Here is a 57,516-nt window from a genome sequence, read left to right as displayed (position 1 = left end):
CAGATGCGCCGGCCGCGATCCGCGGCAACGCCGCCGTGCAGGAAGCCTATCTCGGGACGGTGGCGGCATGATGCTCGAGGTCCGCGATCTCCACGCTTTTTATGGCAAGAGCCATATCCTGCAGGGCGTCGACCTCTCGGTCGACCAGGGCGAAATCGTCAGCCTGCTCGGCCGCAACGGCGTCGGCCGCTCCACCGCCTGCAAGACCATCATGGGGCTGGTGCCGCCGGCCGGGCAGATCAATTTCAAGGGCCGCGCGATCGCAGGGCTGCGGCCCGACCAGATCGCCCATCTCGGCATCGGCTATGTGCCCGAAGACAGGCAAGTGTTTCCCGGCCTCACCGTGCGCCAAAACCTCGAACTCGGGCTGAAGCGCGCCGGCGTCGTCGGGCGCTGGAAATTCGAGGACGTGTTCAAGCTGTTTCCCAATCTCGGCGAGCGGCAGGATAATCCCGCGGGCGTGCTGTCGGGCGGCGAGCAGCAGATGCTGACGATGTGCCGCACGCTGATGGGCGATCCTGATCTGGTCATCATCGACGAGCCGACCGAGGGGCTTGCCCCAAAACTGGTCGAACAGGTCGGCACCTTGCTCGACGAAATCGCACGCCGCGGCACCGCGATTCTTTTGGTTGAGCAGAAGCTCACAATAGCGCTGAGGATTTCCCGCCGTCTCTATGTGATGGGCCACGGCCGCATCGTGTTCGAGGGGACACCGGCGGAGCTTGCCGCCAACGCCGGCGTGCGCAAGGAGTGGCTGGAGGTTTAGGGGGAGTTCCCCGCCGGCCGGATTATCCGAACAGCCAGGACCTCGGATTGACGATCGGCTTGTGCTCGATGCTCAACAGGCCGCCCTTGACGATGCGGATGAGCGACCAGATGAACCACCAGGCAACAATCGGCAGGCCGATCAGCACCAGGGAGAACGGAATGCCGATCGCAAGGTACAGCAGTCCGATCCAGAAGGTCCTGATCTGAAACCGGAAATGCGACTGCATCACGGGGTCGGTATCGTCGACCTTCACATACGCGATGATGACGCCCATCAGCGCTGTAATCCCGGTGAAATATCCTACGCCGTAAAGTACGTAGACCGCACCGGCGACGATATTGTCCGAGGCGATGGGTCGTTGGGTTTCGTAGGAAAGTGACATGGCCGCCTCTGTTGCCACTGATATCGTGGACTCTGCGAACGCCCTTTGGTCGCGCCTGCCATAGCCCAGGTTCAGCAAACAAAGTCATAAGGCGCGGCAGAGTTGTACTCGGAGCAATGCCTTTGTGGCTGGCCCGGCCGGGATCGGCCATAATAGACGGGTCACCACAAGAGAGATCTGCCGGATGCTTGCCTCCCAACGCGCCCTGTTCGATATCCCGCGCGAGATTTGCTACCTGAATGCCGCCTCCTACAGCCCCTTGCCGATCCGGACTCAGGAAGCCGCGCGCGCGGCCGTGGGGCGCAAGGGAATGCCCTGGAAGCTCCCGGCTTCCTTTGCCAACCAGCAGAACGAACGCGCGCGCGCGGCCGCTGCCCGGCTGATCAATGCCGATCCTTCCGATGTCGCGCTGACTCCCTCGATCAGCTACGGCGTCGCGACAGCGGCTAAGCTGGTGACCATTCCCCGCGGCACGCGCGTGATCGTGCTGGAAAGCGATCACTCCTCCCCGGTGCTGGAATGGCACGCGCGGGCCGAGGCGCAGGGGTTCACGGTCGAGACCGTCCGACAACCCGAAGACGGCGACTGGACGTCGGCGGTCCTGGCCGCGATCGATAGATCGGGTGCTGCGCCGGTTAGCCTCGCCTCGATCTCCTCGGTGCACTGGTCGGATGGCGGGCTGATCGACATCGACAAAGTTGGCGCGGCGCTTAGGGCGTGCGGCGCGATGTTCCTGATCGACGCCACGCAAGGCGTCGGTGTGCTGGCGATGGACGTGAAGCGTCTCGATCCGCATTTCGTGCTGTTCCCGACCTACAAATGGGTGCTCGGGCCCTACGGCCGCGCCTTTCTCTATGTTGCAAAACGCCATCAGAACGGCATTCCGCTGGAGCAGACCTCAGCCGGCCGCCGCGATGTGCGCGCCGAGAATTCGGTCTATTTCACCGATCTCAATTACGTGCCCGATGCACGCCGCTTCGACATGGGCGAGCGCGACTATTTCATTTCGATGGAGATGGCGTCCATTGGCATGGAGATGCTCGCCGAATGGGGCGCAGCGGCCGTCGTGCAGCGTATCGCGATGCTGACGGAGCGGATTGCAGAGGGCGTGCGCGGCATCGGCATCAGCGTGCCGGATGCGCGGCTGCGCGCGCCGCATATTTTGAGCCTGGCGTTCAAGGGCGGCATGCCGGCGGGACTCGTCGAGGGACTGGCAAGCGACGGCGTCTACGTCGCGCCGCGTTTGGGGCGGCTGCGGGTGTCGCCGCACGTGTACAATGATGAGGCGGATGCGGATCGGTTTGTGGAGGTGTTGGCGCGGCGGTTGCGGGGATAATCGATGCGTAGGTGGGCAAAGGCGCACTTGCGCCGTGCCCACCATTCTTGCCGAGCAAAAAATGGTGGGCACGCTGCGCTTTGCCCACCCTACGAAGTGACGACTACGACGCCGCAGCTTTCCTCGGCTGCTCCGCGCCCGTCATCGCAAAGCCCTCGTAGCCCTTGGCCGCGACATCGTCGCAGATCTGCCGGTACGGCCCGACGCCGCCGATATAGGGCATGAAGATCCGCGGCTTGCCGGGAACGTTGGCGCCCATGTACCAGGAATTGGCCTGCGGATAGAGCGTGGTGTAGGCGACCTCGTTGACGTGGGCGACCCAATTATCCTCGGCGTCCTTTTTGGCTTCCATTGCCTCAAGGCCGCGGTCGCGCATATAGGTCACGCAGTCGGTGATCCAGTCGACATGCTGCTCGATCGAGACGATCATGTTCGACAACACCGATGGGCTGCCGGGACCGGTGATGAGGAAGAGATTGGGAAAACCCGCGCTCATCAGGCCGAGATAGGTGCGTGGACCCTCGGCCCATTTCTGGTTCAGCGTCTGGCCGTTGCGGCCGCGAATGTCGATCTTGGCAACTGAACCCGTCATCGCATCGAAGCCGGTCGCCAGCACCAATGCGTCGACTTCGTAGTCCTTGCCGCCGGTGCGCACCGCGTTGGCCGTGATCGCCTCGATCGGGTTGGCCTTGATATCGACCAGCGTCACGTTCGGACGGTTGAAGGTCGCAAAATACTCGGTATCGATGCAGATGCGCTTTGAGCCGATCGGATGATTGTTCGGCTGCAGCAATTTTGCCTTCTCGGGATCCTTGACGATCTCGGCGATCTTCTCGCGGACGAAATCGGCGGCGGTGTCGTTGGCCGCCTGGTCGAGCGCGAGGTTGTTGTACACGGACATGAAGGTGAGCCCGCCGCGGGTCCAGCGCGCCTCGTATTTGGAGCGGCGCTCGTTGTCGCCGTCATCGAGCGCGCCGCGGTCGGGTATCTCGGTATAGATGCCGTTGCGCGATTCCGCGCGCGCGAATTGCCTGACTTCCGGATATTTGGCGCGGAACGCCTGCCGCTCTTCTTCGGTCAGCATGGCGTTGCGGGCGGGAATCGAGAAATTCGCGGTGCGCTGAAACACCGTGAGGTGGCTCGCCTGCTCGGCGATCACAGGCACCGACTGGATGCCCGACGATCCCGTGCCGATCACGCCGACGCGCTGGCCGGTGAAATCGACGGTCTCATGCGGCCAGTGACCGGTGTGATAGACCTTGCCCTTAAAACCATCGAGGCCCTTGATCTCGGGCATCCGTGCGTTCGACAGGCAGCCGGTGGCGAGCACCACGAATTTTGCGGTCACGGTCTTGCCGCCGGACAGCGCGACCGACCATAGATTGGTGCGCTCATCGAACTCCGCGCGTTCGACAGTGGTGTTGAACTGGATGTCGGGACGGAGACCAAAACGGTCGGCGACGTGGTTGGCGTATTTCAAAATCTCCGGCTGCGGCGCGTAGCGCTCGCTCCAGTCCCATTCCTGCTGCAGCTCTTCGGAAAACGAATAGGAATACTGCATGCTCTCGACATCGCAGCGCGCGCCGGGGTAGCGGTTCCAGTACCAGGTGCCGCCGACGCCGGCGCCTTGCTCGTAGACCCGCGCTGAAAAGCCCTGCCCGCGCAGTTTATGCAGCATGTACATGCCGGCAAAGCCCGCGCCGACCACGACGACGTCGTAGCTCTCGGAAGCTTTGGCAACGATCGATGGCGAGGCGGACATGAAAACTCCCTTGAGAATTCTTGATTTGGTTGCAGCATTCTCCGCAAGGGGCGAAAGCGCAAGAGACAAATCAGCCGCATCGGGTTGCATATTTTGCGACGTGGAATGTTCGCTCCTCGTGGCCGAAGAGCGCTTGGCATCCCAGCCTCCGATGGGCTAGCGTCGGGTCAACACGGCAAACAAAAACCAACAACGAGCGGCGCCAAGCCGCCCCAGGGAACGGATACGACCATGAAATCCCCGATCTGCGACATGCTGGGAATAGAGTTTCCGCTGCTGGCGTTCAGCCATTGCCGCGACGTGGTGGCGGCCGTCAGCCGCGCCGGGGGGTTTGGCGTGCTGGGCGCGACCCGCTTCTTGCCGGAGACGCTGGAGCAGGAACTGAAATGGATCGACGACCACGTCGACGGCAAGCCCTACGGCATCGATGTCCTGATCCCGGAAAACATTTCGACCGCTGGCGAGAAGAACCTCACCTGGAAAACCCTGGAGAAGCGGGTTTCGCAAGAGCACCGTGATTTCACCCGCAATCTCCTGAAGAAATACAACATCGAACTCACGACCGAGAGTGTCGCCGACAACCAGCCGCAGCCGTTTGACGCCGAGATCGCGCTGGAGTTGCTCGACGTTTCCTTCCGTCATCCGATCAGGCTGATCGCCAACGCGCTCGGTGTGCCGCCGAAGGCGATGATCGAGATGGGCCGCAAGCACGACGTGCCGGTCGCGGCCCTCATCGGCTCCAAGGAGCACGCGCTTCGGCAGGTCGCAGCCGGCGTTGATATTTTGGTGGCGCAGGGCACCGAAGCGGGCGGCCATTGCGGCGAAGTCTCCACCATGGTGCTGGTGCCGGAGGTGATCAAGGCGATCAAGCCGATCCGCAACGTGCCGGTGCTGGCGGCGGGCGGCATCATGACCGGGCATCAGATGGCGGCCTGCATGGCGATGGGCGCGGCCGGGGTCTGGACCGGCTCGGTGTGGCTCGCCACAGTGGAGTCCGAGACCTCCGAAATCTTCCGCGAGAAGATGATCGCGGCGTCCTCGCGCGACGCGATCCGCTCCAGGGGCCGCACCGGCAAGCCGGCCCGGCAGTTGCGCTCGGTATGGACCGATGCGTGGGACCGCGGGCCGGACAGCCCCGGCGCGCTGCCGATGCCGCTGCAAAGCATCATCAGCCGCGACGCCTTCAACTCGATCGACCGCGCCGCGGCTGCCGGCAACGTGCAGGCGCGCGACCTCGTCAGCTATTTCGTCGGCCAGGGCGTCGGCCTGATCGACAGCGTCAAATCCGCCGGCGCGGTGGTGCAGGAATTCAAGGAAGATTTTGTTGATGCCGTCGAGCATATGAACGCGTTGATGGAAGAATGATATCTATTCCTCATGGTGAGGAGCGCGTCTTCGCGCGTCTCGAACCATGAGGCCACAGATGGGCCTGCATCCTTCGAGACGCGGCGAAGACGCCGCTCCTCCAGCGACAACGGCAAAGCCGTTGCGCGGGGATGAGGTCGGAGTCCGAAGCCAGAAAGTAAAGCCAAGAAAAAATGCCAACATCCCTCCCCGAAGACCGCATTCCCGTCATCGTCGGCGTCGGCGAAATCGTCGACCGGCCGAAGGACATTGCCGCCGGGCTCGAGCCGCTCGCACTGCTGGAACAGGCGCTGAAGCGCGCGGAGACGGACAGCGGCGCTAAACTGCTCGGCGAACTCGGCTCGCTCGACGTGGTCAATTTCCTGAGCTGGCGCTACCGCGATCCGGAGAAACAACTCGCCGAGCGGCTCGGCGCCATGCCGGCGCATTGCTATTACGGCCCGGTCGGCGGCGAGAGCCCGATCCGCTATCTGCATGAAGCGGCCAAACGCATCGCGCGCGGCGAATGCAGCGTCGCGGCGGTGTGCGGCGCCGAGGCGCAGTCGACCGCGACCAAAGCACAGCGGGCCGGCATCGACCTGCCTTGGACGCCGTTCGCCCACGACGTCGAGGAGCCGAAGCGTGGCGCGGCGTTCCAGAAGCCGATGGCGGTGACGCTCGGCGTGTTCCGCCCCATCACGGTCTATCCGCTGTATGAGTCCGCCACATCAGCGCATTGGGGCCAGACCCCGCGCGAGGCGCTCGCTGAATCCGGACAGCTCTGGTCGACCTATGCGCGCGTAGCCTCGGAGAATCCCAATTCCTGGCTGAAGAAAAACTTCACGCCGGACGAGATCACGACGCCGACGCCGGAAAACCGGCTGATCGCCTGGCCCTACACCAAGCTGATGGTGGCCAACCCGACCGTCAACATGGGCGGCGCGATCCTGATGACGTCGCTGGCCAAGGCGCGCGCCGCCGGCGTGCCCGAGGACAAGCTGATCTATCCGTTAGGCGGTGCGTCGGCGGAAGAGCCGCGCGATTATCTGCTGCGCGACCAGTTCTTCGAGAGCCATCCGCAGAATGCCGTGCTCAACGCCGTGATGGACCTCGTCGAGGGCGACGGCAAAAAATTCGACGCGATCGAGTTGTACAGCTGCTTTCCCTGCGTACCCAAGATGGCGCGGCGGACGCTCGGCCTCGGCCCCGATGTCAGGCCCACCGTCACCGGCGGCCTCACATTCTTCGGCGCCCCGCTCAACACCTATATGACGCACGCGGCCTGCGCGATGGTGCGCAAGCTGCGCGAGGGCGGCACGCTTGGCCTGCTCTATGGTCAGGGCGGTTTTGTCACCAAGCATCATGGCCTGGTGCTGTCGCGGCAGGCGCCAAAGCAGGCTCTGGCGCAGGACACCAGCGTCCAGGCCGAAGCCGACCGCCGCAAGGGTGCCGTGCCCGAATTCGTCACCGAAGCCAGCGGCAAGGGCAGGGTCGAGAGCTTTACCGTGATCTATGGCAGCAAGGGCGACGTCGAGCACGGCGTGGTGATGATGCGCACGGCCGGCGATGCACGGGCCCTGGCGCGGGTGCCGGCGAGCGACAGCGTAACGCTGGCGCATCTGCGCAACATGGAGCGCACGCCGGTGGGTTCGGTTGGGGAGATCATCACGGCCGGAGATGGCGTGCTGGAGTGGCGGGTGGGGTAGACATCCCCACCGTCATGGCCGGGCATAGCCGTCTGAAGGACGGCGTCGCTTTCGCTCGCCTATGTCCCGGCCATCCACGTCCTTCGCAACGAGAGAAAGTAAGTCGTGGATGCCCGGGTCAAGCCCGGGCATGACGAGAGAGAGCGCGCCCCCTACCCCTTCACGTCCTGCTTTTCCGAGGCCGTCGTGGGCTTGCCCTTGGCGGGGGCGCCGACGACGCGGACCGGATCACCGTCGGCGATACCATCGGGCGGCGCGGTGATGATGCGGTCGTCGGGGGTGACGCCGGAGGCGAGTTCGATCTCCTTGCCGAGATCGCGGGCGATGGTGACCGTCTTGAACAGCACCTTGTCGTCGGGGCCGACGGTCGCGACCCGCAAACCGTCCTTGTTGAAAATGAGAGCGCTGGAGGGAATATGCAGCGGCACGGCGTCGCGTTCCAGCGGCAGGCGTACATTGGCATAGGCGCCGGGCATCAGTTCGCCGCCGGCATTGTCGAGCGCCAGCTGCATGCGCGTCGTCCCCGAGGAGACATCGACCGACTGCGAGGATGCTTCCACCGTCGCCGCAAAAGTCCGGTTCGGATATTCCGGCATCGTCAGCACGGCTTTCGCACCGATCCTGACGGCGGGAACGTAGCTCTGGGGCACGTTGACATAGACGCGCAGCTTGGTGATGTCAGACACCACGAACATCGCAGGCCCCGAACCGCCGCCAGCATTGATCAGCGCCCCGACGTCGGTTTCGCGCGCGGTGACCACGCCATCGAACGGCACGGTGATCTTCTTGTAGCCCGCCAGCGCCTCCAGCCGTTCGACATTGGCGGTACCGGAATTGACGGCGGCTTTCTTGTTGGCGAGGTCGGCGGTGCGCTCGTCGATTTCCTGCATCGAGACGAAGTTCGAGGCGAGCAGCGTCTTGCGCCGGTTCAGCGTGGCCTCCGACAGCCGCGCGCTCGACTGCTGGCTCACGAGATCGGCCCTAGCCTGCAGCAATTGCTGGTCGAGGTCGGGCGCCTCGATCTCGGCGATCACCTGGCCTGCCTTGACCTTGGCGCCGATATCGGCGCTCCAGCTTTTCAGATAGCCGCTGACGCGCGCGAATATTGGAGCGCGCGAATATGCTTCGAGCCGGCCCGGCAAATCGATGGTGGGGTTGAGCGCGCGGGCATTTGGGAACGCGACGGCGACACTCGGAACCGCCTGGTTGTCGGTCCATTCGCGCAGCTTCGAGCCGGATTCCTCGCGCGCCCGGATGCCGGTGGCGACGATCAGCCCCGCGCCGATCAGCGCCACGACCCCGAATAGGCCCAATTTCCGGCGCGATACCGGCGGGCGTTGTTCAGTGGACATGCGACGTCTCCGGTGCGGCGTCGGCGATGACGCCCTGTTTCTTGTGTACCATACTGAACACCACGGGAACAAACATCAGGGTGGCGATGGTGGCGAAGATCAAGCCGCCGATCACCGCCCGGCCGAGCGGCGCGTTCTGCTCGCCGCCCTCGCCGAGCCCGAGCGCCATCGGCGTCATGCCGATGATCATCGCAAGCGCCGTCATCAGGACCGGGCGGAAGCGGACGAAGCCGGCTTCCAGCGCCGCCGCGATGGGATCGCCGAGTTCCTCGTATCGCTCGCGCGCAAAGCTGATCACCAGCACGCTGTTGGCGGTGGCAACGCCCATGCACATGATGGCGCCGGTCAGCGCCGGCACCGACAGCGTGGTCTGCGTCGTGAACAGCATCCAGACGATGCCGGCAAGGGCCGCGGGCAGCGCCGTGATGATCACGAACGGATCGGACCAGGACTGGAAGTTCACCACGATCAGGAAATAGATCAGCACCACGGCGGCGAGCAGCCCGAACAGCAGGCCCGAAAACGCGCTGTTCATGGTCTGCACCTGGCCGAGCAGCACGACCGAACTTCCTTTTGGCACATCCTTCGCCGTCTCCGCCATCGCGGTCCGGACGTCGGCGGCAACCGCGCCGAGGTCGCGGCCCTGCGGCGTCGCGTAGATCTGCACCATCGACTGGATGTCGTATTGCGAGACAACGGCACTGGAGGCCGAGCGCCTCACGTCCGCGATGCCGCCCAGGATCGGCGCCTGCGGATTGCCGGTCGCCGTGATGGGTAGCGCCTGCAGGGCGCTGAGCGAGTCCATCTTGTATTGCGGCGTCTGCATCACGATCGAATAGGACACGCCATTGTCGGGGTTGAGGTAGAAGGTCGGCGCGACCTGCGAACTGCCGGCGAGATTGACCACGAGGCTGTTGGTGACGTCGCGCTCGGTCAGACCGACATATTGCGCCCGGGTGCGGTCGACATCGATGTTGAAGGTCGGCGCATTGGGCGATTGCTGGATGCGCGCGTCCGCGATGCCGGGAATGCGGCGGATCTTGCTCAGCAGCTTGTTGGCATAGTCGAAGTTCGCCTTCATGTCCGCGCCGCGGATCTGCAGGTCGATCGGCGCCGGCGCGCCGAAGTTCAGGATCTGGCTGACGATGTCGGCGGGCAGGAACGAGAAGTTCATGCCGGGGAACAGCCGCGGCAATTGCTCGCGCAAGATCTGGACGTATTCGTCCGTCGGCCGGTGGCCTTCCCTGAGCTTGATCTGGATGTCGCCGTCGGCCGGCCCGATCACGCCGGTGTTGTTGTAGGTCATGTTGATGCCGGAAATCGGCATGCCGATATTGTCGGTGAGGGTTTCGATCTCGCCGGGCGGGATGATCTTGCGGATCGCCTTCTGCACGTCGGCGAGCTGGTTGGCGGTCTCCTCGACGCGGGTGCCGACCTGGGTGCGGACATGCATCAGGATGTTGCCGGCATCGACCGCCGGAAAGAAGTTGCGGCCAAGATACGGCACCAGCAGGAACGACAGCGCGACAACGGCAAGAAAGCCGGTGACGAACAGCGGCCGCCGTCCCAGCGCCATCGACAACAGATCGTGGTAGCCGGCGCGAATCCGCTCGAACCGCGCCTCGAAGGCGCGCTGGAAGCGCACCAGCGGGTTGCGCGTCGGCGGCCGCCCGCCCTCATGATGGACATGCGGCTGGAGCAGATATTTCGCCATCGTCGGCACCAGCGTGCGCGACAGCAGGAACGACCAGATCATCGCGAACATGACGGCTTCGGCCATCGGCACGAACAGGAAGCGCGCCACGCCCTGCAGGAAGAACATCGGCACGAATACGATGCAGATGCACAGCAAAGAGACGAAGGCCGGCGTCACAATCTGGTTGGCGCCATCCAGGATCGATTGCTCGACCGGCTTGCCCTGCTCAAGATGGTAGTTGATGTTCTCGATGGTCACGGTGGCGTCGTCGACGAGGATGCCGACCGCCAGCGCCAGCCCGCCGAGCGTCATGATGTTGAGCGTCTCGCCGATCGCCGACAAGCAGATGATGGCGCCGAGCACCGACAGCGGGATCGAGACGGCGATGATGACGGTCGAGCGCCAGCTGCCGAGGAACAGCAGGATCATGACGCTGGTCAGCAGCGCGGCGATCACGCCTTCGACGGCAACGCCCTCGATGGCGCCGCGCACGAACACCGACTGATCGCCGATGAAGCCGATCTTCAGCGTGTCGGGCAGCGAATCCTTGACCTCGGTCACCTTCTGCTTGATGCCGGCGATGATATCGAGCGTCGAGGTCGCGCCCGCCTTCAGCACCATCATCAGTACCGAACGGTTGCCGTCGACGTGCACGATGTTGGTCTGCGGCGGATTGCCGTCGCGCACGGAGGCGACGTCGCGGACATAGACCATCGCGCCGTTCACCGCCTTGATCGGCAGGTCGCCGAGTTCTTCCATTCGAAGCGGCGAGTTGTTGAGCTGGATGGTGTATTCGAACTGGCCGATCTTCTGGGTGCCGACCGGCGTGATAAGGTTCTGCGCGGCGAGCGCGTTGGCGACGTCCTGACCGGACAGGCCGCGGGCCTGCAGCGCTGCCGGATTGAGGTCGATCTGGACCTGGCGCTGCTTGCCGCCGAACGGATAGGGAATGGCCGCGCCCGGCACGGTGACGAGCGGGGTACGCAACTGGTTGATGCCGATATCGGCGAGGTTTTGTTCGGTCAGCCCTTCACCGGACAGCGCAACCTGGATGATCGGAACGGTGGAGGCACTGTAATTGAGGATCAGCGGCGGGGTCGCGCCGGGCGGTAACTGCCTGATCATCGTCTGCGAGATCGCCGTAACCTGGGCGTTGGCGGTGCGGATGTCGACGCCCGGCTGGAAGAAGATCTTGACGATACCGATGCCGGTGTAGGAATTGGCGACGATGTGCTCGATGTCGTTGACGGTCGTGGTCAGCGCCCGCTGAAACGGCGTGATGATACGCCCCGACATCTGGTCCGGCGGCAGGCCGGTATAGTTCCAGACCACCCCGATCACGGGGATACGAATATCCGGAAAGATGTCGGTCGGCGTGCGCAGCGCGGCCAATGGTCCGATGATCAGCAGCAGCAGCGCGAGCACGACGAAAGTATAGGGCCGGCTCAGCGCAATACGGACCAGAGCAATCATCTAGGAGGCAATCCCGAGGCCTGTGAGAGGCTGAGAACCGGCATTCCAAAAAGGCCAGTTCAACCGCGCTGATTTAGCCGAACCGGGGCCAAATAGCCAACGCGGGCAGCGCAGCCGTCCTTCACTTCCTTGGCATAGCTGGTGGCCCCGGCTGGGGCCGCGCAGCACGCCGCCCAGCCGGATGGCGGGGGTTGAGATACGGTAGAAGTACGGACCCACCGTTCCGCAAACGCAGGCAACCAAATGCAAAAAGCCCAGCCCCTTCCGGCGCCGGGCTTTCGTATCGTCATCCTGTCTTTGTCAGGCCGCGCGCACCGAGTCGAGGAACTTGCCGACCTCTTGCTTGAGGCGGTTGCTGTCGCCCGACAGCGATTGCGCTGCAGAGAGAACCTGCGTGGATGCGGAGCCGGTCTCGGAGGCGCCGCGCTGCACGTCGGTGATGTTGGAGGACACCTGCTGGGTGCCGTGGGCGGCCTGCTGCACGTTGCGGGAGATTTCCTGCGTCGCGGCGCCCTGCTCTTCCACGGCTGCGGCAATGGTCGAGGAGATCTCCGACAACTTTTCGATGGTGCCGCTGATTTCCTTGATCGCGTTCACGGAGTCCTGGGTCGCCGCCTGGATGCCTGATATCTGCTGGCCGATCTCGCCGGTGGCCTTGGAGGTCTGCTCGGCCAGCGCCTTCACTTCCGACGCCACGACCGCGAAGCCACGGCCGGCATCGCCGGCGCGCGCCGCTTCGATGGTGGCGTTAAGCGCCAAGAGATTGGTCTGCTCGGCGATGGTGTTGATCAGTTCGACGACGTCGCCGATCCGGCTCGCCGCCTTCGACAATTGGCTGACGCGGTCATTGGTGGTGCGGGCCTGGTCGACGGCCGCCGTGGCCATCCGTGCCGATTCCTGGACCTGACGGCTGATCTCGTTGACCGAGGAGGACAACTCTTCGGTCGCTGATGCCACCGACTGCACGTTGGTGGAGGCTTCCTCGGAGGCCGCGGCCACCATCGTGGTCAGTTCCTGGGCGCGCTCGGCGTTCGACGTCAGCGTGCCGGCAGAGGCTTCCAGTTCGCTCGAGGCCGACGACACGGTCTCGACGATCTCGCCGACCGCCGTCTCGAATGTATCGGCGAGCTTGATCATGTCATCCTTGCGCTGCCGGGCGGCGGTCTGGTCCTGCTTGATCTTGGCCTCGGCTTCGTCGCGGGCCTTCTGCTCGGCATTCTCCCTGATGATCGTGACCGTCTTGGCGAGATCGCCGATTTCGTCGCCGCGCCTGGCGCCGGGGATCACGACGTCGAGGTTGCCGCCGGCCATCTCACCCAGCGCACCGTTCAGGCGCATCATCGGGCGGGAGATCCCAAGGAAGGAGAACACCATCGATGCGAACAGCGCGATAATCACCACGATACCCATGGCGAGGCTGACCTTGCTGGCCTGATCGGTCTCGGCCGCAGCTTCTTCCTTCGATGTGGCGTAGTTCTTTCGTGCTATGTCGACCAGGCTATCCATCTGCGTGCCCGCTTCCTGGGCAAACTTGACGGTGCGGTTGGCGACAATGTCCGCCTTCAATTCCTCGATCTTGACCACTTCGTCATTGGCGGCCAGGAAGCGTTTGACGATCGAATCCAGCGAGCTGACCACCACCAGCAGATCGCGGTCATCGGCCTCGCCGCGCAACAGGTTGAAATTAGCCTTGAGCGCCGCTTGGGTCTTCGCGATCTGGGCGATCAGACTGACATCGCCGGTGGCGCCCAGCCGCCAGACCATGGCCCGCAGCGCGTTGACCTTGGCGTCGGCCATATGCAGCAGCTTTTCGATCTCCAGCTTGTTGTCGAGCTTGGCCAGCGCGGGTGACGCCAACTGGGTCTCGATCGCCTTGGTCCATTCAGCCGAAATCGCCGAGCGCTTGTCGATCACCGCGAGGAGATTGAGCTGCGTCTTCGCCAGCTCATCGACGCCGGTCGTGTAGGAATTCATCAGCGACCTGATTTTCTCCAGGCGCTGCTTGATATCCGGTATCGTCGCAATCGCCTGCGCGTCATCCAACGCCTTGGTTTCAGTGGCCTTGAATCGATTGAGGTCCGCCGCGTTCCTTTCGACGTCCGCGGCCTTCGTCGACAGGCGGATGTTGCGCGCGGCAAGTTCGATCTGCCGTCCGTTCAGGTTAGCTGATATCGCGGCGTCGATGACCCGCTGCGAGCGATCGGCGCGGCTGTTTGCCGCCTCAATCGCCTGTTCCGACATCATCTGGTTGGCCACCATGCCACCCGCCAGCAATATGCCGACCGCGCCAGCCAGGCCCAGCTTATACCCGATGCGATTGAGCTTGATCATTGTCAGCGAACCCCAAATTTCCCCAAAACGCGCTGTCGGCGATAGCCAGCGGGAACCACCGAACAGCGCGCGCGCCGTAAAGATGGTGCTCTTGTAAACAAGACTGGTTAATTTTGGCTCAGTAGAGGCTACCGAGCAGCCCAACCGGATTTCGCTGCAGGGTTGCAGAACGCAAAAGCCCGGCCCCCCTTGGGAGCCGGGCTCTTCGCCGGTGATCGGCCGGGTGTTCAGGCTGCCCGGACCGAATCCAGGAACTTGCCGACTTCGAGCTTGAGGCGGTTGCTGTCGCCGGACAGCGACTGCGCCGCCGACAACACCTGTGAGGAGGCCGAGCCGGTCTCGCTCGCGCCGCGCTGCACGTCGGTGATGTTGGCCGAGACCTGCTGGGTGCCTTGCGCCGCCTGCTGCACGTTGCGAGAGATTTCCTGTGTCGCGGCACCCTGCTCTTCCACCGCGGCGGCGATGGTCGACGAAATCTCCGACAGCCGCTCGATGGTGCCGCTGATTTCCTGGATTGCGTTGACCGACTCGTGGGTCGCGGCCTGGATGCCCGATATCTGCTGGCCGATCTCGCCGGTGGCCTTCGCGGTCTGCTCGGCCAGTGCCTTCACTTCCGACGCCACGACGGCGAAGCCGCGGCCGGCTTCGCCGGCGCGCGCGGCCTCGATGGTGGCATTGAGCGCCAGCAAGTTGGTCTGGCCTGCGATGGTGTTGATGAGTTCGACGACATCGCCGATCCGACTCGCCGCCTTCGACAACTCGCTGACCCGGTCGTTGGTGACGCGGGCCTGGCCGACGGCGTCGGTCGCCATGCGCGCCGATTCCTGCACCTGGCGGCTGATCTCGTTGACCGACAACGACAGTTCTTCGGTCGCCGACGCCACCGACTGCACATTGGTGGAGGCTTCCTCGGAAGCCGCCGCCACCGCTGTCGTCAGCGACTGCGAACGCTCGGCGGTCGCCGACAGCGTGCCGGCCGAGGCCTCGAGCTGCGTCGAAGCTGACGACACGGTCTGAACGATCTCGCCGATGACAGATTCGAAATTGCGGGTAATGCCGTCGACCCGGCGGCCGCGCTCGATCTTGGCTTCGGCGTCGAGGGCCGCGGCCTCGTCGGCGGCCTTCTTCGCGATCAGCGCCTGCTTGAACACCTGCAAGGTGTCCGCCATGGCGCCAATTTCGGTCTTCTCGCCCTGATGCGGAACTTCCGTGCTGAGGTCGCCTTTGCCCAGTGCCTGCATCGGGGTGACGATGGAAGCAATGCCGGTTGAGACGTCGCGAACCAGATAGATGCTGACGGCAATGCCGATGATGACGGAGGCGCCAAGGATCAGCGCGAGCATCATGAAGGCGGACGCGTAGCTGTCAGCCGCTTCCTGGGCCGCCTTGTCAGCGCCGGCGTTGTTGAGGTCAATGTCCTTGCGCAGGACGGCGTCGGCCTCGAGCCCGATCTTGTTGACGGTCTTCGAGTTCAATTCATGCGCCTCTGCTGGAAATTTGCCGGCGGCCGCGCGCGACAGCGCCATCACTTCCTGCGTACCCGCCTTGTACTTGTCCCAGAGATCGGACCATTCCTTGTACAGCGCACGCTCCTCCGGAGAGGTAATCAGAGGCTCGTAGAGGGCACGGATCTTGGTGTTGCTCTCGACCACGCTCGCCAAGGTCTTTTCCTGCGCCAACTTTCCTTCCAGCGTTCCGACCAGCATGTGCTCGCGGATCACGTTGCGGTAGGTGATGACGCCGGCGCGCAGGTCACCCAACACCCGGACGCTCGGCATCCAGCTGGTCGCGATATCGACAGTGTTGGCGTTGATCGCCCGCATGTTGCGGACCGCCAGCAGGCCCATTCCCGTCATCGCGACCAGCAGGAAGGCAACGACCGTAATGATTTTGGCGCGGATCGAGTACTTGGCAAGCATAGGGTGGCATCTCTTGGTTTTGGACGCGCGGAAGACGCGCCGGTTGCGACGGGCGGGTTAAATCGATGCCCTTGCTCGCAGCAGAATCTTATTCGTTCTCAGGTTGTGTTAATTTGGCGCACCGTAAAAATACGGTACGCGACAGAAGTCTCTGAAAAATGAATGGCGTAGGACGCTCAGCGCATCAGCTTGAGCGCGTCGGAAAAGAAATCGGCGCCGCCGAAATTGCCCGATTTCAGTGCAAGCAGCATCTCGCCGCTTTTCGCGCCCACCGCGCGCAGAACCGGCACGCCTGCAGCGATTTCCGCGCCAACGAGGAAGCCGGGAATCCCCAGCCGATCGACCACGGCGCCTGAAGTTTCACCACCTGCGACGACCAACCGACGCACGCCGGACTGCACCAATCCGTCCGCGATGTCGGCCATCGCCTGCTCGATGGCATGCCCGGCTGCATCGCGGCCATGCCGGGATTGCAGGGCTGCGACCTGATCCGGCGTCGAGCTGCTTGCGATCAGAAGCGGGCCGTCACCGATCCGCTCCTTCGCCCATGCCAGCGCACGCCGCGCTTCGTCCGGACCCGCAACGATGCGGTCGGGATCGAGATGAAGAACCGGCATCGCCTTTTCGGCATTGGCAATCTGCTGCAGCGTCGCCTGCGAACAACTGCCGGCCAGGCACGCGGCCGGTCCACCGACCGGCGCATCGGTGTCCGCCTTTGTCACGTTCGATTTGACCTTGCCGGACGCGACCAGCGCCCGCGCGAGGCCGAGCCCGATGCCGGACGCGCCGACCGACAGTCGATGATCCAGCGCGACGTTGCCGATGGTTTCCAGATCGCGGTCGAACACGGCGTCGATAATGGCGGCGCCAATGCCTTTGCCGGCGAGATCAGCAAGGCGCGCGCGCACAGAAGCGTCCCCGCGCGCGAGCGTTGCAAGGTCGACCAGTCCGACTTTCGTCCGGCTCTGGCGCGCCAGCACCCGCACCAGATTGGAATCATGCATCGGGTTGAGCGGATGATCCTTCAGCGGGCTTTCGTTCAGCGGCACGGCGCCGACGAACAGATTGCCCTGATAGACGGTGCGGCCAGTTTCCGGAAAGGCCGGCGTCACCAGCACGATGGCATCGCCGGAATCGCCGCGCAGCGCATCCATCACCGGCCCGATATTGCCGGCGTCGGTGGAATCGAAGGTCGAGCAGATCTTGAACAGCACATGATCAGCGCCGCGGCCGCGCAGCCATTTCTCTGCCGACCGCGATCTGGTGACGGCCAGGCCCGCCTCGATCGAGCGGCTCTTCAGCGACACCACGACCGCGTCGACTTCCGGCAGCGCGAGATCGTCAGAGGGCACGCCGATGGTCTGCACCGTGCGCAGGCCGCAGCGCGTCAGCGTGTTGGCGAGATCGGAGGCGCCGGTGTAGTCGTCGGCGATGCAGCCCAAAGACAATTTCACGATTTTGCTCCGGCGTAGGGTTTGAACCAACCGAGGCCGTCGGTGGTGTTGCCGCGCGGGTTATATTCACAGCCGACAAAGCCGCCGTAGCCGAGCCGGTCGAGCTCAGCGAACAGGAACGGATAGTTCAACTCCTCGCCGTCGGGTTCGTTGCGCGAGGGGATGCTGGCGATCTGGACGTGGCCGATGATCGGCATCATCTCGCGCAGGCGCATGGTGACGTCGCCATGGATGATCTGGCAGTGGTAGATGTCGAACTGCAGTTTCAGGTTCGGTATCTTCAGCTCGGTGATGAGATCGCGTGCGAACAGGAAGTCATTGAGGAAATAGCCGGGCACGTTGCGCGCATTGATCGGCTCGATCACCACGTCGAGGCCATGGGGCGCGAAGAACTCGGCCGTCCATGCCACCGACTTGTAGAACGCTTCCACCGCCTTGCGGTCGCCGCGGTCGGCAATCCCCGCCATCAGATGCAGCCGCTTGACGCCGGTCGCCTGCGCATAGGGCAGCGCCGTCTGCAGGCTCTTCTTGAGATCCTCAAAACGTTCCGGCAGCGCCGCAAATCCCTTTTCGCCGGCGTTCCAGTCGCCCGGCGGCAGGTTGAACAGCGCCTGCGTCAACCCGGCGCCCTTGAGCCGCTTGCCGACCTCGTCGGCCGGATGCTCATAGGGAAACAGGAATTCCACGGCGGTGAAGCCGGCTTTCGCGGCGGCGTCGAAGCGGTCGAGGAACGGGACCTCGTTGAACATCATGGTCAGATTGGCGGCAAAGCGGGGCATGTGCTGTCCTCTTCCTGCTTGATTATTTCGGCTCGCCCGGCAGATGCGTGCCGGTGACGCGGGCATACATCCGCGCCACCGAGGCGTCGTCGTCGCGGCCCATGCCGGAGGCCGCCGTCATCAGGAACATCTGCAACGCGGCGGCGGCGACCGGCACCGGGAATTTCGCCGTGCGCGCCATGTCCTGGATGATGCCGAGGTCTTTCACGAAAATCTCCACCGCGCTGCGCGGCGCATAATCGCCATCGAGCACGTGCGGCATGCGGTTCTCGAACATCCAGGAATTGCCGGCGGAGGCCGTGATCACTTCATAGACTTTTCTGATGTCGAGGCCCTGCTTGGCGGCAAACGTGATCGCCTCGGAAGCTGCGGCGATGTGCACACCGGCCAGCAACTGGTTGATCATCTTGAACGCGGCGCCCTGGCCTGCGGCATCGCCGAGTTCATAGAGTTTTGCGGCCATGGCATCCAGCGCCGGACGCGCTTTGGCGAATGCGGCAGCACTGCCCGAAGCCAGGATGGTGAGTTCGCCTTGCGCCGCGCGCTGCGCGCCGCCGGAGATCGGCGCGTCGAGATAAAGCCGCCCCGTCGCCTCCAGCTGTTTGGCCAGCCGCCGCGCCACATCGGGGTCCATGGTGGCGGAAGAGATAAACACCGCGCCCTTGGCCAGGGTTTCGTCAACACCGTCAGCGCCAAACAGGATGGTTTCGGTTTGCGCGGCGTTGACGACGACGCTGACGACGATATCGGCCGCCTTGGCGGCTTCCGCCGGGGTTTTGGCGCCGTGGCCGCCGTCGGCCACGAAGCGCGCGACGGACTCGGCCGAGACATCGCACCCTGTCACCTCGAACCCGGCGCGGCGCAGCGAGGTGGCCATGCCAAAGCCCATCGAGCCCAGCCCGATGACGGCGGCGCGCGGTTTTGCGGTTTCTGGCATTGTGGCGTTTCCTTGTAATCTTGAAGTCTGCTTTTGAAGCCCGTGCGGCTTTGCCTCTGGGTATCACGGCTTGGCCGCGCTGCCAAAGCGTGAGAAAAGGCCGGAGGAACAGGATTTATCCATGAGCGAAACCAGAATTCGCGAGGAAATCTGCCGTCTCGGCCGCTCGCTGTTCGAGCGCGGGCTGACGCCGGGCTCCTCGGGCAATATCAGCGTCAGGCTCGACGATGGCGGCTGGCTGGTGACCCCGACCAACGCCTCGCTCGGCTCGCTCGATCCTAACAGGCTGTCGCGGTTAGGGCCCGACGGCCAAATCGTCTCCGGCGACGCCCCGACCAAGGAAGTGCCGCTGCACACCGCCCTCTATCAGACCCGCAGCGCGGCGCGCGCGGTGGTGCATCTGCACTCGACCCATTCGGTGGCGCTCTCGATGCTGCCGGAGATCGATCCCCGCGCTGCATTGCCGCCGATGACGCCCTATTATCTGATGAAATGCGGCCAGACCGCGCTGGTGCCGTATTTCCGGCCCGGCGATCCCGCGGTGGCGGACGCCATCAAGGGGCTGGCCGGGAAATATTCTTCCGTGCTGCTCGCCAATCACGGCCCGGTGGTATCGGGCGACACGCTGGAAGCGGCGGTATTCGCGATCGAGGAACTGGAAGAGACGGCGAAACTGTATCTGCTGCTGCGCGGGTTGAACCCGCGATATCTGTCGCCGGAACAGGTGGCGGATTTGACTAAGACGTTTGGATTGACGCTACCGAACCACAATCACTGATAATGCGCGGAGGATGCACATGTTCAAACTCATTGGTTTCGCTTTCGGGTTTCTGTTCGTGATTGGCCTGCCGAATTCGACGGCGCTGGCGCAAGAGACGGCGCAGAGCATGCTGGCGGTACAGATCCGCTCGCAGGGCTATACCTGCGACAAGGCGCTCGGCGCCGTAAGGGACGCCAAGCGTTCGAAGCCGGACTACGAGGTTTGGGTTCTCAGGTGTAGCAACGCGACCTACCGCGTAGGCCGGTGGCCGGACATGGCGGCGAAGGTCGAGGTCATCCGGTAGCTGCCGTAGCCCGGATGAGCAAAGCGACATCCGGGTATGGTCCCGCATATCGCTCCGCTCTTGCGGGCTACGATCCCTACAATCCCAGATACGCCTTCCTAACGTCCGGATTGGTCCGGATCTCCGCCGCGCTGCCCTGCATCAGCACGCGGCCGGTTTGCAGGATGTAGGCGCGGTCGGCGATTTCGAGGCACTCGGCCATCCGCTGCTCGACGATCAAGACGGTCATGCCGGTGTCGCGGATGCGTTTCACCGCCTGGAAGATTTCATCGACCAGTTTCGGCATGATGCCCTGCGAGGGTTCGTCGAGCATCAAGAGCCGCGGCCGCGTCATCAGCGCGCGGCCGATCGCCAGCATCTGCTGCTCGCCGCCGGACAGCGTTTCGGCGCGCTGATCCAGCCGCTCCGACAGCCGCGGGAACAGCTTGAAAACCAGATCCAGCGGCGCTTCGCGGTCGGCTTCGCCGCGGTAAAGGTAACTGCCGAGCCGCAGATTATCGCGCACCGAGAGCCGCGGAAACAGCCGGCGGTTTTCCGGCACATAGGCGATGCCGCGCGAGGTGATGACATGCTGCGCCAGGCCGTCGATCCGCTCGCCGTCGAAGGTGACGGTGCCGGAGCGCGGACGTTCGGCGCCGGCGATCGATTTCAGCAACGTCGACTTGCCGGCCCCGTTGGCGCCGGCGACGCAGACGACCTCGCCCTTGGCGACCTCGATCGTGACCGCCGAGATCGCGACCAGCCCCTGATAGGCGGTGGTGACTTCATGCACCGACAGCATGACGATCCCCCAAATAGGCGGTAATGACTTTCGGATCGCGAACGACGTCGTTGGGCTTGCCCTCGACCAGCACCTTGCCGAGATCGAGCACGATGGCGCGGTCGACCAGCGGCATCACGATTTCCATGACGTGCTCGACCATCAGAATGGTAACGCCGGTGTCGCGCACCTTGCGTACCAGTTCGACGCCGGTCTGGGCCTCGAGCGGCGTAAGACCGGTCAGGCATTCGTCGAGCAGCAGCAGTTTCGGCTCGGTCGCCAGCGCGCGCGCCACTTCGAGGCGGCGTTTTTCCGACGGGACCAGATCGCTGGCGAGCACATTGGCGCGCGCGGCCAGGCCGCAAAAATCCAGAACCTCATGGGCTTTCTGCCGCGCCACGCGCATCACCGTGTTTCTAACCAGCGCGCCGACGATGACGTTGTCGATCACCGTCATGGTCTCGAAACTCTTCACGACCTGAAAAGTCCGGGCGACGCCGCGCACGCAGCGCTCGGCTGCGGGGAGCGCGGTGACGTCTTCGCCGTCGAACCAGATCGAGCCTTGCGTGGGCGGCAGCACGCCCGCGATCAGATTGAACAGCGTCGATTTGCCGGCGCCGTTCGGCCCGATCAGGCCGACGATTTCGCCGCGCTCGACCGAGATCGAGACGTCGCTGTTGGCGACGAGGCCGCCAAAGCGCTGCCAGACGCCGCGGGTTTCCAGCAAGGGCGTGCTCATCGCGTCGCCTCCTTGCGCTTGGGGGCGAACAGCGAGACCAGGCCTTGCGGCCGCGCCAGCGAGATCGCGATGATCAGGCCGCCATAGACGATCAGGTCGACGCCGCGGCCGGAACCGCCGGCGTAGGACCGCGTCAATTCCGTGACCGGAATCAGGATGACGGCCCCCAGCATCGGCCCCCACAGCGTGCCGATGCCTCCCAGCACCGCCGGCAGCGCCATCAGCAGCGAGATGTGAAAGCCCATGATGCTCTCGGGATCGATATAGGAAACGAACTGCGCATAGAAGCTGCCGCCGACCGCGACCAGAAACGCCGACACCGCGGCTGCGCCCATCTTGGAATTGAACACGACGACACCAAGGCTTTCAGCGGCGTCCGGATTGTCCTTCACCGCGCGCCACCAATAGCCCCATTTGGAATCCTCCAGCCACCAGGTGACGAACCAGGCGACGCAGGCCAGTGCCAGGGCAAAGTAGAAATACGGCAGCTTGCTGCGCGCGAACTGGAATTTGAGCCAGCTGTCGCCGCGCACGGGAATCTCGATGCCCAGTGCCGCGCCCGCCCAATCCCAGTTGTGGAACAGCAGGAGCCCGATCTCGGCAATGACGATGGTCGCGATCGCGAAGTAATGCCCGCGCAGGCGGAAGCAGGGATAGCCCAGCCCCATCGCGATGAGAGCCGATATCAGGCCGCCGCCGAGCATACCGAACCACGGCAGGACGCCGAACTTGGTGAACAGCAGCGTCGTGGTGTAGGCGCCAATCCCGAAATAGAGCGCGTGACCGAGCGAGATCTGTCCGCAATAGCCGGAGAGGATATTCCAGCTCTGCGACAGCGCCGCCCACATCAGCGTCAGCACCATGATGTTCTGGACGTAGGAGTCCTTGACGAACAGCGGCACCACGGCCGCGATGGCGGCGAGGCAGAATGCGACGATCAGGTCGCGGCGGCGGCGTTTTGCGAAATCCGTATCCATCACATCGATCCGAACAGGCCGCGCGGCCGCACGAACACGACCAGGAGATAGACCGCATAGATGCCGACCGACTTCAGTGACGGCGGCAGGAGAAGCGCGGTGGAGGCTTCGACCAGGCCGACGATGATGCCGCCGGCAAAGGCGCCGAACACGCTGCCGAAGCCGCCCAGCGCAACCGTGACATAGGCGATCAGCGCAAACGACGCGCCGACGTCGGGATAGATGTAGAAGAAGATCGACATGATGGCGCCGGCGAGACCGACCAGCGCCGCACCGAGGCCCCAGCCCAGCGCGAACACGCGATTCTTGTCGATACCGACCAGCGCCACCGCGCCGGCGTCCTCGCGGGTGGCTTCGAGCGCGCGGCCGAAGTCAGTGCGGTTGATGAAGTAATAGAGCCCGCCGAAGGCCAGCATCGCCACCGCCGCGCCGATCAGTTGCGGCTGCGGCAGGAAGATGCCGCCGATCGAGACGGTTTTGCCGCCGAACCAGGAATGGGTGACGCTGCGGTAATCCGGCGTGAAGAAGAACTGCGCCACGCCGCGCATCACGATCGCAAGCCCGAAGGTGGAGAAGATCTGCACCATGCCGGCATTGGCCTTTGCCCTGACCGCGAAGCGTACAATCAGGAGATAGACCACGGCGCCAAAAACGAACAACGCCGCCGCCACCAGCGGGGCCGCCAGCAATGGATCGATCGCGAAGAACGCGAACAGGAAGAACGACGCGTACATCGCGATCATCAGGAATTCGCCATGGGCGAAATTCACGACGTCCATCAGGCCGAAGATCAGCGCGAGGCCGACCGCGATCAGCCCGTAGAGCAGCCCCATAAGGAGGCCGCTCGCCAGGCTCTGGATAATGGTCTCGGCTGTCACAGGTGTCCCCCCGTCTCACGTCGTCCCTGCGAACGCAGGGACCCATAACCACCGGATTCGCATTTGAAAGAAGGACGTGAGGCCACGATGAAACCGATGCTCCTGAGCGTATGGGTCCCTGCGTTCGCAGGGACGACGCAGCACTTGTGATACATCCCCAAGAAACGATGACTTACTTCATCGGCCAGACGGCCTCGGCGACCGCGCCTTGCGGCGGGGAGATGGTGACGAACTTGCCGCCGATATACTGCAGCAGCACCGGATCGGCGTCGTTGTTCTGGCCGAGCTCGTCGAACTTCACGCGCTTCCACGGCATGATGGTCTGCTCCCCCGGGATTTCGGTCGCGGCCAGCGCCGCGCGGATCTTTTCACCGTCGGTCGACTTGGCGCGGTTGATGGCGTCCGCCAGCACGATCAGGCCCATGAACTCGCGCGAGGTGTTGTCGTTCAGGTCCTTGCCCGACTTCGCCTTGAACAAATCGTTGATCTTGCCGACCATCGGCCGCTTGGCCGCGAGATCGAGCGAGAAGCTGCCGCGGGTGATGACGCCTTCGAGCTTGTCGCCGACCGCGTCGTACAGCGCTTTCTCGGAGAAGCCCGCGGCCTGCGCCACGATGGCTTTCGGCTTGTAGCCGAGTTCGGCCATGGTCTTGACCAGCATGATGCCGTCGGTGGTGTAGCTCGAGGGCATCAGCACGTCGGCATTCGCCGACTTGAGCTGCTGGACCTCCGCCGACAGCGACGGCGAATTGGAACGGTACTTGATGTCGGCGACGATCTTGTAGCCGCGCTCATTCGCAAGCTTGATCTGCGCGTTCGCGGAGTCGGTTCCGAAGATCGTGTCCTCGTGGAACAGGGCCAGCGTCTCGATCTTGGTGCCCTTCTTCTTCAAGGCGTCGTAGAAGTCGAACATCGCCTTGGTGAACATTTCGTCGTGGGGCGCGGCGCGGAAGAAGAATTTCAGGCCGCGGGTATGCAGGCTCGGCGACGAGTTGTCAGCCGAGACAAACGGGGTCTGATAGCGCTCGCAGATCTGGCTGATGGTGACCGCCACCGAGCTCTGGTAGCTGCCGATGATGGCGCAGACTTTCTCCTGCGTGATCAGGCGCTCGGCCTCGGCACGGCCCTTCTGGGGATCGCCCTGATGGTCGGCGAACACGAGGCGAATCTTGGCACCGCCGAGCCCGGGCAATCCGACATCCTTTGCCAGCGGCAGATCGAAATCATGGTTGTTGTTGATGATGTCGGTGGCGGTGACATAGGCGTGCTGCGCGTCGACGCCGATCTGCGCATTGGCGCCGGACATCGGATAGGTGACGCCGATCACCACTTCGGACGTTTGCGCGCGGGCCGCGATCGGCGCGAGAGCGGCGGCAGCGGTGGCTCCAAGCAATACATTGCGGCGCGTGATCGTCATTGCAAATCCCCTTTTGAACGGCTGACATCGATGAAGCGGTTAGCGGTTACGGTAAAGCCTCAATGATCGGCATCATCTGCATCAAAGCACGGCAAGCGCCTTGTTCTGCAAATCGGTCACCAGCATCAATCCGGGCGCGTGCGTGATCGCAAACGGCAGCCTGGCGGCCGCGATGACCGATTGCGGCGTCACACCGCAGGCCCAGAACACCGGAATCTCGTCCGGCCCGACCGGCACCGCATCGCCGTAGTCGGGCTTGTTGATATCGGCAATCCCGATCGAATGCGGATGACCGAGATGAACCGGCGCACCATGCACGGACGGAAAGCGCGAGGTGATCTGCACGGCTCGGATCGCATCCGCCGGTTTGAACGGCCTCATCGATACCACCATGGGACCTGCGAACGGGCCCGCCGCGCCGCAGGCGATGCTGGTGCGGTACATCGGCACGCGCAGCTTGCGCTCGATGTGGCGGATCGGCAGGCCGTCCGCCAGCAACGCTTCCTCGAATGAATAGGAGCATCCGATCACGAATGCCACCAAATCGTCCCGCCAGTGCGCGGTAATGTCGGTCGGCTCTTCCACCACCTCGCCGTCGCGCCAGACGCGGTAGCGCGGCAGGTCGGTGCGAATGTCGAGGTCGAGGCCGAGCGAGGGAATTCTGAAATCACCGACATCGGACATGCCGATGATCGGGCATGGTTTGGGATTGAGCTGGCAGAACCGGTGAAACGCCGCCGCCAGCTTTTCCGGCAGGATCACCAGATTGCCCTGCACGAAGCCGTTGGCGACGCCGGCCGTGGTAGCGGCCATGCCGGTACGGCAGGCATGCCGGGCGGCGACGCTGGGCGATAAATTCGCTGTATCGAGACCGGGTCGTTCCGTCTTTGCCAAGCTGGTCATCGTTGCAACAGCTCCAATCGGGTCGACATCTACTCCCGCATATGGCTATGATAATGTCTAATCGTGATTTTTAATCAAGATCGATAAAATTAATTTATCGATGTGCAGGCAGAGGGTGCATGGTTGATTTCAAGGCAATCGAGACCTTCATGTGGGTGGTGACGCTCGGCAGCTTCCGCGGTGCTGCGCACAAGCTCAATACCACCCAGCCCGCCATCTCGCAGCGGATCGCCCAGCTCGAGCGCGAGGTGGGCGTCAGATTGTTGCAGCGCGAGCGCCGCATGGTGATGCCGACACCTAACGGCCGGCAATTGCTGGTCTATGCCGAGAAACTGATCGGGCTGCGCTCGGAAATGCTCGCCGTGGTCGGCGACCACTCGGCGATGCGCGGCGTGCTGCGGCTCGGCGTCGCCGAGACCATCGTCCACACTTTCCTGACGCAGCTGATCAAGAGCGTCAATCACACCTATCCCAACCTGTCGCTCGAGATCGAAGTCGACATCACCTCGAATCTGCGCAACCGGCTGCTGGCGCAGGAGATCGAACTGGCGTTCCTGCTCGGACCGGTGACGGGGCCAACCATCAGCAACCGGGTGCTGTGCGACTATTCGGTCGGATTCCTTGCCAGTCCTTCGCTCGGGCTAGGCAAGGAACGGCTGTCGGTGCATGACCTCGCCAAGTTTCCCATCATCACCTTTCCGCGCAAGACGCCGCCTTACGAACTCGTCCGCTCGCTGTTCAACCGGCCCGACCTGCCACCGATGCGCCTGCACGCCAGCGCCTCGCTGGGTACGGTCAAACATATGGCGATCGAAGGCCTCGGCATTGCGGTCATTCCGACAGCGATTGTCGAAAGCGAAATCGCGGATGGAAGGCTGCAATTGCTGTCGACCAACCTGCAGATGCCACTGTTGACGTTTTCGGCGAGCTGGCTGGCTTCTCCGGACACCATCGCGGTCGAACGGGTGGCTGAACTGGCGGCCTCGCTCGCGCAGGGCGGCGTCGTTGTTGACGCGCCGCTGCAGGCGCGTCATTGAAGCGGATCGGGTGAGCATCAATCAAGACCGGAATGGCTGAATGACCAAGATCGCATCCAACCTGCAAATCGATTCCGCCCGGCTGTGGGACACCATTCATGAAACCGCCAAGTTCGGCGCAACGCCGAAAGGCGGCGTGCGGCGGCTGACGCTCGGACCTGAGGACAAGCAGGTCCGCGACTGGTTCCGGAAAGCCTGCGAGGCCGCCGGCCTTGAATGTCACGTCGACGCGCTCGGCTCGATGTTCGGCCTGCGCAAGGGGCGCGACATGTCGAAGGCGCCGATCGGGGTCGGTTCCCACCTCGACACCCAGCCGACCGGCGGCAAGTTCGACGGCATACTCGGCACGCTCGCCGCGCTGGAGATGGTTCGCACCCTCAACGATGCCGGTATCGAGACCGAGACGCCGATCTGCATCTGCAATTGGACCAACGAGGAAGGCTCACGTTTTGCGCCGGCGATGATGGCGTCGGCCGCCTATGTCGGTGATTTCACCACCGACGACATTCTGTCGCGGAAGGATGCCGAGGGCGTCACGGTGGCGGAGGCGCTCGACAGCATCGGCTATCGCGGCGAGAGCCCGGTCGGCCGGCAGAAATTCTCCAGCTTCGTCGAACTGCATATCGAGCAAGGCCCGATCCTCGAAGCCGAGAACAAGACCATCGGCGTGGTCGATTCCGGCCAGGGCGTGCTGTGGTACGACGGCAAGATCACCGGGTTCGAAAGCCATGCCGGCTCGACGCCGATGCCGCTGCGGCGCGACGCACTGGCAACGCTGTCGGAAATCGTGCTGGCGATGGAAGCAACCGCCAGGAAGCACGGCCCCAAGGCGGTCGGCACCATCGGCGAGGCCGTGATCGCCAATCCCTCGCGCAACGTCATTCCCGGCGAAATCGCTTTCACGATGGATTGCCGCAGCGCGGACGCCGCCATCATGGACGCGCTGGACAGGGATTTGCGCGCGGCGATTGCGGAGATCGCGGCCCGGCGCAAGGTCGACGTCAAGCTCGATCTGGTCTGGCGCAAGCCGCCGACCCATTTCGATCCCAAGCTGGTCGACGCCGTCGAGAACGCCGCGACGGCGCTCGGCTATTCGCATCGCCGCATCACCTCCGGCGCCGGCCACGATGCCTGCAACCTCAACACGGTGATGCCGGCAGCGATGGTGTTCGTGCCCTGCAAGGACGGCATCAGCCACAACGAACTGGAAGACGCCACGCAGGCCGATTGCACCGCTGGCGCCAACGTCCTGATGCATACCGTGCTGGCGCTTGCCGGCGTGGCGTCATAAAATAATCAAAACCGGAGGGACTGCCGTGCGCGGTGTTTTTGTCGATGCCAATGAATCGCTGGCCGTGATCTTCGAGCGGCTGCAAAAGCCCGGGGATCCCGAGGTGCTTATCCACCGGGATCCCGACATCACCTCGGAGCAATATCCAAAGCTCCTCGACGGTGCCGAAATCGCCATCGTCGACCACACTGCGCTTCCGACCGAAATTGCGAAGAAGTGCACCGGGCTGAAGCACGTGGTGTTCCTCGGCACCGGCGCGCGCAGCTACATGAATCCGGAAGAACTCGCCGAACTCGGCATCGAGGTGCACCTGATCAAGGGCTATGGCGACACGGCGGTGGCCGAATGCGCCATCGCGCTGATGTGGGAAGGCGCGCGCGGCCTCGCCAGCATGGATCGCGGGATCCGCGCCGGCAACTGGCTGCGCGATGACGCCATGCAACTGACCGGCAAGACGCTGGGGCTGATCGGCTACGGCGGCATCGCCGCCGAAGTCGCGCGGATCGCGCTCGGCAGCGGCATGCGCGTGATCGCCTGGAACCGGTCGCCCAAGAAGCACCCGAAGGTCGAGTTCGTCGAACTCGATGAGCTCCTGACCGAGAGCGACGTCATCTCGATCCACCTGCTGCTCAACGACGAGACGCGCGGGCTGGTTTCGCGTGCCTGTATCGAGGCGATGAAGCTCGGCGTCATCCTCGTCAACACCGCGCGCGGTGCCATCGTCGACGAGGAAGCGATGATCGAGGCCCTGAAATCAGGCCAGATCCGCCATGCCGGCCTCGACGTCTTCAACATCGAGCCGCTGCCGGCGGATCATCCGCTGACCAAGCTGCCCAACGTCACGCTGTCGGCGCATTCCGCGTTCCGCACGCCGGAGGCGAGCGAGAATCTGATCGGGGCGGCGCTGGAGCACTGCCGGCGGATCGCGAAGGGGAAGTAGGCGCTTTTCTTTCCTTCTCCCCTTGTGGGAGAAGGTGGCGCGAAGCGCCGGATGAGGGGTCTCTATCCTCATCCCGATATGTGCGGTGAGGAGAGAACCCCTCATCCGCCTTCGCTTCGCGAAGGCACCTTCTCCCAAAAGGGGAGAAGGAAGAAGAATCAATCCACCATATCCGTGACCGCTTTGCCGCAGGCGGTGGTGTCGGCGTTGCCGCCGAGGTCGCGGGTGCGCAGCGTGCGTTCGCCGAGCGTGCGCTCGATGGCGCCGACGATCGATTGCGCAGCTTCCTTCTCGCCGAGATGCTCCAGCATCATCGCGCCCGACCAGATCATGCCGATCGGGTTGGCGATGCCCTGCCCGGCAATGTCAGGCGCCGAGCCGTGCACCGGCTCGAACACCGACGGGAAATTCCCTTCCGGATTGATATTGCCCGACGGCGCGATGCCGATGGTGCCGGTGCAGGCCGGGCCGAGATCGGAAAGAATATCGCCGAACAGATTGGAGCCGACCACGACGTCGAACCAGTCCGGATGCAGCACGAAGTTCGCGGTGAGAATATCGATGTGGTACTTGTCCCACTTCACCTTGGGATAGTTCTTCGCCATCGTCTCCACGCGCTCGTCCCAATAGGGCATCGTGATCGAGATGCCGTTGGATTTGGTCGCCGATGTCAGATGCTGCTTCGGGCGTGACGCTGCGAGATCGAATGCGAATTTGAGAATGCGATCGACGCCGACGCGCGTCATCACGGTCTGCTGGGTGACGAATTCACGGTCGGTATCCGGGAACATGCGTCCGCCGACCGAAGAATATTCGCCCTCGGTGTTTTCACGCACCACCCAGAAGTCGATATCGCCGGGCTTGCGGTTCGCGAGCGGCGACGGCACGCCGGGCATCAGGCGCACCGGGCGCAGATTGACGTACTGGTCGAACTCCCTGCGGAACTTGATCAGCGAGCCCCACAAGGAAATGTGATCGGGGATTTTAGCCGGCCAGCCGACCGCGCCGAAGTAGATCGCGTCGTGCTTGCCGATCTTGGCCTTCCAGTCCTCGGGCATCATCTCGCCGTGCTTTTCGTAATAGTCCCAGGAGGCGAAGTCGAAATGGTCGAAATGCACGGCGACGCCGTGCTTTTTCGCGGCCGCCTCAAGAACGCGCAGGCCCTCCGGCACCACTTCCTTGCCGATGCCGTCGCCGGGAATGACCGCGATCCGATAGGTTTTTTTGCTCATCCTTGAAATCCTTGGGTGGCTTGCTCTTTGGGTCGTGCGCCATGCCCCAGACACGGCCTGTTGATGGCCTTGCAATGGACCAAACGGCGCGCGGGTGCAACGCTGCAGTGCAATGTTGACCGCTGATGGGCCGACCGCCTACCAATTTCGCAGACCACTCCCCCGATACCCCTCATGAAGCGAGAATTCCCATGGATCTGCATTTGCGCGGCAAGCGCGTCCTGATCACCGGCGCCTCCAAGGGCATTGGCGCGGCCGCGGCCGAAGCTTTCGCCGAGGAAGGCTGCGACATCAGGCTGGCCGCCCGCAACGGCGAGCAATTGAAGGCGCTGGCGGATCGCCTGCGTTCGAACCACCAGATCGACGCCTCGGTGCATGTCGTCGACCTGCGCAACCCGGCCGACATCGAGAAACTGGTGAAGGATACGTCTGATATCGACATCCTCGTCAACAATGCCGGCGATATTCCGGGCGGCTCGATCGACAAGATCGACGAGGCGACCTGGCGTCACGCCTGGGAATTGAAAGTATTCGGCTACATCAACCTGACCCGCGCGGTCTACGCGCAGATGAAGGCGCGCGGCCATGGCGTCATCGTCAACGACATCGGTGCGGCCGGCGAAAAATTTGACGCGAATTATATCTGCGGCAGCGCCGGCAATGCCGCGCTGATGGCGTTCACACGTGCATTAGGTGGCAAGAGCCTCGCCGACAATATCCGCGTGGTCGGCATCAATCCCGGCCCCGTCGGCACCGACCGCCACGTCACGCTGCTGAAGACCCGCGCGAAAAGCCAGTTCGGCGACGAGAACCGCTACAAGGAATTCCAGAAGGGTCTGCCGCTAGGCCGCCCCGCCCATGCGCGCGAGATCGGCGACCTGATGGCGTTTTTGGCGTCGGACCGTTCGGGGTATACGTCCGGCGTGATTTATACGGTGGACGGCGGGATCAGTGCGGGGTGGGGTTAGGCGCTCCGTTCATTCGCGCGGCGAACTTGCATCTTACCTCCTCATGGTGAGGAGGCGCTCTTGCGCCGTCTCGAACCATGTGGCCACAGTTGTGGCCTCGCCCTTCGAGACGCGCTTCGCGCTCCTCAGGGTGAGTATCACGCCGTCCGCTCAAACAACTGCCTTATCAACGTCGTGACCCTCCCCGTCGGCGACAGCATCTCGTGCATGATCGAAAAATGGTCGGCGCCGGGAATTTCCTCATAGGTCACCGGCAAGCCATGCCTGGCGCGGTGGCCGGCGAAGTCGGCGGTCTGCTTGCGCAGCAGCGGCAGCTCGGCGCTGCCGACCACCAGCGACAGCGGCTTGAGCGGACCGCCTGCCATCATCATCGGCGAGTTGCGGCGCGACGTCGCCTCATCGGCCTTCAGTTTCTCGTTGAGATAGCTGTGCCTGATCGGCTCGAGGTCATAGATGCCTGATATCGCCATCCCGCCCCTCACTTTGGGGTGCGACAACGCCATCGAGGTGAGATGGCCACCGGCGGACCAGCCGGACACCACGATGCCGTCACCGGCCGCACCGAGCGCCGGCAATTGTCCGGTGAGATAATCGATGCCGGAATGGATTTCGGCGACGATCTCGTCGAGCGTCGCATCCGGCGCCAGCGTATAGCCGATCAGCGCCACATTGATGCCGTGCGCCATCGGGCCTTCGGCGAACACCGTGAACACCTCCTTGGCGCGCGCCTGCCAATAGCCGCCATGGATGAACAACAGCGTCGGCGCATTATCGGCTGCTTTCAGGAAGTCGATCCGGTTGCGCTCGCGCGGGCCATAGCGGAGGTCGAGTTGGTCGGGGAAGCGCTTGCGCATGTCGGCCGAGCGCTGCTCCCAGCCAGCGACCAGTTCGACGGCGCCGGGCACGGCGACGCCATTGTTGAAGCCGAGATCGCGGTCTTGCTGGCTCATCGCGCGCCAGTCCAGCGCAGAAAACAATGCCGGCATTCCAAATCTCCAGTGCAGCCACGACGTGGGCGCGTTTCCACTTTGCCAAAAAATGTTCTACAGCACCATTCACGACCACGAAACCGCGGAGAACAAAGTGGCTGATCAGGGGCTGGTGCGAGAGACGGCGTGTGCCATCGTTGGCAAGCTGAGAGCAGGTGAAGTCACGCCACTCGATCTGCTCGACGTGCTGGAAAAGCGGATCGCCGAAGTCGACGGCCCCGTCAACGCGCTGCCGACGCTGTGCTTCGACCGCGCCCGCGACCGTGCCCGGGCGCTGATGAAAAAGCCGGTCGGCGAGCGCGGCCTGCTGGCAGGCCTGCCGATCCCGATCAAGGACCTCACCGCGGTCGAGGGTGTGCTGACCACGCAGGGCTCGCCGATCTACAAGGATAACATCCCTGCGAAATCGGACATTCTGGTCGAGCATCTCGAAAACAACGGCGGCGTGATCTACGCCAAATCAAACACGCCGGAATTCGGCGCCGGCGCCAACACGTTCAACGAAGTGTTCGGTGCGACGCGCAATCCCTGGGATACTTCCCGCTCCGCTGCCGGCTCCTCGGGCGGTGCGGCGGTGGCGCTCGCCACCGGAACAGCGTGGCTCGCCCACGGCTCCGACATGGGCGGCAGCTTACGCAATCCCGCGAGCTTCTGCGGCATCGTCGGGCTGCGGCCGAGCATCGGTCGCGTCGCGCACACACTCGCGGCCGCGATCGACCGCAACCTCGGCGTCCAGGGCCCGATGGCGCGCAATGTCGAGGACGTCGCCTTGCTGCTCGACGCGATGAGCGGCGAACACCCCGGCGACCCGCTGTCCTTGCCCGTGCTGCCGAATTCGTTCCTTTCCGCCGTGCGCGCCGGCACCAAGCCGAAGCGTATCGCCTATTCGCCCGATCTTGGCATCACGCCTGTGGACCCTGAAGTCGCCGCCATTACCCGCAAGGCGGCGCAGCGTTTCGCCGAGCTCGGGGTCATCGTCGAGGAAGCCCATCCGGATCTGCGCGAAGCCCATGAATGCTTCCACGTGCTGCGCGCGTTCGACTTCGCGCTGAGCAAGGCGCAGCTGCTGCGTACCAAGCGCGACCAACTCAAGCCCGAAGTGATCTGGAACATCGAGGAAGGCCTCAAGCTGACCGTCGAGCAGCTTGAGCGCGCCGAAGCGCAGCGCGTCGCGATGACCGCACGAACGCTGGAATTCTTCGACAAATACGATCTGCTGCTGGCGCCTGCCACCATCGTGGCGCCGTTTCCGGTCGAGAACCGTTACGTCGCCGAATGCGATGGCAAGAAGTTCGACAATTACGTCGAATGGCTCGGCATCGTCTATGCGATCACGCTGGTGTGCTGCCCCGCGCTGTCGCTGCCGTGCGGTTTTACGGCCTCGGGCCTGCCGGTCGGACTGCAGATGGTGGCCCCGCCGCGCGGCGAGGCAAAACTTCTCGCCGGCGCCAAGCTGCTGGAAGACATCCTGGGCGTGCGCGGCACCACACCGATCGAGCCGCGGGCGCCGAGGTAATACCGCTGGGTAAGCGTTATCCCTCATGGTGAGGAGCGCGTTTTCGCGCGTCTCTGGACGATGCTTCGCATCGCCAGGCGAACCATGAGGCCCGTAGCCATCCTTCGAGACGGCGCTTCACGCCTTTTCAGGATGAGGTCTGAGGGGTTTGGGCGCTGCCGGAGGGAACCCGTTGCGCGGCCACCGGCAATTACCCGTGCTGCTCGGAAAGGCAGCCTGAACTGGAATAGCTACGTCTTGGAGACCAAGCATGACAGATCAAGTCATCAAAGCCACTGGCGACCATCTCGACATCGCCGACGTCGAGCGGCGGATCAAGGCGATCTTCATCGGCTCGATCGGCAATCTCGTCGAATGGTACGATTTCTACGCCTACACCGCGTTTGCGCTGTACTTCGCGCCGGCGTTCTTCCCCAACAGCGATCCCGTGGTGCAGCAGCTCAACGCCGCCGTGCTGTTCGCCGCGACCTTCCTGATGCGACCGCTCGGCGGCTGGCTGTTCGGCACCATCGCCGACCGCTACGGCAGGCGGCTGTCGCTGACGCTGTCGGTGGTCTGCATGTGTTTTGGATCGCTGATCATCGCCGTCACGCCGACCTACGCCTCGATCGGCATCCTGGCACCCTACATCCTCGCATTGGCGCGCATCATCGAGGGCCTGAGCCTTGGCGGCGAATACGGCGCCAGCGCCACTTATCTCAGCGAGGTCGCCGACCCCAAGCATCGCGGATTCTATTCGAGCTTCCAATACGTCACGTTGATCGGCGGCCAGCTCACCGCGATCATAGTGCTGCTATTGCTGCAGAAGGTCTTTTTGACGCCGGAAGAACTAAGGGATTGGGGCTGGCGGATTCCGTTCGTGATAGGCGCCCTGCTCGCGATCTTCGCCGCCGTCATGCGGCGGGGCCTGCATGAGACCGAGGCGTTCGAGGAAGCCAAGAAGGTCAGCAAGCCTTCCGGCTCAATCACCGGCCTCTTGAAATACCCGCGCGAGCTGTTGCTGGTGGTCGGCCTCACCGCCGGCGGCACCGCGGCGTTCTACACCTTCACCACCTACATGCAGACTTTCGTAAAACTGTCGGTCGGGCTCACCGAAGACCAGACGACGTTCGTGATCTTCGGCTCGCTGATCTTCGCGACGCTGTTGCAGCCGATCTATGGCGCGTTGTCCGACCGCATCGGCCGCAAGCCGCTGCTGATCTTCTTCGGTGTCGTTGGCACGCTGGCGACGATCCCGATCCTGACCACGCTGAAAGAGACCAAGTCGCCACACGGCGTTCCTGCTGATCTGCGCCGCCTGGATCTTCGTCGCCGGCTACACCTCGATCAACGCGATCGTGAAGGCCGAGCTGTTCCCGACCAATGTCCGTGCGCTCGGCGTCGGGCTACCCTATGCGATCACGGTATCCGTGTTCGGCGGCACGGCGCCTGCGGTGGCACTCTACTTCAAGAGCGTGGGGCACGAGGACTGGTTCTACTACTATCTCAGCGGCATGATCTTTCTCTCGCTGATCATCTATGCGACGATGCGAGACACCAAACATGAATCGGCGATGCATCGTCACGAATGACAGGTCCTGACATGACCGACGACCCCGAGCCGCCGCCGGAGAGCAAGCTAACGCGCAGCAAGGAGCGCTGGGCGCGCGAGGGAAAGTTCCTCACCGGCAAAGTTACCCGCCCCGAGGACCAGCGCCTGCCGCCGGGCCAGCATCTGACGCGTGACTGGCCGGTGCTCGATCTCGGCCTGACGCCGAACATCGCGCGGGAGCGCTGGCGGCTCGACGTCTACGGCGCGGTCGAAAATCCGATCTTCTGGAATTTTGCCGAGTTCACCGCGCAGCCGCAGACGCAATTCCTCTCCGACATACATTGCGTCACCACATGGTCGCGCTACGACAATCAATGGGAAGGGCTTTCGACCCGCGACCTGCTGATGGCGTGCCGGCCGCGCGACGAGGCAGCGTTCGTGGTGCTGCATTCGCATGACGGCTACACCACAAACCTTGCGCTGGAGGACTTTGCCGCCGAGGACGCCCTGCTCGCCCATAGCTGGTCCGGCCAGCCGCTGGAGCAGGACCATGGCGGTCCGGTGCGGCTGGTGGTGCCGCATCTCTATTTCTGGAAGAGCGCCAAATGGCTGCAGAGCATCGAATTCCTCGATAAGGATGCGCCGGGCTATTGGGAAGTCCGCGGCTATCACAACCGCGGCGACCCGTGGGCGGAGCAGCGTTATTCCAGCGATTGATGCCTTAGTGAGCCAAGGGAGAACGCCCGTGCCGACCGAACGCTTTCAATTCACCGGTGAAGGCGGCCATCAGCTTGCCGCGGCGCTGGACAAGCCCGACGGCGCCACCCAGGCTTATGCGTTGTTCGCTCATTGCTTTACCTGCGGCAAGGATGTGCTGGCGGCCAAACGCATCGCGACCGCGCTAAACGCCCGCGGCATCGCGGTGCTGCGGTTCGACTTCACGGGCTTAGGCTCCAGCGAAGGCGATTTCGCCAACTCGACCTTTACGTCCAACGTCGCCGACCTCGTCCACGCCGCCGATCATCTGCGCGACACCCGGCAGGCGCCGACGATCCTGATCGGCCACAGCCTCGGCGGTGCCGCCATTCTCGCTGCCGCCGGGCAAATCCCGGATGCCAGGGCGGTCGTGACCATCGCCGCGCCCTCCGACCCCGCCCACGTCACGCATTTCTTCAAGGATCGGATCGAGGACATCCGCGCGCAGGGTAAGGTGGAAGTGCAACTCGCCGGACGCCCTTTTCACATCAAACGTGAATTCCTCGACGACATCGCCGAACATGGCCTGATGGCGCATGTCGCCAAATTGCACAAGGCGCTGCTGATCATGCATTCGCCGACCGACGACACCGTCGGGATCGACAACGCGACGAATATCTTCGTTGCTGCCAAGCACCCGAAGAGTTTCGTGTCGCTGTCCGGCGCCGATCATCTGCTCAGCAACAAGCGCGATTCCACTTATGTCGCCGACGTCATCGCCGCGTGGGCCGAACGCTATGTCGATCCGCTTCCGGCTCAAACTGCCGCCGAACTCGGCGAGGTACCGCGCAATGTCGTGGTGCGCGAGACCCGCGCCGGCAAATTCCAGCAGACCGTCACGTCGGGGCCACACCAGATGCTGGCCGACGAACCCGTTGCCGCCGGCGGCGAAGACTCTGGGCCTGGGCCGTATGACTTCGTGCTGGCGGGCCTTGGCGCCTGCACCTCAATGACGATGCGAATGTATGCCGACCGCAAATCGCTGCCGCTCGATCGCGTCACGGTGACGCTGCAACACAAGAAGATCCATGCGGAAGACTGCGCCGAATGCGAAACCCGTGTCGGCATGCTCGACCAGATCGACCGCGTAATCTCGATCGAGGGCGCACTCGACGCCGATCAGCGCGAGCGATTGATGGAGATTGCCGACAAGTGCCCGGTGCACCGGACGCTGACGTCGGAAATCCGGATCGTGACGAAGGCTGCGGAGTAACGGAACTAGGCCGTTGCCAGCGGACGAACGCGCAGCGCGCCGCGTAGGCCGAGCGCCGTGCCGACCAGGATGCCGGCGACTGCAATGAACGAGGCCAGCGCCAGCGTCGAAAAGCCCGTCAGCCCCTGCCCGATCGAGCAGCCGAACGCCATCACGCCGCCGGCACCCATCAGTGCGGCACCACCGGCCGACCGCAGCATATGCTGCGGCGATTGATAGCCTTCGAGGTGGAAGCGGCCGGTCGCGAGCGCGGTGATCAGGCTTCCCGCCAGCACGCCGCCGACGGTGGCGATGCCGAAATTCAGCGTCGAGCCCGTCGACAGCATGACATATTGCAAGGCATCCGCGATCGGCGCGACGAAGGTCAGCGACACCACGGGCGCCGGATTGAAATCGTCGGCGCCGAGATAGCCGCTGGCGAACCAGCCGGCCGCGACGAGCAGGCCGACCACAAGGCCGGCGGCGACCTGTCCCGGCGATTTCCTGAACGATGCATGCGCGAACGCAAAGATGATCAACGCCGCGCTGATGACTGACGCGGCCACCATGCGCGCCGTGACGTCGCTCAATCCAAATGCCGATAGTAATGCGGGCACCGAATTCGCCGACGCCGTGGTTTGCGATGCCTGCACCAGGGCGATGCGTGCCGGAGCGATCAGGCCCTTCAGCGTCATCATCGCAAAAATGCCGAGCACGACCACCACCACGAAGGAGCGGAGATTGCCGCGCCCGAGCAGCACCAGCGCGCGCGAGCCGCAGCCGTTCGACATCACCATGCCGTAACCGAACAACAAACCGCCGAAGAACATCAGCGGCACCGAGAACGACGGCTGCAGATAGATCGACTTGCCGAGATCGACGAGACCGGCCGCAGCGAGCAATTGCGTCGCGGCGACGCCGACGCCGATCGCCAGCGCGTAAGTGCGGGCCAGACGTCCATCTCCCTCCGCCCACCAGCCGCGCAAGCTCGAGAGCATGCAAAAGCCGCTCAACAGGCCAACCGCGCCATAGATCAGGCCGATCACCAATCCGCTCAACACAATGACGTTCGCAGTGCCTTGCACGGTAGTTTTTCCCTAAAGCCATCGGCGAAACGGGCCGAGACAGCATAAATATGCTACAAATTCCACCTTTCTATAGCGATGCTTGCATAGGGGCGCCACGGCAGCCGACAACAAAGAATGAAGCTTCCGTGCGGCGCGACGACGGGAGAAAAAAACAGTCGATTCCAACCGGAATGCGATGGGTTTCATTCCCTCGCTGAAGAGGAAAAATATCTGTCGGAAGCCGGTTTACGCCGGACGCAGGATCACGCGGTCACGCGACGAACTCGCCACCGCGATGAAAGCGGCCCTGGCCTGATCCAGGGAAAAGATCGCGGCCGGCTTGATCGGGAACGGCTTCAGGTGGCCGCTCGCAAAGCCCGGGCCCAATTCCCTTAGCACCGCGCCGGTTGCGATCGACGACAGGCCGAGTGTGTCGATGCCCACATAAGTGTGCTGGCCGCGATAGAACTCCAGAATGTTGAACTGCACGATGCGGTCGACCGCGGCGATCAGGATCTGCCGCCCGCGCAGCGCCAGCGATTTATGTGCCGCCTGGAAATAGGGATCGCCGACGGTGTTGAAGACGATGTCGGCGCCCTTGCCATCCGTGAGTTCGCGCACCCGCGCCGCGACATCGGTCGCGGAGGCATTGACGATTTCGACCTTCGAATTGGCGTGACCTTCATAAAGTTCGTCCTTGCGGACGACGCCGATCACGCGCGCGCCGTGCCAGCTTGCGATCTGCACCGCCGCCTGCCCGACCTTGCCGTTGACGCCCATGACCAGCACGGTCTCGCCGGCTTTTGGAATGCCGGCGCGGCGCAGGCCTTCCATCGCGGTCACGAAGGGAACGCCGATACCGGCGGCTTCCTCCCACGAAATGCTTTTGGGCTTCTCCACCACGGCATCGGCTTCGACCACGAGATACGTGGCGTGGGTGCCGTCGCGGCGAATGCCGAGATCGCCGGACGAACCGAACACCTCGCGCCCGATCGACCCTGCCGGGCCGTCGATCACGACGCCCGCATAGTCGCGGCCTGGCGTGCGCGGAAACACCGCATAGGGCATCAGGCCGGTCGCAGCCTTCACATCGGACGGATTGACCGCGGCTGCCTTGACATCGATCAACAGGTCGGTCGCGCCGCGCGACAGCGTGTGGGTCGTGATGACGGGCGCGAGCGAGGCAGCGTCGGCGACCTTTTCCACGAGGCGCACGCAGCGGGCTTCGATCAATCGACCTTCAGATTTCAACGGGGGCTCCAGCGTCTTGTCAATTTGAGCGCCTTCATTGGCACCGAGCAAGCACCATGACTACCGGACTGAACAATGAGTTCAAGGGAATTGTCAGCCCGTTGTCGGCTGTCGCTTCGAAGGGTGCGGCGACCTGCGCCCTGAAAGTTGCCGTAGGGACACAAAATCACCTCTGGCGAGAGCTTCTTTCTTCGCTCGACTCCATTTCTTGAGCTTGCGCTCGTTCTCGATGGCATCGGCGATCCGGTCGAACCATTGCGAGAATACCAGCCTCACCGGCCGGCGTGACGACGTATAGCCACCCAACGTTCCGGCGTTATGCTGAGCTATTCTCATCTCCAACGCGGTCCGCGTTACTCCGATGTAGAAGCTTCCATCAGAGCATCTAAGGATGTAGAGAAAGGCACCATCATCCACGCCCGATCTCCCATTCACCGTCCTCAATCCTCATCCTGAGGAGCGGCGCCTTCGCCGCGTCTCGAAGGATGCAGGCCCGTCTGGGGCCTCATGGTTCGAGACGGCGCTGCGCGCCTCCTCACCATGAGGGAGGACGCCTACCCTTTCGGGCGCTTGTCGTAAACACGTTTCGCCTTGCCGAGCGACCGCTCCAGGGTCTCGGGGGCGACGGCTTTGATGCGGGCGGTGATGCCGATGGTGTTCTTGATGAAGGTTGCGACTTTCTCCGTGTGCGCGGGCAGACCGCTGCCGTCCCAATGATCGGGACGAGCTTCCGCCAGCACGGTCATTTCGTCCATGCGGCCTTCCCGCGTCAGCTCGATGATGAAATGCCCACCGCACCAGTCGGTCGCGAGCAAGGCTTCCTCGATCTGGGTCGGGAACACGTTGACCCCGCGCAGGATGATCATGTCGTCGGAACGACCGGTGACCTTCTCCATCCGCCGCATGCCAGGCCGCGCCGTGCCCGGCAGCAGCCGCGTCAGGTCGCGGGTGCGGTAGCGGATGATCGGAAACGCCTCTTTGGTGAGCGAGGTGAACACCAACTCACCCTTTTCGCCGTCCGGCAGCACCGCGCCAGTCTCGGGGTCGATCACTTCGGGGTAGAAATGGTCTTCCCAGATATGCAGGCCGTCCTTGGTCTCCACGCATTCCTGCGCGACGCCGGGGCCGATCACTTCCGACAGCCCGTAAATGTCGGTCGCATCCATATCGAAGGCCTGTTCGATCTCGACACGCATCGCGTTGGTCCAGGGCTCGGCGCCGAAGATCCCGAACTTGAGCGAGGATTTGCGGGGATCGAGCTTCTGCTTCTTGAACTCGTCAAGAATCGCCAGCATGTAGCTCGGCGTCACCGTGATGATGTCGGGCTTGAAATCGTTGATCAGTTGCACCTGCCGTTCGGTCATGCCGCCGGAAACCGGCACCACGGTGCAGCCGAGTTTCTCGGCGCCGTAATGCGCCCCTAATCCGCCGGTGAACAGGCCGTAACCATAGGCGTTGTGCATGATCATGCCGGTGCGGCCGCCGGCGGCGCGGATCGAGCGGGCCATCACGTCCGACCACACGTCGATATCGGCCTGGGTGTAGCCGACCACGATCGGCTTTCCCGTCGTGCCTGACGAAGCATGGACGCGGACCATCTTCTCGCGCGGCACCGCGAACATGTTGAACGGGTAATTGTCGCGCAGGTCGGTTTTGACCGTGAACGGAAATTTGGCGAGATCGGAAAGCTGCCTGAAATCGCCGGGGTGCACGCCGGCCTTGTCGAAGGCCTTCCTGTAGTGTGCGACGTTGTCGTAGGCATGCGCCAGCGACCAGGCGAGGCGCTTTGTTTGCAGCGCCATGATCTCACCGCGGGAGGCCCGCTCCGCGGCGTCCAACTCGGCGCGGTAGCCGCCTGCACTGGATTGAAGCTTGGTCGAAGCCATCGCGTGTTCCCTCAAGGATCGCTTTTGTTTTATTTGATCGTGGCAGCGGGCAGCCACGCACCACCGATGGTGCGGGAATGACCGCGGAATTCCGCGATCACAACGTCACCCGCGGTGACCTGCACATCGTAGATGCCCGACCGGCCGCTGCGGGAGATCTCGCGCGCGCTCGCCACCAGCACGTCGCCGAGCTTGCCGGGCCGGATGAAGGTGACATGGCACTGCGCCGCGACCGCGCGCTCGTTATGGGTGTTGCAGGCAAAAGCAAAAGTAGAATCCGCCAGCGTAAAGATGAAGCCGCCATGGGCGATGCGCTGGCCGTTGACCATCTCCGGCCTGACCGTCATCGAAAGCGTCGCCCGGCCCGGCCCGATCTCGACGATCTGCATGCCGAGGCCCTTGCTGGCGTCGTCCTCCTTCCACATCGCGTCGGCACAGGCGCGCGCGAGGTCGTCGGGCGTAAGCGTGGCATTGACGTTCACTGCGGTCTCCCTGTCGTCGGGCCTGTTGCAACAAGCCTCTTTCATTCGGGTAGTCTAGCCGTCGCACCGTCAAACGCGACGGCTTTGTTCACACATGGTCGTAATCCACCACGACCCTGTCCGACACGGGCCGGGCCTGGCAGGTCAGGATGAACCCCGCCTTCAGTTCCCACGGCTCCAGCGAATAGTTCACTTCCATCTGCGCGTCGCCCTCGACCAGCTTGGCGCGGCAAGTCGAGCACATGCCGCCCTTGCAGGCGAACGGCAGGTCCATGCCGGCGCGGAGCGCGGCGTCGAGAATGGATTCGTCCTCGGCCACCGGCACCTCGCGGCGTTTGCCGTCGATCACGAGCGAGGCCAGCGCCTTCGGCGGCGCGGATGTCTCGACGATCTTTTTGGCGCGCGGCTTGCCGCCAAACTCGGAGACGAAGCGCTCGACGTGAATGCGATCCTCGGCGATGCCGATCTCGCGGCAGGTGTTTTCGATGTCCTCGCTCATGCCCAGGGGGCCGCAAACGAAGACGTGGTCAACACTCGACGCCGGCACCAGCGAGCGCAGCAACACGCGCACCTTCTCGCCGTCGAGCCGGCCGTGCAGGATCGGTATGTCCTGCTCCTCGCCGGAGATCACGTGAAAGACGGAGAACCGCTGCATGAAGCGGTCTTTCAGCTCCTCCAACGCCTCGCGGAACAGCATGCTCGATGTCGAGCGGTTGCCGTAGAACAGGAAGAAGCGGCTGTTCGGCTCGCGAGCCAGCACGCCCTTGACGATCGACAGGATCGGCGTGATGCCACTTCCCGCGGCAAAGCCGACATAGACCCGCGCTTGATCGGGCGCATGCGCGACGCCGAAGCGCCCCGTCGGCGTCATCACGTCGAGCTCGTCGCCGGCTTTCAGTTCATCCGCAGCCCAATTCGAAAACGCACCGCCATCGACCTTCTTCACCGCGATGCGCAATTCGCCGTCGTCGGGGCCGGAACAGATCGAATAGGAACGGCGCACTTCCTCGCCGTCCATGGTCGTGCGCAGGGTCAGATATTGACCGGGCGTAAAGCTGTAATCTTTGGTCAGCTCCGCGGGGATCGCAAAGGTCAGCGACACCGCATCCGACGCTTCGCGGCGTAGGTCGTTGACGGCAAGACGGTGGAAACGGGGTGTGAGGAACATGATCAATGACACTTGAAATAGTCGAACGGCTCGCGGCAGCTCTTGCAACGCCACAGCGCCTTGCAGGAGGTCGAACCGAACTCGGAGAGAACTTCCGTATTTCCCGAGCCGCATTGCGGACACGAAACCTGCTGCTCGCCGAACAGCGCGCGGCGCGAGCTTGACGCCTGCGGCGGCGCGATGCCGTATTCCCTGAGCTTGCGGCGGCCGTCCTCAGTCATCCAGTCGGTGGTCCAGGCCGGCGAGAGCACGGTTCGGATTTTGGGCCGCGCGATGCCGGCGCGTTCCAGCGCCAGTTCGATTTCCAGCGCGATCATGTTCATGGCGGGGCAGCCGGAATAGGTCGGCGTGATCGCGACCTCGACATGGCCGTCGCTGACGGCGACGTCACGCAGCACGCCGAGGTCGGCGATGGTCAGCACCGGGATCTCGGGATCGACCACTTGGGCGGCGGCATCCCAGGCGCGCCGGCGCAAATCGGCATCGCTGAGCATGACCGTCACCATGTCGCCCCCGGAAACGTTCGCGGCAGCGACTGCAATTCGCTGAGGAGATGGCCGAGATGTTCGCTGTGCCGGCCGTCGCGGCCGCCACGCTGCATCCAGTTGTTCTGCGGCAACACCAGTGTCGCCTCATTGACGACGCCGGACACCGTCTTGAGCCATGGCGCGTGCAATTTGGCGGGATCGACCGCGATGCCGGCATCGATCAGGCCGCGTTCGCTGTCGTCGAGGTGAAACATCTCGCCGGTATAGGCCCAGAGATCGTCGATCGCGCCCTGCGCGCGGCGGTGGCTTTCCTCGGTGCCGTCACCGAGCCGCACCATCCATTCCGACGAATGCCTGACGTGATAGGCGCTTTCCTTTTCGGACTTCGCCGCGATCGCAGCCAGCGTCGGATCGGACGATTGCATCATCGCGCGCCAATAGAGATCGGCGAACGCCGCGTAGAAGAACTGCCGCACCATGGTGCGCGCGAAATCGCCGTTTGGCTGTTCCAGCAGCAGCAGATTGCGGTACTGCCTGACGTCGCGCAAATAGGCGAACTTGTCCTCGTCGTTATCCTTACCCTCGACCTTGGCGGCGTAAGCGTAAAGCTCGCGCGCCTGGCCAAGCAGGTCGAGGCCCATATTGGCGAGCGCCATGTCCTCTTCCATCATCGGCGCGTGGCCGCACCATTCCGACAGCCGATGGCCGAGGATGAGCGCGTCGTCGGCGCGGCGCAGGGTGTAGAGCACCAGCGGTGTTTCGGAGACCTGGATCGAGGCGACAGCCATTTCTTCATCCACTTGTTCAACCTCATCCTGAGGAGCGCGCCCTTGCGCGCGTCTCGAAGGATGGGCCGCGGGACCATCGGGGCCTCATGGTTCGAGACGCGCTTCGCGCTCCTCACCATGAGGGGTTAGATTCACATATGCCCGACTTCGTCAGGCACGTCGTAAAAGGTCGGGTGCCGGTAGATCTTGGATTCCGCGGGCTCGAACATCATGCCCTTCTCGGAGGGATCGGACGCCGTGATCGCGTTCGACGGCACCACCCAGATCGAGAGGCCCTCGCCGCGGCGGGTGTAGATGTCGCGCGCGGCCTGCAGCGCCAGCGTGGTGTCGGCGGCGTGCAGCGAGCCGACATGCTTGTGCGCGAGCCCGTTGCGGCTGCGGATGAAGACTTCCCAGAGCGGCATGTTCGGCGTGGCCATGGCGATCTCCCTATTCCGCCGCTTGCGCGTGCTGGCGCTGCTTGCGCTTCTCGGCGTAAGCCAACGCCGCCTCGCGCACCCAGGCGCCGTCGTCGTGGGCTTTACGTCGCGCCGCCAGCCGGTCGCGGTTGCAGGGGCCGTTGCCGGCGAGCACCTGATTGAATTCTTCCCAGTCAATCGGGCTGTATTCCCAGTTGCCGTTGGCGTTCTGCTTCATTCCGGGATCGGGAATAGTGAGCCCGAGGAACTGCGCCTGCGGCACCGTGGCATCGACGAATTTCTGGCGCAGCTCATCATTGGAGAAACGCTTGATCTTCCACTTTGTGGAAGTGTCCGAGTGCTGGCTTGCCTTGTCGGGTGGGCCGAACATCATCAGCACCGGCCACCACCAGCGATCGAGCGCGCTCTGCGCCATCGCCTTCTGCTCGTCGGTGCCCTTCGACAGCGTCACCATGATCTCAAAACCCTGGCGCTGGTGGAAGGACTCTTCCTTGCAGACGCGGATCATCGCGCGCGCATATGGACCGTAAGAACAGCGGCACAGCGGAATCTGGTTCATGATCGCCGCGCCATCGACCAGCCAGCCGATGGCGCCGATGTCGGCCCAGGTCAGCGTCGGATAGTTGAAGATCGAGGAATACTTTGCTTTCCCCGCCAGCATCAGATCGACCAGCTCTTCGCGCGAGGTGCCGAGCGTCTCGGCCGCCGCATAGAGATAAAGCCCGTGGCCGCATTCATCCTGCACTTTTGCCAGCAGTGCCGCCTTGCGGCGCAGCGACGGCGCGCGGGTAATCCAGTTGCCTTCGGGCAGCATGCCGACGATTTCGGAATGGGCGTGCTGGGAAATCTGCCGCGTCAGCGTCTTGCGATACGCCGCAGGCATCCAGTCGTTCGGCTCGATGCGCTCGTCGGCATCGATGCGCGCCTGGAAGTTTGCGGAACGTGCGGCGTCCTCGATGTGGCTGTTATCGCCATCGGACGTATTGAGCGCCTGCGTGTACATGGCCGACCTCCCCGTATGTTCTTTCCTCCAACATATAACATAAAAATACGAATGCAAGTTATTTTTGTAACATGTTTACGTCCCATCGAACCGGCGCGCCAGCGCCCCGCCCGGCTTCGGCAGCGGCCCGTTTTCGTTGGTCGCATGGTCGTCAAGCCATTGTTCCGACGCAGGAAGCAGCCCGCGATAGATCTCGCCGCAGAGCCGTCGCGCCGCCCTTCCCGGCCAGTCCCGGGGCAGCAGCGGCGCCGGCAGCAGAGGGTCGCGCAGCACGACGCGGCGGTAATGGTGGATCAGCAGGATCCGCGCGGTGAAGGCATCCGTGTCGGAAAGAATCTCGCCGCGGCCGAGCGAGGCGCGGAGCGGCTCGAACGTCTTCATGAATTTCAGATAGGCGTCGGCGGTGCGCTGAAGCGGCCAGCTTTCGCTGAGCAGGCGACGGCCGCTGTCGTCCTCGGCGGAGACTTCGAGACGGATCGCGCCCGCGGCTTCCTCCGGAACGGGCACGCCTGACGGTGCAACCCACACGCCCGGCAGCGGACTGCCGAAGCCGGCGTTCTTCAGTGCATCGCGAGATGCATCGCGATCCCCGCCATTGCCGATCAGCAGCAGCTCAAACCGCCCGGTCCAGTCGGACGGCGGCGGATCGTAGATGTGCCTGGTGGCGGTATCGAAGGTTTGCCGCCCCTTCTTGTCGAGCCGGTAAAAACTGTTGCGGCCGACCTTGTTACGCTCGAGCCAGCCGTCGCTCGCGAGCCGCGACATCGCGGTGCGGACGACGCCGCTGTCGATGTCGATCGCGGTAAAGAATTCGAGCAGCGTGCCGAGCCACACCGAACCGCCGCGCGGCACGATGGCATCGCCGAACACGGTGATGACGATCGAGCCGGTGCGCGAGGGTTCACGCTTGAGCTGTTCGACAATGCGGGCGAGCGGCTGCGGCATGCGTCAAGGCATACCGCGTTTTTTGGTACGGCAACAATGCCGGTTGGCAGCGTGGCTGCATCCTTCGAGACGCGCGCAAGAGCGCGCTCCTCAGGATGAGGTCTACTAGCAGGATGAGCCCTTAGATCCTCTGAGGTCTTAGACCCTCATGGTGAGGAGCGCGGCAACGCCGCGCGTCTCGAACCACGAGGCCCAGATCTCAGCGCCTTTACCTATCCGGATTCGGATAAACCATGCTGCGCCAGCCGCTGCGGTCGAACGGGGCCCATTTGCCTTCCGGCTGCGCCAGACGATCGGCGACCGCATAGACCGCGGCGGGGTGATGACCCATGCCGCAATGGCTGCTTTCGACCTCGATGCTCTCCGAGGTCGCGGTGCTCTGTTCCATGCAGCCCTGCCAGGCGCAGATGCCGTCGGTACGGCTGAAGATAGCGGTGGTCGGCACCGGCGGCGTGCCCGCCAGCGACCCGCCAAAACGCGTGTCCTCTTCGTCGGCGCGGCGGCCGCTCGCCATTTCATAGACGCGCCAGGCATTGGTCGCCTTCGGGCCGGCCGCGAACGGGCTGCCGAGCGTGATCACCGAACGCACGCGCTCCGGCATCATCTTGGCGAGCTGACGCGCGTAAAGACCGCCCAGGCTCCAGCCGACGAGGCTGACCTTCCGGCCATGCGTGTCGTTCAATTCATGGACGAGATCGACCATCGCGTGCTGCACGCCCTGGCGCAGACCGAGATTGCGGCCCTGGCGCCAGCCGCTGACGGCGTAGCCGCGGCTCTTCAGGAAGCTGCGCAGCGGGCGCGTCGAGGTGTCGGACGCAACGAGGCCGGGCAATACCAGCACCGGATGTCCGTCGCCTCGCGGCGCCAGACTCAGGAGCGGCAAGGCACCGAGGAAAGCGCCCAATTCGGAAATCGCCCGCCCCTCCAGAAACATCAGGGTTCTAGACGGCGGACGAAGCGTCTGCGCAGCAACGGACATCATATCTCCTCTCGGGCTCGGCCCCTTAAGTTGCGGCAGCCGGCCACTGGTTCAGTGGGAAGACGAAAGCCTGGTAGAATCGTTCCGCAACGCAACATTATTTCGTAAAAAGCTAGGGAACCGGAATTCTTCTTTCAACGGCCCACTTCACACTTGTGACAATTAAAAGCGCAGACGTGATTTAATAGTCACACGAGCCGCAGCAGGTACTCGAGGGTGTAAAGCACCAATCCTGCAAGCCCGCCGATCAGCGAGCCATTGAAGCGGATGTATTGCAGGTCGCGGCCGATGTTGATTTCGATCAGCGCGATCAACTGCCCCATGTCCCAGGATTTGACCTGATCGGAGATGAAGGTCGATACGCCGCTCTTCTGTTCGGCAACCACGCTGCGCAGCACGGCGACAAGACCCTGGTTGATCTCGGCGCGCATCTCGGGGTCGGCGGCCAGCGCCTCGCCTGCCGTTACGAACATGCGCACGAGATATTGCTCCAGCACCTGCGTCTCGCCTGACGCGCTGCGCTCGAAGAACGATCGCGCATTCTCCCAGATATGGCGCGCGAGACTGTTCAGTTCGGGGCGCGCCAAAAGATCGCGCTTCAGCCCCTGGATGCGCTCGGCATAGGCCGGATCGCTGCCGAGCCGGTCGACGAAGGTCAGCACCATGCGGTCGAACTCGTCGCGGAACGGATGCTTGGGATCGTTGCGCACTTCCTCGAAGAAGGCGGTCGCCGACGCCACGATCTTGTTCACCAGGAACCGGTCGGCGCGATAGAGTTTTAGCAGTGTCGGCAATTCGTCGCGGATCTTCTCGCGGATCATCGCCATGGTCTCGGCCTGCGTCAGCGATTGATGCACCGCGCGCATGATGTCGTCGAGCAGGCCCTGGTGCCGGCCGTCCTTCACGAAGGTGCGCAGCGTGCCGGCCGCGAGCGGCGCCAGATCGATCGACATCAATTGCGCGGTGATGCGGCGGCTGACGAAGGTCATCAGGCCGGAATTCTCCGTGGCCGCGACCGCCTCGGGCAACAGCCGCAGCGCAAAGCGCGCGAGATCCTCGCTGCGCTTGCGGTCGCGCAGCCAGTCGGCAATGAACGCACCGAAATCGATCTGGCGCAGTTTTGCTTCAACCGGGGCCGCTTCGAGAAAATGCACCTCGATGAATTCGCCGAGCTTGTCGGCGATGCGGTGCTGATTGCTCTGGATGATCGCGGTGTGCGGGATCGGCAGACCCAAGGGCCTGCGAAACAAGGCGACCACGGCATACCAGTCGGCAAGACCGCCGATGGTGGCGGCCTCTGCAAAGGCCGCGAGGAAGCCGAACGCCGGGTGGATCGGCAGCAGCGCCCTCGCCGCAACGAAGATCGCAAACGTCGCCGCCAGCACCAGCGTCGCCAGCAGTTTGACCCGCCGCAGTTCGGCAGCCCGCTGCGCGTCGGCAGGCGTGTCTACGACGAATGTGCGGGGGACGGTCATGGCGGCTTTCGGAAGAACGATTACTCCTCATCCTGAGGAGCGGCGTCTTCGCCGCGTCTCGAAGGATGCAGGCCCCATCGTGGCCTCATGGTTCGAGACGGCGCAAGTGCGCCTCCTCACCATGAGGGTCCGGCCTGATCTAGGTGGGCTTCAGACAAAAAGAAGGCCCGCCTAAGCGGGCCTTCCAAAAGGGCAGTTGGCAGATCGCTATCAGGCGGTCTTGCTGTAGACCCTGGAGAAGTTGTCCTGAGCGGTCTTGGCGCTGTCGGCGACGAGCTTGCCGAGATATTCTGACGTGGCCTTCGCCCGCGAGACGAACACTTCGCCACGCGCACGGACCATGTCCGACTGGATCTGGGCGGCTTCGCTCAGCGACTTGGCCGAAGCGAGCTTGTCGATGCCGGCGAAGAACGCTTCCGCGTCCTGATAAAACGCCTGCTGGATGTTGCGGCTGATCTTGGCAGCCTCGGAAACCGAACCGGCAACGGCGGTCTCGATGGCAGCGGTCACCTTCTCGGAACCGGCATGCATGTCGGCGGCGCGAACCTTCGCGGTCTCGGCCTGCTTCTTCACGAACTCACGGGCAGCTTCCGGAACTTCCAGGTTCTGGAGCTTGGTGAACGCCTCGGTGACGGGCGCGAAGGCTTCCTTGACGGTGTTCAGCACGGAATTGGTTTCGGTGGTCATTTGGGTCTCTCCATCCTCGGGTTTGAGCTATGGGCTCACCCCGTCCGGTTCGGCCCGGGGCGAGATCGTTGTGCCATAGTTAATGGTGCGACGCAACATCAATGTTGCATCGCGATATCACGAATCCGTGATAAGCCTGAATGATGGGCGGCTTGCCTAGGGAAACGGCAAAAGTTCCACTTTAGTCTTAGTGCCGGACGTGGCCGAGGCCTCCACGCTTACTTTGCATGGGGTTGTTTTCGCGATTTTGAGTCCGGGCTGGACGGCGCTCTTAGTGCTGGACGGCCCTCTTAATGCTGGACGGCGCCTGGGAGCCCGTAGGCTTCCAGCTGGGCCCGCACCTGGGCCACGTTGTGTCCGAGCACGACAATGTCGTGCTTCTTGCCGTCGACGTCGCGGACGTGGTCCCGCAGCAGGGCCTCGGCCTTGAAGCCGAGGCTCTCGAACAGCGCGATCGCCGCCTGCTGGTCGACCGTCATCTGCACCGAGAGCTTTTCCAGCCCGGCGCCTAGCGCCAGCGCGAAGGTCTCCTGCGACAGCGCCCGGCCGACGCCCTGCCCGCGCACATCCTGCGACACCACCATCCGGATCTCGCCGACATGCGGCGACCAGGAGTGCGGGTCGCGCACCAGCGTGCCGCAACCGACCACCGCTTCGCCCTTCACCGCCAGCAGGCTCGTGATCTGGCCGCGCTCGATCTCGTTGATCCAGGCCGACAGCACCTTGGGCTGGCTGATGTTGCGCGGCAGGAACAGCAGATCATGCGTCGGCAGTTTTTGCGCGAAGGCAAGCACCGCGGCCTCGTCGGCGCGGGACATCAGGCGGAATTCGATCTCGCCCGCGTCGGTCTTGACGTGGCGCGGATAGGAACGTGTTTCACTCATGTTGATCTCTTACCTAACCAGTTGTCCAGTTTCGGCCACAGCCGCTTGACCGCGTTGGCGCCGGCGACGACGCTGACATGGCCGCCCTTCAGGACCACCTCTTCCTTGTCGGACGAACCGACCTTGGCGATCAGGTGCTTGGCCGCGTCATAGGGCACGATGTGATCGTGTTCGGCGACCGCGTGCAGGATCGGCACCTTGATGTCAGCGATATTGGCCGCACGCCCGCCGACCGTCATGGTGTCGTTGTAGAGCTTGTTGTCCCACATCAGGTCCTTGGTGATGGCGCGGAAATACTCGCCCGCCAGCGGCAAGGTGTCGGTGCCCCAGCGATCCATCATCCGGTAGGCCTTGACGTATTCGTCGTTCCAGATGTTCTCCCACAAATTCACCTGGCTGACCGCGCGCGACGCCGGCCGCAGCATTTCGAACGAAGACAGGATCATTTCCGGCGGCACATTGCCGATGCTGTCGACGAGGCGATCGACATCGAAATAGCGCCGGTCCGAGAAATTCGAGAACAGCTTCATCTCGCGGAAATCGATCGGCGTCGTGAAGCAGATCAGATTCTTCATCGGTCCGTCGTTGAAGATCGAGCCGTACAGCAGCGACAGCACGCCGCCGAAGCAATAGCCGATCACGGTGACGTCTTTTTCGCCGGAATCCTGCTGCACGCGGCGGACGCAATCCGGGATGAAGTCGAGGACGTAGTCCTCCATCCGCAGCGATTTTTCCTCCGGCTTCGGCGCGGTCCAGTCCATCATGTAGACGTCGTAGCCGCGCTTGAGCAGGAATTCGATGAAACTCTGGCCGGGCACCATGTCGAGGATGTAGCCGCGGTTGGTGGTCGCCATCACGATCAGGATCGGCACGCGGTAGATTTCGTCCGCGATCGGGCGGTAGTGATAGAGGTTCAGCGTGCCGCGGCTGAGCAACACGTCCTTCGGCGTCGAACCCAGCGCGGGGCCCGACGAGGAGATGTATTCGACGCCCTTGATGCTGCGCTGGATCGCGCGCTGCACCTCGGACTGGATCCGCTCGGGAATCGACGCCAGATCGAGGGCCGCTGCGGGCGCGTTCATTTTTGCTCTCCCTCCGACGGGGGACGCTTGGTGCGCGGCGGCCGCGCCGCGCCATAGCCGCCTTCCGGCGCCAGCGAATTGTGATGGATCTGGTGCAGCATCGCCTTGATCTCGTTGAGCTGGCCTTCGATTCCCTGGATGCGCTCGGCCATGCCGACCATTTGCGCCCGGCTCGGCAGGTTCATGCTGACGAGATATTTCTCCATCAGCTCGCCGAGCTGCTTCTGCGCACCCGCGGTGGCGCCGCCGACCTGGTTCATCACCTTGGAAAATTCGGGCGAAGCCATCGCCTGGTTGGCAAAGGAGTTGAACCCCTTTTCCATCTCCCCGATCATCGTCTGCCAGATCACGGCAGGATCGTTACCCTTGTCGGCCATTGGCGCCCTCCCTTGGTTACGAGCGCTTTGCCACGCCTCGGATATTATTCCGCCATACCACACCGTTGCGGCGTGCCGGTCAACCGGGCGACATGGCGTTTTCAAGCGAAGCGGGTAGCGGTTCGCGTCTGGAAAACGCGCCAAAACAAGGGACTGGTTAACAGTGAGCTGCAAAGCCTTCTGCGATGCGGTAAATCGTGCCATACAAGACCCCATCAAGGTACCATCGCAGGACTGATCCAAAGGACCGCCAACGTGACGCTTGCCCATCAGCCGCCGCAGATCGCCCACGCCAATGGCATCGACATTTGCTACGAAGTCTTCGGCGATGCCGGCGCGGAACCATTGCTGCTGATCATGGGTCTCGGCGCCCAGATGATCCATTGGGACGATGATTTCTGCCGCCAGCTTGCCGCGCGCGGCTTTCGCGTCATCCGTTTCGACAACCGCGATATCGGCAAATCCTCAAGGATGACCGGCGGCAAGCGTCTGACCGCGCTCGAACTGCTCAAGCTGAAATTCCTGAAGATCCCGGTCGCCGCGCCCTACAGACTGATCGACATGGCCAAGGATACGGTCGGCCTGATGGACGTGCTCGGCATCAAGTCGGCGCATCTGGTCGGCGCATCGATGGGCGGCATGATCGCGCAGGAAGTCGCGATCTCGTTTCCGGCGCGGGTGCGCTCGCTGACCTCGATCATGTCGACGACAGGCAATCCCAAGGTGCCGGGACCGACACGGGAAGCCGCCGCGGTGCTGATGGCGCCGCCGCCCGCGACCAAGGAAGAGTATTTCGAGCGGTTTGCGAAAACCTGGAAAATCCTGCGCGTCGGCTCATTCCCGGAAGACGAAGCGCTCGACCGCTCGCGCGCCGAACGCACCTATGAACGCGGCCTCAACCCGGCCGGTGTCGGCCGCCAGTTGCGCGCGGTGCTCGCCTCCGGCAGCCGCAAGGAACGGCTCAGCGCGGTGAAAGCGCCGACGCTCGTCATCCACGGCACCGTCGATCCCCTGGTGCGGCCCGAGGGCGGCAAGGATACGGCAGCCTCCATTCCCGGCGCAAAGCTTGTGATGGTCGACGGCATGGGCCACGCGTTGCCGATCCCGATGTGGCCGCAGATCATCGACGCCATCGACAAGCACGCGCATGGGGCGGCGGCGAAGGCGGCTTGATCAGGTTACTTCGAGGTGACTTCGTGAGCGTCAGGTGCCCTCTTCCGGCCGTCACGGTCGAGCACTATAGACGGCACACCGAAATCGTCAGATGGAGCCCGAACATGGATCTTGTATTCCGGCCACGCATCGCCCTGGCCGCGGTCGTCCTGTTAGCCCTCGCCTCTCCGGGCGCCTACGCCGCCTCGCCGCAGCAGGAAGCCAACAGAAAAGCGGTGCTCGACTTCTATGAGAAGGGGCTGAACCAAAAAGACGCCGACGGCGCGATCGCCTATATGGGCGACCGCTATGTCCAGCACAATCCGAATGCCGCTGATGGTCCCGAGGGTTTTCGCAAGTTCATTGGATTCCTGCGCGAGAAATTCCCGAACTCCCGCAGCGAGATCAAGCGTTCGTTCGTGGACGGCGATTACGTCATCCTGCATGTCCACGCCGTTCGCGAACCCGGCACCAGGGGAAACGCGATCATCGACATCTTCAAGCTCGAGAACGGCAAGATCGTCGAGCATTGGGACGTCGTCCAGCCGATCCCCGAGAATCCGGCGAACAACAACACGATGTTCTGAAGACAACGCTCGGGCATCACAGACACGCGGAGCAGCGTGACGCACTACGTGCGTGTCGCGATCCAGATGATGTGACGCGCGCCGCCCCCTCTGCCGGTGGCGCGCACGGCAACCTCATTCACATCGAAGCCGGCGGCGCGCAGCCGTTTTGAGAACGGCGCATTGGGTCCGGACGACCAGACGGCCAGGACGCCGCCGGGACGAAGCGCCATATGTGCCGCGCCCAATCCGGCTGAACTGTAGAGCCCGTCATTGGCCTTGCGGGTCAGGCCTTCGGGGCCGTTGTCGACGTCGAGCAGAATGGCATCGAATTTCGATCGGGAAGACCGGATGATTTCGGTGACGTCCACTTCCTGAATGCTGACACGGGTATCGTTCAGGCTGCCGCCAACAATCTCCGCCATCGGGCCTCGCCCCCAGGCAACGACGGCCGGCACCAGCTCAGCCACCACGATCCGCGCACCCGCGCCGAGCACAGCGAGCGCAGCGCGCAGCGTAAACCCCATGCCCAATCCGCCGATCAGCAGATGCGGCTTCTTGTTCGCTTCCAGCTTCTTGACCGCGAGGGTGGCGAGCGCGGCTTCGGAGCCAGACAGGCGGCTGTTCATCAGCTCGTTGGTGCCGAGCATGATGGAGAACTCTTTGCCGCGCTTCATCAGCCGCAGTTCCGCGTCGGTGCCGGGAATATGTGCGGTATCGATTTTTTCCCAGGGAATCATGTGGGGGTTCTAGCACACGATTATAAATTGCTGTCGTCCCTGCGAACGCTCAGATGCGCAATTGCGCATCGGGGGACCCATAGCCACCGGCGCCAATGGCTGCGAAGACTCGTCGAACAGCGTTTTTGTACTGATAGATCACGCGATATGGGTCCCCAGATGCGCAATTGCGCATCTGAGCGTTCGCAGGGACGACGGTGTGGTGGCTACCGTCAGCCCCCCGCCCACACATCCAGCACGTAGCGGTTCCTGGCGCCGAGATCGTCGATCCAGCGCAGGCCGGCTGCTTCGTCCGCGCCGGTGCGTTCGCGATAGATCGACACCAGCGCTGCCTTGACGTCCGGCTCCATCTTGCCGCCGTCGCCGCAGACATAGACGATGGCGCCCTTCTCGATCAGGTTCCAGACCTGATCCTTCTGCGCCGCGACCAGGTGCTGCACATAAGTCTTCGGCCCGTCGGCGCGCGAGAACGCGGTGTGCAGTTCGGTGATGCCGTTGGCGGCGAACGCCTTCAGTTCATCGGCGTAGAGAAAGTCCTGCTCGGGATGGCGGCAGCCGAAGAACAGCATCGCTTGCCCTAAGCTCGCGCCCTTGGCCTTGCGGTCGGCGCGCTCCTGCAGGAAGCCGCGGAACGGCGCCAGCCCCGTGCCGGGTCCAATCATGATGATCGGCACCGACGCATCGTCCGGCAGGCGGAAGCCGGCCTTGGTCTCGCGCACCGTGGCATGGATGGTGTCGCCGGCGCGGCGACCGGCAAGATAGTTCGAGCAGACGCCCTTGTAGACGCCGCGGCCCGAACTTGCGGGCGCTTCGACCACGCCGACGGTGACGCTGCAACGTGAGGCATCGCCCGCCGGTGACGACGAAATCGAGTAATAGCGCGGCGCCAGCAGCGACAGCATTTCGAGATAAGCATGGAACGGCAGCTCGCAGGCCGGATATTCCTCCAGCAGATCGAACACCGATTTGCGTTTCGCCAGTACATCATTGCGATAGAGCTCGGTCGAGGCGGCGTCATCGCCGACATAGGCCAGCAGCTTCGGTTTGGTCATCGGACAACGCGTGTTTTCCGACATGATCTGGATCTGCTTGCGGGTCGCGATCTGCTGCAACTCGACGAATTCTATGAGCAAACGCCCGACCGACACGGCGTCACCGGTCGGCAGTTGCGCGCGGCGGCCTTCGGCGACCGCGAGCCTGATCTGGTCGGCGGGCAGGAAACCGAACCGGCGCGCGACGGAATCGACCAGCGCCGGATCGTTGCGCGGCACCACGCTGAGGTGATCGCCGACCCGGTAGGAAACGCCCGGCGGCAGTTGCACTTCGATATGCCGCGTCGAGCGGTCGGACGGATTGGCGCCGGCCTTGTTCTGCAGCTCGGAATTGGCCTGCACCTTCATCGGCGAAACACCGCCCTGCGCCACGATCACGTTGACGGCAGTCGGCGCTACTGGCTCGATCGTGTACAGCGGTGCGTCGTCGGCGCTGCGGGTGAAGGTCGACGCCAGACCGAACTCCTTGGTTGCCGCGGCGGCTGCGGCGGCGAACCATTTCTCGAACTGGCCGTCGAGATCGCTGCGGGCATCGCCCTCGCCGCGCCCATGGACGCTGCGCGCGCCATGCGCCGCCAAATGTTCGTCGATCATGCGCGGCACCGACTGATAGGTCGCCGCCCAGTCGCTGTTGCCGCAGCCGAACACCGCGTAGCGGACTTTGGCCAGCGCGTCCTTGGGCAGGCCGCTGTCCAGCCATTTGACGAATTGCGTGGCGTTGTCGGGGGCTGCGCCATTATAGGAGGCGCAGAAGATCAGGACGCCGCCCTGCTCGGGCAGCTTGCCGACGTAGTCATCGAGCGCGCCGAGTTTGGTCGCAAATCCGTTGACCTCGGCAAGGTCGGCGACGCGGGTCGCGAGTTCTTCGGCGGTGCCGAGGTTGGAGCCGTAGAGCACCAGCAGCGGCGTGTTGTGGCCGGGGCGGGTCCGGGCCGGTGCAGCGGCCGTGTTCGAGGCCGCCACCGCGGCAGCGGCGCGACCGGCGAACGCGCCGCGCTCCTTGTCAGCGCGCGGGCGCACCTTGATCTTGAATCCGTCCGGCTTGATCGTCAGCGTCTCTTTCAAATGCATCTGGTAGCGGTTGACGTCGATCAGCTTGAAGCGCTGCAGGATCATGCCGATCGCCAGCGCCGCCTCGTGCATCGCGAATCCACGCCCGATGCAGGCGCGCTGGCCGTTGCCGAACGGCTTCCAGGCGTTGACCGGGCGCTTGGCTTCGGCCTCGCGGCTGAAGTTCTCCGGGTCGAACGCGTCCGGGTTCGGTCCCCACACGCTGGGATCGCGGTGCAGCGCCATGACGAGCACGGTGACGAAGGTGTTTTTCTTCAGCTTGTACTTGCCGCCGATGGTCTCGTCCTGGAGCGGGGCGATGCCATAGGCCGGCGCCGGCGGCCACAGCCGTAGCGCCTCCTTCAATATCTGCGTGATGTAGGTCAGCTGCGTGACCTGCTGATAGGTCGGCCGCGCGTCGACATCCGGGCCAAGCACCCGGTCGACTTCCTCATAGGCCTTCTTCAGCACGTCGGGATGCTTGAGCAGCGCATAGAGCGTGCAGGACAACAGGCCGCTGGTGGTCTCATGGCCCGCGATCAGGA

Annotated in this window: 51 protein-coding genes and 2 pseudogenes (2 of these 53 running past the window's edge); 17 read left to right on the top strand and 36 right to left on the bottom strand. The window is 63.6% G+C overall.

Annotation, left to right across the window (positions count from 1 at the left end; all coding sequences use genetic code 11):
- A protein-coding gene (locus tag ABIE49_RS33650) for an ABC transporter ATP-binding protein (protein ID WP_192737301.1) crosses the window boundary here: on the top strand, window positions 1-71 show its 3' end. The gene continues 682 nt to the left of window position 1, outside the view; only the last 71 of its 753 coding nucleotides appear in the window; its start codon lies beyond the left edge, outside the window; the stop codon is at window positions 69-71.
- Window positions 71-766 (top strand): ABC transporter ATP-binding protein, encoded by a 696-nt coding sequence (locus ABIE49_RS33645; RefSeq protein WP_192737443.1) that lies wholly within the window; start codon window positions 71-73, stop codon window positions 764-766. The genes ABIE49_RS33650 and ABIE49_RS33645 overlap by 1 nt, the downstream gene beginning before the upstream one ends.
- Window positions 767-788: 22 nt before the next feature.
- Here the strand turns inward: ABIE49_RS33645 and ABIE49_RS33640 are convergent, their stop codons facing one another.
- Window positions 789-1,151, bottom strand: a complete 363-nt coding sequence (locus ABIE49_RS33640) for a DUF4870 family protein (RefSeq protein WP_192737300.1) — start codon at window positions 1,149-1,151, stop codon at window positions 789-791.
- A gap of 184 nt (window positions 1,152-1,335) precedes the next feature.
- On the opposite strand from ABIE49_RS33640, the gene ABIE49_RS33635 reads away from it, so the two are divergent.
- Window positions 1,336-2,487, top strand: coding sequence for an aminotransferase class V-fold PLP-dependent enzyme (locus ABIE49_RS33635; protein WP_192737299.1), 1,152 nt, complete (start codon window positions 1,336-1,338; stop codon window positions 2,485-2,487).
- 103 nt (window positions 2,488-2,590) lie between these two features.
- Here ABIE49_RS33635 and ABIE49_RS33630 read toward each other — a convergent pair whose 3' ends face one another.
- Window positions 2,591-4,249 (bottom strand): flavin-containing monooxygenase, encoded by a 1,659-nt coding sequence (locus ABIE49_RS33630; protein WP_192737298.1) that lies wholly within the window; start codon window positions 4,247-4,249, stop codon window positions 2,591-2,593.
- Window positions 4,250-4,480: 231 nt separating this feature from the next.
- Here ABIE49_RS33630 and ABIE49_RS33625 point away from each other — a divergent pair, with 231 nt between their 5' ends.
- Together ABIE49_RS33625 and ABIE49_RS33620 are read left to right on the top strand one after the other, a co-directional pair.
- Complete coding sequence (locus ABIE49_RS33625; RefSeq protein WP_192737297.1) at window positions 4,481-5,614, top strand: nitronate monooxygenase; 1,134 nt, start codon at window positions 4,481-4,483, stop codon at window positions 5,612-5,614.
- Window positions 5,615-5,787: 173 nt separating this feature from the next.
- Window positions 5,788-7,299 carry an acetyl-CoA acetyltransferase gene (locus ABIE49_RS33620; RefSeq protein ID WP_192737296.1) on the top strand — a complete coding sequence of 504 codons (1,512 nt, stop codon included), beginning with the start codon at window positions 5,788-5,790 and terminating at the stop codon, window positions 7,297-7,299.
- Between the two features lie 152 nt (window positions 7,300-7,451).
- On the opposite strand, the gene ABIE49_RS33615 is transcribed toward ABIE49_RS33620, so the two are convergent.
- The 7 genes and pseudogenes from ABIE49_RS33615 to ltnD form a co-directional block, all read right to left on the bottom strand.
- Window positions 7,452-8,651, bottom strand: coding sequence for an efflux RND transporter periplasmic adaptor subunit (locus ABIE49_RS33615; RefSeq protein ID WP_192737295.1), 1,200 nt, complete (start codon window positions 8,649-8,651; stop codon window positions 7,452-7,454).
- Complete coding sequence (locus tag ABIE49_RS33610; RefSeq protein WP_192737294.1) at window positions 8,641-11,820, bottom strand: efflux RND transporter permease subunit; 3,180 nt, start codon at window positions 11,818-11,820, stop codon at window positions 8,641-8,643. The genes ABIE49_RS33615 and ABIE49_RS33610 overlap by 11 nt, the downstream gene beginning before the upstream one ends.
- 300 nt (window positions 11,821-12,120) lie before the next feature.
- Complete coding sequence (locus tag ABIE49_RS33605; RefSeq protein WP_192737442.1) at window positions 12,121-14,148, bottom strand: methyl-accepting chemotaxis protein; 2,028 nt, start codon at window positions 14,146-14,148, stop codon at window positions 12,121-12,123.
- 230 nt (window positions 14,149-14,378) lie between these two features.
- Window positions 14,379-16,070, bottom strand: coding sequence for a methyl-accepting chemotaxis protein (locus ABIE49_RS33600; RefSeq protein WP_192737293.1), 1,692 nt, complete (start codon window positions 16,068-16,070; stop codon window positions 14,379-14,381).
- A 176-nt stretch (window positions 16,071-16,246) separates the two neighbouring features.
- Complete coding sequence (otnK, locus tag ABIE49_RS33595; RefSeq protein ID WP_192737292.1) at window positions 16,247-17,524, bottom strand: 3-oxo-tetronate kinase; 1,278 nt, start codon at window positions 17,522-17,524, stop codon at window positions 16,247-16,249.
- Window positions 17,521-18,303 (bottom strand): 2-oxo-tetronate isomerase, encoded by a 783-nt coding sequence (gene otnI / locus ABIE49_RS33590; RefSeq protein WP_192737291.1) that lies wholly within the window; start codon window positions 18,301-18,303, stop codon window positions 17,521-17,523. The genes otnK and otnI overlap by 4 nt, the downstream gene beginning before the upstream one ends.
- Before the next feature lie 22 nt (window positions 18,304-18,325).
- Window positions 18,326-19,294 (bottom strand): annotated as a pseudogene (gene ltnD / locus ABIE49_RS33585) (L-threonate dehydrogenase); the annotation flags it as partial.
- Between the two features lie 67 nt (window positions 19,295-19,361).
- Here ltnD and otnC point away from each other — a divergent pair.
- Window positions 19,362-20,018, top strand: a complete 657-nt coding sequence (gene otnC / locus ABIE49_RS33580; protein ID WP_192737289.1) for a 3-oxo-tetronate 4-phosphate decarboxylase — start codon at window positions 19,362-19,364, stop codon at window positions 20,016-20,018.
- 19 nt (window positions 20,019-20,037) lie between these two features.
- Window positions 20,038-20,304: a hypothetical protein gene (locus tag ABIE49_RS33575; protein WP_192737288.1), complete on the top strand. Its 267-nt coding sequence runs from the start codon at window positions 20,038-20,040 to the stop codon at window positions 20,302-20,304.
- A 76-nt stretch (window positions 20,305-20,380) separates the two neighbouring features.
- Here the strand turns inward: ABIE49_RS33575 and ABIE49_RS33570 are convergent, their stop codons facing one another.
- The 6 genes from ABIE49_RS33570 to ABIE49_RS33545 form a co-directional block, all read right to left on the bottom strand.
- On the bottom strand, window positions 20,381-21,085 hold the full coding sequence (locus tag ABIE49_RS33570; RefSeq protein WP_192737287.1) for an ABC transporter ATP-binding protein: 705 nt from the start codon (window positions 21,083-21,085) through the stop codon (window positions 20,381-20,383).
- Window positions 21,069-21,803, bottom strand: a complete 735-nt coding sequence (locus tag ABIE49_RS33565; RefSeq protein WP_192737286.1) for an ABC transporter ATP-binding protein — start codon at window positions 21,801-21,803, stop codon at window positions 21,069-21,071. The genes ABIE49_RS33570 and ABIE49_RS33565 overlap by 17 nt, the downstream gene beginning before the upstream one ends.
- Complete coding sequence (locus ABIE49_RS33560; protein ID WP_192737285.1) at window positions 21,800-22,780, bottom strand: branched-chain amino acid ABC transporter permease; 981 nt, start codon at window positions 22,778-22,780, stop codon at window positions 21,800-21,802. The genes ABIE49_RS33565 and ABIE49_RS33560 overlap by 4 nt, the downstream gene beginning before the upstream one ends.
- Window positions 22,780-23,658, bottom strand: a complete 879-nt coding sequence (locus tag ABIE49_RS33555; protein ID WP_192737284.1) for a branched-chain amino acid ABC transporter permease — start codon at window positions 23,656-23,658, stop codon at window positions 22,780-22,782. Before ABIE49_RS33555 ends, ABIE49_RS33560 begins: the two co-directional genes overlap by 1 nt.
- A gap of 172 nt (window positions 23,659-23,830) precedes the next feature.
- A complete protein-coding gene (locus tag ABIE49_RS33550) occupies window positions 23,831-25,075 on the bottom strand; it encodes an ABC transporter substrate-binding protein (protein ID WP_192737283.1) in 1,245 nt (414 codons plus the stop codon).
- Between the two features lie 81 nt (window positions 25,076-25,156).
- Window positions 25,157-25,978: a putative hydro-lyase gene (locus ABIE49_RS33545; protein ID WP_192737282.1), complete on the bottom strand. Its 822-nt coding sequence runs from the start codon at window positions 25,976-25,978 to the stop codon at window positions 25,157-25,159.
- 119 nt (window positions 25,979-26,097) lie between these two features.
- On the opposite strand from ABIE49_RS33545, the gene ABIE49_RS33540 reads away from it, so the two are divergent.
- The 3 genes from ABIE49_RS33540 to ABIE49_RS33530 are packed head-to-tail and all read left to right on the top strand — an operon-like array spanning window position 26,098 to window position 29,246.
- Window positions 26,098-27,015: a LysR family transcriptional regulator gene (locus tag ABIE49_RS33540; RefSeq protein ID WP_192737281.1), complete on the top strand. Its 918-nt coding sequence runs from the start codon at window positions 26,098-26,100 to the stop codon at window positions 27,013-27,015.
- Window positions 27,016-27,055: 40 nt separating this feature from the next.
- Complete coding sequence (locus ABIE49_RS33535; RefSeq protein WP_192737280.1) at window positions 27,056-28,306, top strand: Zn-dependent hydrolase; 1,251 nt, start codon at window positions 27,056-27,058, stop codon at window positions 28,304-28,306.
- Window positions 28,307-28,331: 25 nt separating this feature from the next.
- Window positions 28,332-29,246 carry an NAD(P)-dependent oxidoreductase gene (locus ABIE49_RS33530; RefSeq protein WP_192737279.1) on the top strand — a complete coding sequence of 305 codons (915 nt, stop codon included), beginning with the start codon at window positions 28,332-28,334 and terminating at the stop codon, window positions 29,244-29,246.
- A 158-nt stretch (window positions 29,247-29,404) separates the two neighbouring features.
- On the opposite strand, the gene ABIE49_RS33525 is transcribed toward ABIE49_RS33530, so the two are convergent.
- Window positions 29,405-30,478, bottom strand: a complete 1,074-nt coding sequence (locus ABIE49_RS33525) for a tartrate dehydrogenase (protein WP_192737278.1) — start codon at window positions 30,476-30,478, stop codon at window positions 29,405-29,407.
- Window positions 30,479-30,669: 191 nt separating this feature from the next.
- Here ABIE49_RS33525 and ABIE49_RS33520 point away from each other — a divergent pair, with 191 nt between their 5' ends.
- Entirely contained in the window at window positions 30,670-31,446 is a 777-nt protein-coding gene (locus ABIE49_RS33520; RefSeq protein WP_192737277.1) for an SDR family oxidoreductase, read from the top strand.
- A gap of 137 nt (window positions 31,447-31,583) precedes the next feature.
- Here ABIE49_RS33520 and ABIE49_RS33515 read toward each other — a convergent pair whose 3' ends face one another.
- Window positions 31,584-32,432, bottom strand: a complete 849-nt coding sequence (locus tag ABIE49_RS33515; RefSeq protein WP_192737276.1) for an alpha/beta hydrolase — start codon at window positions 32,430-32,432, stop codon at window positions 31,584-31,586.
- A 52-nt stretch (window positions 32,433-32,484) separates the two neighbouring features.
- Here ABIE49_RS33515 and ABIE49_RS33510 point away from each other — a divergent pair, with 52 nt between their 5' ends.
- From ABIE49_RS33510 to ABIE49_RS33495, 4 genes and pseudogenes are all read left to right on the top strand, one after another.
- On the top strand, window positions 32,485-33,951 hold the full coding sequence (locus ABIE49_RS33510; protein ID WP_192737275.1) for an amidase: 1,467 nt from the start codon (window positions 32,485-32,487) through the stop codon (window positions 33,949-33,951).
- Between the two features lie 250 nt (window positions 33,952-34,201).
- Window positions 34,202-35,522: pseudogene (locus ABIE49_RS33505) on the top strand (MFS transporter).
- A gap of 11 nt (window positions 35,523-35,533) precedes the next feature.
- Entirely contained in the window at window positions 35,534-36,199 is a 666-nt protein-coding gene (locus ABIE49_RS33500) for a sulfite oxidase-like oxidoreductase (RefSeq protein ID WP_192737274.1), read from the top strand.
- Between the two features lie 28 nt (window positions 36,200-36,227).
- Window positions 36,228-37,451 carry a bifunctional alpha/beta hydrolase/OsmC family protein gene (locus ABIE49_RS33495; RefSeq protein ID WP_192737273.1) on the top strand — a complete coding sequence of 408 codons (1,224 nt, stop codon included), beginning with the start codon at window positions 36,228-36,230 and terminating at the stop codon, window positions 37,449-37,451.
- A gap of 5 nt (window positions 37,452-37,456) precedes the next feature.
- Here the strand turns inward: ABIE49_RS33495 and ABIE49_RS33490 are convergent, their stop codons facing one another.
- The 17 genes from ABIE49_RS33490 to ABIE49_RS33410 form a co-directional block, all read right to left on the bottom strand.
- Entirely contained in the window at window positions 37,457-38,428 is a 972-nt protein-coding gene (locus ABIE49_RS33490) for a YeeE/YedE family protein (protein WP_502916009.1), read from the bottom strand.
- Window positions 38,429-38,743: 315 nt separating this feature from the next.
- Entirely contained in the window at window positions 38,744-39,748 is a 1,005-nt protein-coding gene (locus ABIE49_RS33485) for a quinone oxidoreductase family protein (protein ID WP_192737271.1), read from the bottom strand.
- Between the two features lie 93 nt (window positions 39,749-39,841).
- Complete coding sequence (locus tag ABIE49_RS33480; protein ID WP_192737270.1) at window positions 39,842-40,165, bottom strand: GIY-YIG nuclease family protein; 324 nt, start codon at window positions 40,163-40,165, stop codon at window positions 39,842-39,844.
- A gap of 137 nt (window positions 40,166-40,302) precedes the next feature.
- Window positions 40,303-41,634, bottom strand: coding sequence for a phenylacetate--CoA ligase PaaK (gene paaK / locus ABIE49_RS33475; RefSeq protein WP_192737269.1), 1,332 nt, complete (start codon window positions 41,632-41,634; stop codon window positions 40,303-40,305).
- A gap of 29 nt (window positions 41,635-41,663) precedes the next feature.
- On the bottom strand, window positions 41,664-42,116 hold the full coding sequence (paaI, locus tag ABIE49_RS33470) for a hydroxyphenylacetyl-CoA thioesterase PaaI (protein WP_192737268.1): 453 nt from the start codon (window positions 42,114-42,116) through the stop codon (window positions 41,664-41,666).
- A gap of 88 nt (window positions 42,117-42,204) precedes the next feature.
- The gene (gene paaE / locus ABIE49_RS33465) at window positions 42,205-43,284 is read right to left on the bottom strand and encodes a 1,2-phenylacetyl-CoA epoxidase subunit PaaE (protein WP_192737267.1); all 1,080 of its coding nucleotides are present in this window, start codon (window positions 43,282-43,284) and stop codon (window positions 42,205-42,207) included.
- 2 nt (window positions 43,285-43,286) lie between these two features.
- The gene (gene paaD, locus ABIE49_RS33460; protein WP_192737266.1) at window positions 43,287-43,790 is read right to left on the bottom strand and encodes a 1,2-phenylacetyl-CoA epoxidase subunit PaaD; all 504 of its coding nucleotides are present in this window, start codon (window positions 43,788-43,790) and stop codon (window positions 43,287-43,289) included.
- A complete protein-coding gene (gene paaC / locus ABIE49_RS33455) occupies window positions 43,784-44,560 on the bottom strand; it encodes a 1,2-phenylacetyl-CoA epoxidase subunit PaaC (RefSeq protein WP_192737265.1) in 777 nt (258 codons plus the stop codon). Before paaC ends, paaD begins: the two co-directional genes overlap by 7 nt.
- A 131-nt stretch (window positions 44,561-44,691) precedes the next feature.
- Window positions 44,692-44,979: a 1,2-phenylacetyl-CoA epoxidase subunit PaaB gene (gene paaB, locus ABIE49_RS33450; protein WP_192737264.1), complete on the bottom strand. Its 288-nt coding sequence runs from the start codon at window positions 44,977-44,979 to the stop codon at window positions 44,692-44,694.
- Between the two features lie 10 nt (window positions 44,980-44,989).
- The gene (gene paaA, locus ABIE49_RS33445; RefSeq protein WP_192737263.1) at window positions 44,990-45,982 is read right to left on the bottom strand and encodes a 1,2-phenylacetyl-CoA epoxidase subunit PaaA; all 993 of its coding nucleotides are present in this window, start codon (window positions 45,980-45,982) and stop codon (window positions 44,990-44,992) included.
- A 75-nt stretch (window positions 45,983-46,057) separates the two neighbouring features.
- On the bottom strand, window positions 46,058-46,927 hold the full coding sequence (gene paaX / locus ABIE49_RS33440; protein WP_192737262.1) for a phenylacetic acid degradation operon negative regulatory protein PaaX: 870 nt from the start codon (window positions 46,925-46,927) through the stop codon (window positions 46,058-46,060).
- Between the two features lie 208 nt (window positions 46,928-47,135).
- Window positions 47,136-47,906: an esterase/lipase family protein gene (locus ABIE49_RS33435; protein WP_192737261.1), complete on the bottom strand. Its 771-nt coding sequence runs from the start codon at window positions 47,904-47,906 to the stop codon at window positions 47,136-47,138.
- A 188-nt stretch (window positions 47,907-48,094) separates the two neighbouring features.
- On the bottom strand, window positions 48,095-49,381 hold the full coding sequence (locus ABIE49_RS33430; RefSeq protein ID WP_192737260.1) for a DUF445 domain-containing protein: 1,287 nt from the start codon (window positions 49,379-49,381) through the stop codon (window positions 48,095-48,097).
- Between the two features lie 210 nt (window positions 49,382-49,591).
- Complete coding sequence (locus ABIE49_RS33425; RefSeq protein WP_192737259.1) at window positions 49,592-50,068, bottom strand: phasin; 477 nt, start codon at window positions 50,066-50,068, stop codon at window positions 49,592-49,594.
- 290 nt (window positions 50,069-50,358) lie between these two features.
- On the bottom strand, window positions 50,359-50,952 hold the full coding sequence (locus ABIE49_RS33420; RefSeq protein ID WP_192737258.1) for a GNAT family N-acetyltransferase: 594 nt from the start codon (window positions 50,950-50,952) through the stop codon (window positions 50,359-50,361).
- A complete protein-coding gene (locus ABIE49_RS33415; RefSeq protein WP_192737257.1) occupies window positions 50,949-52,034 on the bottom strand; it encodes an alpha/beta fold hydrolase in 1,086 nt (361 codons plus the stop codon). Before ABIE49_RS33415 ends, ABIE49_RS33420 begins: the two co-directional genes overlap by 4 nt.
- Window positions 52,031-52,411 (bottom strand): poly(R)-hydroxyalkanoic acid synthase subunit PhaE, encoded by a 381-nt coding sequence (locus ABIE49_RS33410; RefSeq protein ID WP_192737256.1) that lies wholly within the window; start codon window positions 52,409-52,411, stop codon window positions 52,031-52,033. The genes ABIE49_RS33415 and ABIE49_RS33410 overlap by 4 nt, the downstream gene beginning before the upstream one ends.
- Before the next feature lie 255 nt (window positions 52,412-52,666).
- On the opposite strand from ABIE49_RS33410, the gene ABIE49_RS33405 reads away from it, so the two are divergent.
- Window positions 52,667-53,584: an alpha/beta fold hydrolase gene (locus ABIE49_RS33405; protein WP_192737255.1), complete on the top strand. Its 918-nt coding sequence runs from the start codon at window positions 52,667-52,669 to the stop codon at window positions 53,582-53,584.
- Window positions 53,585-53,688: 104 nt separating this feature from the next.
- Window positions 53,689-54,150 carry a nuclear transport factor 2 family protein gene (locus tag ABIE49_RS33400; RefSeq protein WP_192737254.1) on the top strand — a complete coding sequence of 154 codons (462 nt, stop codon included), beginning with the start codon at window positions 53,689-53,691 and terminating at the stop codon, window positions 54,148-54,150.
- Between the two features lie 44 nt (window positions 54,151-54,194).
- On the opposite strand, the gene ABIE49_RS33395 is transcribed toward ABIE49_RS33400, so the two are convergent.
- Together ABIE49_RS33395 and ABIE49_RS33390 are read right to left on the bottom strand one after the other, a co-directional pair.
- On the bottom strand, window positions 54,195-54,869 hold the full coding sequence (locus ABIE49_RS33395) for a spermidine synthase family protein (protein WP_192737253.1): 675 nt from the start codon (window positions 54,867-54,869) through the stop codon (window positions 54,195-54,197).
- Between the two features lie 212 nt (window positions 54,870-55,081).
- Window positions 55,082-57,516, bottom strand: the 3' portion of a protein-coding gene (locus ABIE49_RS33390; RefSeq protein WP_192737252.1) for a bifunctional cytochrome P450/NADPH--P450 reductase. Its footprint extends 802 nt past the window's final position; 2,435 of the gene's 3,237 nt are visible here — the last part of the coding sequence; its start codon lies beyond the right edge, outside the window; its stop codon occupies window positions 55,082-55,084.

The organism is Bradyrhizobium sp. OAE829 (assembly GCF_040546575.1).
In the GTDB taxonomy this organism is placed as follows: Bacteria; Pseudomonadota; Alphaproteobacteria; order Rhizobiales; family Xanthobacteraceae; genus Bradyrhizobium.
Note: the sequence above shows the minus strand (reverse complement) of the source record. Positions and strands in the feature narration are given on the sequence as shown.

Bases quoted from the DNA above. Each gene is read 5' to 3' on its own strand.
- paaC (WP_192737265.1), bottom strand. From the start codon at position 44,560: ATGGCTGTCGCCTCGATCCAGGTCTCCGAAACACCGCTGGTGCTCTAC.
- paaK (WP_192737269.1), bottom strand. From the start codon at position 41,634: ATGGCTTCGACCAAGCTTCAATCCAGTGCAGGCGGCTACCGCGCCGAG.
- ABIE49_RS33635 (WP_192737299.1), top strand. From the start codon at position 1,336: ATGCTTGCCTCCCAACGCGCCCTGTTCGATATCCCGCGCGAGATTTGC.
- ABIE49_RS33520 (WP_192737277.1), top strand. From the start codon at position 30,670: ATGGATCTGCATTTGCGCGGCAAGCGCGTCCTGATCACCGGCGCCTCC.
- ABIE49_RS33565 (WP_192737286.1), bottom strand. From the start codon at position 21,803: ATGAGCACGCCCTTGCTGGAAACCCGCGGCGTCTGGCAGCGCTTTGGC.
- ABIE49_RS33535 (WP_192737280.1), top strand. From the start codon at position 27,056: ATGACCAAGATCGCATCCAACCTGCAAATCGATTCCGCCCGGCTGTGG.
- paaE (WP_192737267.1), bottom strand. From the start codon at position 43,284: ATGTTCCTCACACCCCGTTTCCACCGTCTTGCCGTCAACGACCTACGC.
- ABIE49_RS33410 (WP_192737256.1), bottom strand. From the start codon at position 52,411: ATGGCCGACAAGGGTAACGATCCTGCCGTGATCTGGCAGACGATGATC.
- ABIE49_RS33575 (WP_192737288.1), top strand. From the start codon at position 20,038: ATGTTCAAACTCATTGGTTTCGCTTTCGGGTTTCTGTTCGTGATTGGC.
- ABIE49_RS33640 (WP_192737300.1), bottom strand. From the start codon at position 1,151: ATGTCACTTTCCTACGAAACCCAACGACCCATCGCCTCGGACAATATC.
- ABIE49_RS33490 (WP_502916009.1), bottom strand. From the start codon at position 38,428: ATGCTCTCGAGCTTGCGCGGCTGGTGGGCGGAGGGAGATGGACGTCTG.
- ABIE49_RS33500 (WP_192737274.1), top strand. From the start codon at position 35,534: ATGACCGACGACCCCGAGCCGCCGCCGGAGAGCAAGCTAACGCGCAGC.
- paaD (WP_192737266.1), bottom strand. From the start codon at position 43,790: ATGGTGACGGTCATGCTCAGCGATGCCGATTTGCGCCGGCGCGCCTGG.
- ABIE49_RS33620 (WP_192737296.1), top strand. From the start codon at position 5,788: ATGCCAACATCCCTCCCCGAAGACCGCATTCCCGTCATCGTCGGCGTC.
- ABIE49_RS33510 (WP_192737275.1), top strand. From the start codon at position 32,485: ATGTTCTACAGCACCATTCACGACCACGAAACCGCGGAGAACAAAGTG.
- ABIE49_RS33515 (WP_192737276.1), bottom strand. From the start codon at position 32,432: ATGCCGGCATTGTTTTCTGCGCTGGACTGGCGCGCGATGAGCCAGCAA.
- ABIE49_RS33610 (WP_192737294.1), bottom strand. From the start codon at position 11,820: ATGATTGCTCTGGTCCGTATTGCGCTGAGCCGGCCCTATACTTTCGTC.
- ABIE49_RS33415 (WP_192737257.1), bottom strand. From the start codon at position 52,034: ATGAACGCGCCCGCAGCGGCCCTCGATCTGGCGTCGATTCCCGAGCGG.
- ABIE49_RS33570 (WP_192737287.1), bottom strand. From the start codon at position 21,085: ATGCTGTCGGTGCATGAAGTCACCACCGCCTATCAGGGGCTGGTCGCG.
- ABIE49_RS33625 (WP_192737297.1), top strand. From the start codon at position 4,481: ATGAAATCCCCGATCTGCGACATGCTGGGAATAGAGTTTCCGCTGCTG.
- paaB (WP_192737264.1), bottom strand. From the start codon at position 44,979: ATGGCCACGCCGAACATGCCGCTCTGGGAAGTCTTCATCCGCAGCCGC.
- ABIE49_RS33630 (WP_192737298.1), bottom strand. From the start codon at position 4,249: ATGTCCGCCTCGCCATCGATCGTTGCCAAAGCTTCCGAGAGCTACGAC.
- ABIE49_RS33540 (WP_192737281.1), top strand. From the start codon at position 26,098: ATGGTTGATTTCAAGGCAATCGAGACCTTCATGTGGGTGGTGACGCTC.
- ABIE49_RS33425 (WP_192737259.1), bottom strand. From the start codon at position 50,068: ATGACCACCGAAACCAATTCCGTGCTGAACACCGTCAAGGAAGCCTTC.
- ABIE49_RS33615 (WP_192737295.1), bottom strand. From the start codon at position 8,651: ATGTCCACTGAACAACGCCCGCCGGTATCGCGCCGGAAATTGGGCCTA.
- ABIE49_RS33420 (WP_192737258.1), bottom strand. From the start codon at position 50,952: ATGAGTGAAACACGTTCCTATCCGCGCCACGTCAAGACCGACGCGGGC.
- paaA (WP_192737263.1), bottom strand. From the start codon at position 45,982: ATGTACACGCAGGCGCTCAATACGTCCGATGGCGATAACAGCCACATC.
- ABIE49_RS33645 (WP_192737443.1), top strand. From the start codon at position 71: ATGCTCGAGGTCCGCGATCTCCACGCTTTTTATGGCAAGAGCCATATC.
- ABIE49_RS33525 (WP_192737278.1), bottom strand. From the start codon at position 30,478: ATGAGCAAAAAAACCTATCGGATCGCGGTCATTCCCGGCGACGGCATC.
- ABIE49_RS33545 (WP_192737282.1), bottom strand. From the start codon at position 25,978: ATGACCAGCTTGGCAAAGACGGAACGACCCGGTCTCGATACAGCGAAT.
- otnI (WP_192737291.1), bottom strand. From the start codon at position 18,303: ATGCCCCGCTTTGCCGCCAATCTGACCATGATGTTCAACGAGGTCCCG.
- ABIE49_RS33550 (WP_192737283.1), bottom strand. From the start codon at position 25,075: ATGACGATCACGCGCCGCAATGTATTGCTTGGAGCCACCGCTGCCGCC.
- ABIE49_RS33430 (WP_192737260.1), bottom strand. From the start codon at position 49,381: ATGACCGTCCCCCGCACATTCGTCGTAGACACGCCTGCCGACGCGCAG.
- ABIE49_RS33435 (WP_192737261.1), bottom strand. From the start codon at position 47,906: ATGTCCGTTGCTGCGCAGACGCTTCGTCCGCCGTCTAGAACCCTGATG.
- ABIE49_RS33560 (WP_192737285.1), bottom strand. From the start codon at position 22,780: ATGGATACGGATTTCGCAAAACGCCGCCGCCGCGACCTGATCGTCGCA.
- paaX (WP_192737262.1), bottom strand. From the start codon at position 46,927: ATGCCGCAGCCGCTCGCCCGCATTGTCGAACAGCTCAAGCGTGAACCC.
- ABIE49_RS33400 (WP_192737254.1), top strand. From the start codon at position 53,689: ATGGATCTTGTATTCCGGCCACGCATCGCCCTGGCCGCGGTCGTCCTG.
- ABIE49_RS33395 (WP_192737253.1), bottom strand. From the start codon at position 54,869: ATGATTCCCTGGGAAAAAATCGATACCGCACATATTCCCGGCACCGAC.
- ABIE49_RS33600 (WP_192737293.1), bottom strand. From the start codon at position 16,070: ATGCTTGCCAAGTACTCGATCCGCGCCAAAATCATTACGGTCGTTGCC.
- otnC (WP_192737289.1), top strand. From the start codon at position 19,362: ATGAGCGAAACCAGAATTCGCGAGGAAATCTGCCGTCTCGGCCGCTCG.